This is a genomic window from Vibrio kasasachensis (assembly GCF_050337565.1).
GTDB classification, from domain to species: domain Bacteria; phylum Pseudomonadota; class Gammaproteobacteria; order Enterobacterales; family Vibrionaceae; genus Vibrio; species Vibrio kasasachensis.
The window spans coordinates 1-41,064 of the sequence record NZ_JAKJTB010000032.1; the positions used below are offsets into that span (position 1 = coordinate 1).

Genomic DNA, 41,064 nt, shown 5'->3' on the forward strand with positions numbered 1-41,064 from the left:
ATACTGCGCTAGTGTGCGTGAGAGACCATTCATTCGTCCACATTAAATTAAATGCTTTTCGTTTTGTTTGAGCAGTAGCAGCATGCTTAGTTGGTAAAAATGAATCAGTACCATGGATGGCAAAGACTTGAGCCCAATACCGTATCTGTCTTGAAGAAATTGAATATTGTTTTGCTAAGTAGAGAGATGACGTGCCATCTAAGTATTGCTTAGCAATGATACATTTTAGCTCTCGGCTATATTTGGACATAAAAAGACCCCCAATAATTGGTGTCTAACTATTGGGGGTCAGTTCATTTAGCCGGCTTTTCAGGATAACTTAATGCTAATTATGCGTTTTTAGCTTCAAACTCACGCATAAATTCAACCAAGGCTTGAACACCTTCTAATGGCATTGCATTGTAAATTGAAGCTCGCATACCACCGACAGCGCGGTGACCTTTAAGTGCCACTAAACCACGAGCTTCCGCTTGCGCTAAGAACAGCTCATCTAGCTCTGGTTTTGCAAGCTGGAATGGAACATTCATACGAGAACGGTTGTCTGGGTGAATGTTATTGCGGTAAAAATCAGAGCTGTCTACGTAGTTGTAAAGCAGTGCTGCTTTTTCTCTGTTCACTTGCTCAATTGCGGCAACACCGCCCTGCTCTTTTAGCCATTTAAACACTAAGCCAGAGAGGTACCATGCGAATGTTGGTGGCGTATTAAACATTGAGTCTTTTTCTGCCAACACTTTGAAGCTCAAGAAGCTTGGAAGAATATCACTCGCGAGATCAAGTAAATCATCACGAACAATAACAATGCAAAGACCAGAAGGACCAATGTTTTTCTGAGCGCCCGCGTAAATCACACCGTACTGAGAGACATCAATTTGACGAGATAAAATATTTGATGACATATCAGCCACAATTGGCTTATCCGTCTGCGGCATATCTGAAATTTCGACACCATCGATGGTTTCATTTGGGCAAAAATGGACAAATGCCGCATCGCTCGCCACTGACCATTCGCTAGCTGGCTTCACCGCTACTTTGCCATCAATCTCAGTTTTCGCATCAAATACGTCTACTTGGCAATATTTCAGAGCTTCATCAATCGCGCTTTCTGCCCAGTAACCCGCATCAATATACGTTGCTTTACTATTGCTACCTAACAGGTTCATCGGAACTGCAGCGAACTGAGCGCGTGCACCACCATGGCAGAACAGTACTTTGTAATTATCAGGGATAGACAGCAAATCGCGTAGATCTTGCTCTGCTTGTGTAGCTACTTGAATAAACTCTTTACCACGGTGACTGATTTCCATCACCGAAGTACCTAATCCATTCCAGTTAACCAATTCCGACTGGGCTTGCTCCATTACCGCTTTCGGTAAAGCCGCAGGTCCGGCGCTAAAGTTAAAAACGTTGTCCACGGTTTCTTTCCTTGCTCATGTTTTTATAAGACCAATGTCATTAATAACACTTTTTTCCTGATAGAAAAAGTGACAAAAGAGGTCTTAAGACCTCTTTTGCATAGGGAGTGTAAATATCTTTATACTAAGTAAGCTGAACGCTACATCATAAAAGGAAGTAATATACTCATTAGTGGCACTTTTTGCCCACCTTCAAAGACGATATTTCCTTCTTTGATTTCAGCTTTTACCTGATAGCCTTGATCAGTTTGCTTTACAAACTCCATGATCAAACCTTCATCAATCATCTGCTTAATCGATGGGTACTGTTCAACCAAATCATGGGACATAAATGAGTTAAAGTGTCCTTCCAGTGCCGGCATAACCTTCATCGGATTTTGTGACACATTGTCTGTTCCTTGGGGAACCACAATTTTCCATTGAGAGGAAAACTCGCCATCGCCGATATTCATCGCGATTTTATCACTCGACAGATAAAAACCTTTTGAGAACAGACTATCGAAATAAGGGATCATCTGCTGTAGATCTTCCGCAGTTAACATCGGTGAGTTTTGATACATTTTCACTATCTGCTCAAATGCTACCGCGTCCACATCACCGAAGGCAAAATCGACTTCTAGATTCTCTAAGCTCTCTTGTTCAACCGTGACTTCGCCAACATTGAACGTATGTTTGCTGGCTACACGTTGAGTCGTGTCTGCATACTCGGCAGAATAGAGGTACTGGGCATTTTTTAAATTGAACTGAGCCATTTGCTGCTGATCAAGTACTGACATTTGTTCAATGTTCATTGCTTGATCACCAATCCAGAAGCTATTGACCTTTTTGCCACTGCCTTGGCTAGTAACATTTTCAACCAAAAGCTTCTCACCGCTATCAAAGTCAACTTCAATCGATGGGACATTTAAGTCATAGTTTACTTGACCGAGAACCGTCATTTGACCTTTGAGTGTTGATGGGGTGATCAGCACCATTGCGCCATCGTCCCCTTCCATCACTTGGTGCCAACTATCAAGTTTAAACTCAAAGTCAGTATTACCATTAAGCTGAGTTACAGTATGCAAAGTGAGCGGAACATCTGTCCAGTTGGTCATTGCTGAATCGGCAGACAAAGCAATTAAACCATGCTTAATCTCGCTGTTAACAATAATTTCAGCAGGTATACCATCGGCTTCAAACTGCGCTGCCATTACTGGATCCGTGATGGTATAACGAGTAGTCACAGTCGATGAAAGGTAACCACGATCGTAGCTCACGATCTCAGCTTTCAGCGCATCCGAATTTAATTCAGCAATACCGTCTTCTATTACGTTTTGACCGATCTGACCAACCGCAAGCGGCCAACACAAAGCCAAAGACACCGCACCGCCAATCGCAGCCATTTTTCTAAGTTGTCGCATCGAACTCATTCTTTAAATATCCATCTTCTTTGAAGTATAGCGTTTTCATCAATACCTTCAGCAAAGGAAATGATTCAAAGCCATGTTGTATTAAAGTCTACACTAAAAAAGCTTGAGATAAATCAGAGTATTGGCTGATTTGTCTTTTGTGCAAAATTTCTCCAACTCAGCTCTCAGCACTAGAAACACTTTCTTGATAGGCTGTAAGTCTGGCAAGACAAAAGTTTGGAAGATACATTGAATCAATATGCCCTACTCTGTCTCGATAACAACCCAGTGAGTATTGAGCAGCTTCGAGCGGAACTCAGCAGCTTTGCTTCAAAATTCGACATCCACTGTGCAGATAGTATTGAGGAAGCACACGCCTCGTTGCAATATTGCTTAGACCGCAATCAACCCGTTGCGTTAGTTATCGCCAGCCACCATGAAAGCTTTGATGGCGCTGATTTCTTGATCCAATTAGACAAATCGCCACTGACACAACGCGCTCGGAAAGTATTGATAAGTTGCGGACAAGACATTAAAGCCATTCTCACTGCCGTTAACGAAGGTCGCCTTGATCACTGCCTCACTAAGCCATTGCAAAATAATCTTGTCTATAAAACCGCACAAAATGAACTAACGAATTTTGTCATTGAAGAAGACAAAGAGAATCTCCTCTCATACGGGTTAGTGCTTGAGCAGCAACGGCTATTGCGCGCTCATATCGATCAAAAAATGCAAAGCTATCAAGCGGGATTCATCACAGATCATCATAAGATGTCAGACAGCGATTTGGCCGAACAATTCATCAATGCCCTCACACAGTTTTTCGCCAATCATGATGAAACTCAAGCGATTCGGAATTACTCCAGTGATCATTTATTAACAATTGAAGGTGAAGACAATGATTTCCTTTGGTTTATCATCTCTGGCGAGGTCGCGTTGTATAAAAAAGATGAGCTGGGCATGCAACGGGAAGTTGTTCGCCACACTAAAGGAAACCTAGTCGGTGGGATGTCATTTGTGACTGGTGAGGCTTCATTTTCAACTGCGATAACACTAACGAAAACCAATGTGATTAAACTCGACCGCGCCGTGTTTAGCACTGTCATGTACTCCGATACAGCGTTACTGCCCTTATTTACCAACCTATTGCTACGTCACTTTAACCGCCGATTACAACGCAATATCAATATTAAATTGCAACTGCAAAAGACCCTTGAATCACTCGAATTTGCTCATCATAAGCTGATAGAAAGTGAGAAAATGGCCATGTTAGGGCAACTTGTCGCAGGGGTAGCCCACGAGCTAAATAACCCTATCGCCGCGATTCTGCGCGGTACTGAAACCTTGACTGATAACATCCACCACTTAGTTAATAGTGATGGTCAGTGCTCACCCGAACTCTCTAGCCAGATCCTAACGCGCGCGTTATCCTCACACCCAAACTCCACCGCAGACAATCGCCAAAAGGCGAAAGCGGTAGAACATGCGATCGGCGATAGACGGCTGGCAAAAAAACTGGTTCGCTTAGGGTTAAACGATGATGAAGCATGGCTCAAAAAAACACGAGACCACCCAAGTGACGTTAGCAACGAATTGAATGAACTAGAAAACTTCCATGTGGCTGGGGCGACATTACGCTCGATTAATGTTTGCGCACAGCGCATCGCTGATATGGTGAAAAGCTTAAAAGGTTACGCTCGCCAAGATGATGAAACCTTTCACTATGCCGATATACATGAGGGCATCGAAGATACCTTAGTAATTTTCGAAAATAAGCTAAAACTGCATCATGTAGAAAAACACTACGCAGAATTACCAACGATAAACTGTTTGCCGATCGCGCTACAGCAAGTTTGGACCAACCTTGTTTCCAACGCTATTGATGCACTCCCTACGCAGGGCAAACTCACAATAACGACACGCAGCACTCACAAAGACGGCAAACATTGGGCGGTGGTTGAGGTTAAAGACAACGGGATTGGTATTCCGCCCGAGCTTCAGCAACAGGTTTTCGCCCTCAACTTTACCACCAAGAAACAAGGAAACTTTGGGCTGGGTATCGGTTTATCTGTTTGCCAGCAGATAATTCATCAACATGGTGGCATCATTGAAGTCACTTCAAGCATCAACAAATACACACAAATGTCGGTTTGGTTACCGATTGATGAGCAACCCAACAACAGCGAGGAATAAAGCATGAACAAGTACCTCATTCTATGCGTCGATGATGAACGAGAAGTATTAGACAGTGTTATTCAAGATCTCGACTGTTTTGAGGAGCACTTTTTATTAGAAGGAGCAGAATCGGTCGCTGAAGCAAAAGAAATAATTGCCGAAGCCAAAGCAGAAGATACTCAGCTAGCGCTGATACTTTGCGATCATATTATGCCCGAGCAAACTGGTATCAGTTTTTTAATTGAATTGCATGACGATAAAGTGACGGCAAAGTCAAAAAAATTACTATTGACTGGTCAAGCGGAATTGGAAGACACCGTGGAGGCAATTAATCATGCCAGCCTCGACTTCTATCTGTCTAAACCTTGGGGTGGTGAGCAAATACGTTCAACGGTCAAAGAACTGTTAACGCAATACATGATAGCCAATGAACCCGAGCTGATGCCATGGGCATCCGTGCTGGATACTGAAAAAATATTTAACGCGATTTCTGATAATCGAATCAATTTTGGTGAATAGGTGCACACTTTCAGCCCCTATGGCGGCATATAAATTGCTTAAAATAAAAATATCGACAAAACAATGACATTTTAACCTAGTGCTGCTGTGCAACTATCAGTAATATGCACGAGGTATTAAAGGGTAACAAGTGTCGCCCAAACACGGATTAATAACTTAAAGGTTCATCTCCTTATGCGTAAAACAATCTTAGCTGCAGCGCTAGTGCTTATATCTGGTCAGTCTTTTGCTATGTCAGATCCTAACAGTCCATCAGTTATGAGCAACTTTAGCTACGATTACCTTGAAGCCCGTATTGGCGCTAGTCCTGGTACATTCGGTGCTGGTATGAGCAAATCAATTCACCCTAACGCGCACGCTGTTGCACGTATTGATTCTGAATTCTCTGGTGATTTTGACTCAGCGATGGGTGTTGGCTTCCATGCACCAATCAACAACTGGGCTGACCTAACAGGTGAAATCCTTTTCCGCATGGTTGATAGTGATTCGACAGGTACTGATACTGGCATGGAGCTTAACCTTGGTGTTCGCCAATGGCTTGGTCCACAATTAGAAGTCGGTGGTAAAGGCGGTTATGTTTCACTCGATGATAATGAAGATTGGATTGCTTCTGCATACGCTCGCTTCCACGCAACAGAGCTATTCTCTCTAGGTGGCGAAGTCCGTTTCAACGAATTCTATGGTGATTCAATGATGTTCACCACTCGTTTTAAATTCTAATCGAATTTTACGAACAAAGAATAAAAAATCCCGGCATTGTTTTGCCGGGATTTTTATATTCAATTATCTAAGCAGACTATTCCAAGCCAAGCTGCTCAGAGATAGCTTTAATTTGTTCCAAATCCATCTCATGCACACGGATCATTTGTGTAATTTGGCTGATTCGCGAGCTTACTTCATCCTGTTTGTCACAAGAATCTGACTTAGCGTCCCAAGATGTGCCATCAAGATAGGCGCTGCAGTCTTTTTTCAGCGCTTCCAAACTAGGTTCTAATTGCGCCAGCTCTTTCGAAAAGCCTTCCAGCTCTTGTTTTACCTTTAATTCACGCTGGAATAGCTCGCGTGAGCGCTCTAACAAGGTAACTTGCATATCCGTCTGTTGATTTAACTGGCTATTTTTCTTCGCGGCATCATTCAAATCACTTTTCTGTGATTCTATCTGCTTATTTAGATCAGCATTGCGGGTTTCAATTTGAACTATTTGCTTATTAAGTTCAGCAATTTGTTTCAAATGATTTTGTTGCAATTGCTCAATTTTGGCTTGTAGTTTTTGCTCAACCTCTGTGTCAACCTTCGCCACTCGCTCTTCCACGCTGACAACTAGTTGTTTTTTCTCTTGCTGGATAGTTTGATATTGTTGCTGCAACTCAACATAAGTCGCTTGCCAATTGCTTGCTGTAAGTGATGAGCCTACCAGACCACCAAGAGCGAGACCCAATACGCCAGCAATGGCGATGTAAAGATAACTACGCTTGTCACGCTCTTCAATGACAACGACGTCATCTTCATTGTTATCTACATCAGTCGTTTTATTCACGTTTTACTCCTACTTATGCTAACGCATAAGTTCTGTGATCATGAGGGTCGAGGCATAGACTAAGAAACCAGAAACTAAGGTTATCACAACGTATTTTTGCAATTTTTCGTTGGTTCTGTAACGAATGAATACAAACGCAATGGCAATAAGAAACACAATTGCAATCAATCTGGTCATAGCTTCTCCTTAGCAGACTCAACGCCCGGCGTCCCAACTCAGCAGGATTCTAACCTTTTCTTTTATACCATTTTTTGGAAGTAAAAGGTCAGAGCAAGGTTCTTTTCTCGCGTTAAATATAGCTTACACCCATTCTCAGTAACCACATTGTTTAATAAGCGGACAGTCAAACCAATTTACTGGCATTAAATTTGGGTCATGACAATATTTAAGGTATAAACAATTGTCCTAATTATTCGAGGCAAAAACATGAAACCATTTAAACAAGAAAACAAAAAACGTCGTATCTTAAAAAAAATGTACCTAGGCGAATTCGCGATGCTAGGTTTCGAAGTTGGCTGCAAAACTAACATTACAGACTTCGAGCGCTACGACGTATTCGTTGATGATTTTATTGACTACATCGATAGCTTAGGTCTATGTTTCGGTGGTGGTGGTCTTGAAATTTTTGAAGGTTTCATTTGTGTATCTGAGCGCTACAAAAATGTAACTGAAGAGCAAAAAGCTCTTGTTGTTGCATGGCTAGAAGCTCGTGAAGAAGTAAGCTCTGTAGAAGCTAGCGAACTACTAGACGCAAACTACTTCTAATTTGTTTGTTTAAAAGCACATCGTAATAAAGCGCTCTTTTTTGGGCGCTTTTCATTTGTGTCGCTCCCTTGTCTAACATTTTCCCTCCAATCCCCCATCACGCAAGGCTCTCCCATCTTTTCAAATTGTAAAAAATTGTTGAATAGTTCAAAAAAAATGATAAAGTTCCCTCGTTGTTAGTACCCAGTGCTAATAACTAGCATTTGCTCGCTTTATGAGCAATTGTTCCGATGAAGGCTGCAGGAGAGTGGTTATTAACCAAATATTAACATTTGGCTGAATTAACCTACCGAAGAAGTAAATCTTTCAGGTGCTACCTTAGGGTAGTGAGGACTGTAGTTGGAGGAACCTCTGGAGAGAACCGTTAAATCGGTCGCCGAAGGAGCAAGCTTTGCGCATTGCAAAGTGAAACTCTCAGGCAAAAGGACAGAGGAGTGGAAAGATAACATCCTGTTACTTAGTGTAATGCTAAGTACTCTATCTATTGATCGTCCTTTTTGGGGCTATCATGCCTTTCACTCTTCTCCTTAACTAATTTTATAAATTAAGGGGAAACCATTGAACGACTTACAAGCTGTATTAAAAACTATCGACAATTTTGTCTGGGGACCACCACTGCTTATTTTGCTTGTTGGTACCGGCATTTACTTCACTTTTCGTTTAGGCCTACTGCAATTTAGATACCTACCTACCGCTTTAAAAATGGTCTTCAGCAAAGACGATTCAGATAAGCAAGGTGACGTTTCTAGCTTTGCAGCACTTTGCACTGCCCTCTCCGCGACTATTGGCACAGGTAATATTGTAGGTGTAGCAACCGCGATTAAACTCGGTGGTCCTGGTGCGCTATTTTGGATGTGGCTTGCTGCTCTGTTCGGCATGGCAACCAAATACGCAGAATGCCTGCTTGCGGTAAAATACCGTCGTGTTGACGACAAAGGTGAAATGGTCGGTGGACCTATGTATTACCTGCGAGACGGTGTGGGCTCAAAAGCACTCGCAACTATGTTTGCCATATTTGCACTTGGTGTAGCGTGTTTCGGTATTGGGACCTTCCCTCAAGTAAACGCCATTCTAGACGCCACTCAAATTTCATTTGGCATCCCTCGAGGGATCTCAGCAAGCATTCTGACTCTATTAGTCGCGTTTGTGACTCTTGGCGGAATTCAATCTATTGCAAAAGTGGCCGGTAAAGTTGTACCGACCATGGCACTCTTTTATGTACTGGCATGTTTAAGTGTGATCATCATGAATGCTGATCAGCTTTTGAATGCATTAGAGCTCGTAGTGGTTTCAGCCTTTACATCTACCGCCGCAACAGGTGGCTTCTTCGGCGCAAGCGTGATGTTGGCTATCCAATCAGGTATTGCACGTGGTGTTTTCTCTAACGAATCTGGTTTAGGTAGCGCACCTATGGCTGCTGCCGCTGCTAAAACTGACTCCTGTGTAAAACAAGGCTTAATCTCGATGACCGGCACCTTCATTGATACCATCATCATCTGTACGATGACGGGATTAGCGCTGATTTTGACCGGTGCGTGGCAAAGTGATTTTTCAGGTGCGGCGATGACGACTCACGCCTTTGCTGTGGGGCTGAACATGGACACGTTTGGTCCAATGCTGATCTCGATTGGGCTGATGTTCTTTGCTTTCACAACGATTCTTGGTTGGAACTATTACGGTGAACGCTGCGTGGTTTTCCTAATTGGTACTAAAGCGGTGTTGCCATACAAAATCATCTTCGTTTGTTTAGTCGCATCAGGCGCTTTCCTACACCTTGATATGATTTGGATTATTGCAGATATCGTCAACGGCTTAATGGCAATTCCAAACTTGATTGGCTTGATCGCCCTACGCCATGTGGTAGTAGCCGAAACAAAATTGTTCTTCTCAACCACAGAGAATGACTCGCTAAACTCAGTAAAAGCCTAATCTTCCGACTGTTATTCTACACAAACAAAACGCGGCTTAAACAAGCCGCGTTTTTGATTAACTAACTTACTCGGCTGTATAGGCGTTATTTATCATCAAGCAATAACTTCACGCCTAAAGAAACCAACACCACACCGGTTGTCGCTTCCATCCACGTCATAAAACGGCTACTTTTCAATAAACCTTTTGCAGTATCCAACGCACCCGCCAACCCACACTGCCACACCATCGCGATGACAAAATGAATAGCGGCCATTAAAAGAGATTGCGCAAACGCTGAGCCTTCAGGATTAATAAACTGCGGCAAGAAAGCGAGATAGAATATGGCTGTTTTTGGGTTAAGTACATTAGAAAGAAAACCCTCACGTAAAGACCGTTTCACACTCAAGCTATGCTTATTTAGTGACAATTCTTCAGGCATCGCTTGCCCTTTCCACAATGCGCGTAAACTAGATAAACCAAGCCATATTAAGTAAGCAGCACCGACCATTTTTACGCCGGTAAAGAGCTGAGCTGATTGCGCCAGTAACGCTGAGATGCCGACAGCAGAAAACGTGGCATGCACGAAAAGCCCCATGCAAATTCCCAAACTGGTTGTTGCTCCATCGACCACTCCGCCACGTGAAGAGTTACGGATAACCAGAGCCGTATCAACACCGGGCGTGAGCGTTAAAATGGTAATCGCGATTAAAAATGCTTCAAAATTGACAATCATACTCATACTTCCTTGTTTACAAGTTTTCTTTATACCGCTATCTCAGCCTTGCAACAAACAATTTATCTCTGCTGCTGTGATTGCTAAACTGGTCATTATCTTATAAATAAAGGCTTAACTTCATGAGCGCATTTGAAAAACTGGTTTCCCACTCAAAGAAAATTGCCCACTTCAATCACCTCGCTGCTATCTGCGGCTGGGACCAAGCATCCATGATGCCAACTGGCGGCAATCAAGCTCGCTCTGAAGCAATGGCAGAGCTTTCTGTGCATGTTCACTCGCTGCATACACAGCCACAACTGGTTGATTGGTTTGCTGAAGCTGAGCAACAATCACTCTCCAGTGAGCAATCTGCTAGCCTGCGTGAATTAAAAAGAGACTGGCAACAAGCCAATTTACTTCCTGAAGCGCTGGTTCAAGCTAAATCTCTCGCAGGCTCTAAATGTGAACATGCATGGCGTACTCAGCGTAAAGAAAATGACTGGCAAGGGTTTGAAAAAAACTGGGCAGAAGTGGTAAAACTCTCGCAAGAAGAAGCACAACTACGAGCTGAAGCCAACAACCTCACACCCTATGACGCGATGTTAGATATTTACGAACCGGGCACCACCTCTGCTTCATTGGATACCCTATTCGCGGATGTAAAAACCTGGCTACCTTCGATGATTGATCAAGTAATTGATAAGCAATCATCAGAACGCTTCGTAGAACCAACTGGCGTGTTTGAGACTGAAAAACAAAAAGCGTTAGGTCTTGAAGTAATGAAGTTACTTCAATTTGATTTTAATCACGGTCGATTAGATGAAAGTGTTCACCCATTTTGTGGCGGTGTGCCTAGCGATGTGCGAATTACTACACGCTATAACGAAAGTGAATTTGTTCAATCACTCATGGGAATTGTACATGAAACTGGGCACGCTCGTTATGAACAAGGGCTACCTAAAGCGCTCGCGGGTACACCTGCTGGCGAAGCGCGATCAATGGGGATCCATGAATCACAATCGCTTTTCTTTGAGATGCAACTTGGTCGTAGCGATGCTTTTGTCGCGCACTTGGCTCGTCTCGCAGGGAACCACTTCACCACGTCAAACCCTGAACTGTTATCACAACAGAATTTCCAAAAGCTCTATACACGAGTGAAGAAAGACTTTATCCGCGTGGATGCAGACGAACTCACCTACCCTGCACACGTTATTCTGCGCTACGAGATTGAGCGCGATCTAATCAACGGTAATATCAAACACACTGATGTGCCGGAGCTGTGGAATAACAAGATGCAGTCATACCTTGGTTTGAGTACCGAAGGCAATTACCGCAACGGCTGTATGCAAGATATTCACTGGACTGACGGCGCGTTTGGTTACTTTCCATCTTACACTCTTGGCGCTATGTACGCGGCTCAGTATATGGCAGTAATGAAAAACAGCGTAGATGTAGATGGTGCGATTCGCTCTGGTGATCTAACGCCTATCTTTACTTGGTTATCTGATAATATTTGGAACAAAGGCAGCTTATTAACGACCGATGAGCTGGTAACGCAAGCAACTGGTGACGTATTAAACCCAAGTCACTTTAAGCAACATTTGATGAATCGATACTTGTAAATACCAAGCACAATATCCAGCAGCACATATAAATTGATGTGCTGCTGGTATGTTCTTTCATCGACTAAGCTTCTTCTACAGAAATAGTTGTATTGGTCATTTTAGCTATTAGCCCTCCAACTCGTTTGCGCATCTCACGCCTATCCACAATCATATCTATAGCACCATGCTCTAAAAGAAATTCACTTCGCTGAAAATCTTCGGGAAGCTTTTCACGCACCGTTTGCTCTATGACTCTGCGCCCAGCAAAACCAATTGTCGCTTTGGGTTCACCTATGTTGATATCTCCCAGCATGGCTAAACTCGCGGATACGCCACCAAAGGTTTGATCGGTTAACACCGATATATAAGGCAACCCTGCATTGGAAAGACGATTTAGAGCCGCACTGGTTTTAGACATTTGCATTAAAGACATTAGGGACTCTTGCATGCGTGCTCCCCCACAAGCAGAAAAACAAATTAATCCACAATGGGCATTAATAGCAGCTTCAACCGCTCGAATAAAGCGCGCACCGACCACAGATCCCATGGAACCCGCCATAAAAGAAAATTCGAATGCGCACACCACAACGGGTAAGCCAAGAAGACTTCCTTTCATCACAACTAACGCATCCTTTTCACCCGTGCTTTTCTGAGCAAGATATAACCGCTCTTGATAACGCTTTAAATCCTTAAAGCCTAGAATATCTTTTGGCTCAAGCTCACTCGCAATCTCAGCTCGCTCTCCTTTATCCAAAAACGCGTCCAAGCGACGCCGAGCCGCCATTCTCATGTGATGACCGCATTTCAGACATACTTCAAGGTTTTCTTCTAGAGCGAAGCGATAAAGAACCTGATCACATGAGGGGCATTTAGTCCACACACCTTCTGGAATCGAAGTTTTACGTGTACTGATTATGCTCTTTGTTTCTAATAGCTTTTCTAACCAACTCATGAAGAACCTTTATCAAAAAATACTTCTCTACCTGATTGCATTGACGGCATTAATGCGTGGTGTCACTTCTTGTACTCAATCAGAACAATTTTAACGAAACAACATTGTATAAGCCTATTTCTGATAATAAAGTGTCGTTTATGGGTTTGATAATCCAATATTTTGGGATTACTAAAAAATGTTAGAGAAGATTGATCAGCAATGGTTAAGAAGTTTCCACTGTGTTTATGAGAACAACAGTTTTAAAAGAGCGGCTGAATTTTTAAATTTACCGACATCAAATGTCAGCCGACATATCGCATTATTGGAAGAAAGGCTGAACACGCGATTATTTGAACGGACTACTCGCCGAATCACCCCAACATATGCCGGTGATCATCTTTATTTACGAACTCAACCATTACTAGACAAACTCAATGATGCGCTTGAAGAAGTCACGCAGCATTCTAATGAAGTTGTGGGGCAACTAAAGGTTCTTATGCCAGATTCTCCTGCATTAGCCCAAGCTGTGGTTTCATTTTGTACCCAATACCCTTCAATTTCATTATGTTGCGATACAAGTATTAGCCCAAAAGAAAATGCACTTGATGGGTTTGATGTTGTCCTGAGTTTTCACCGTGGGAAGCTCGCGGACCACAATTGGGTAGCAAAGGAAATTAAACGCTGGCCGAGTGCTGTTGTCGCTTCACCTGAACTTATTCAAGCTTGTTGTTGCCCTTGTGAGATTACAGATTTAAGCCAGGTTCCATGTATCAGCAGCTTATCGGCGTTGAATGGCACGCCTTGGGTTTTTAAAAATACAAAAGGCGCACTTATTACTCAAAAGGTGCACTCTTCATTTAAGGTTAATAGTGGCTACCTTGCCAAAACAGGGGCATTGGCTGGTCTTGGATTTGCCATACTTCCAATCGAATTCTGCCGTGATGAAGTAGACGCAGGCTCTCTACAAATAATAGAACTAGAGTACAAACCTGAAGATTTAGTTTTATATGCTTTTTATGCTGGCAGAAAGCATTTAGCAAAAAAAATCCCAATGTTTATTAAGCATTTACAGCAGCAAGCAACTGGTCAATACTAACGATCTAACCCTGTTGCTGAATAAATAAATGAGCACCTTGTTCTTGAGCGATTTTTTGAGACATGTTGACGTAATCGATACCATCATCGGCTAAACGTCCTAAAAGTGTATACATAGGAGATAAATAGCAGGCTTCCTTATTTTGAAGAGCGATTTCAATCCCGTATTCTAAAATGTGCTGCGCTTCTTCGAAACGACCGACTTCACCATAGAGCTCCGCCTTGATCAAAGAGTACAGTGAGTGGGCAATTTGATCGCCACTCGATGCCAACCAATGGTTATACCCCTCTTCAACAAGCGTCAACGACTTTTCTTTGTTCAATGGTGTGGTGAAAAATAGTGCCCATCCCTTAAATAGAGACGCTACACCTCGGTAAAATGGGAAATTTTTAGAATCGGCGATCGTCAGCAAATGTTCTGAAAGAGTGATGACCTCCAGAAAGTTTTTTCGGTGGTATGCAGACCAGATCTTTCCCTGTAAGACGATGGCATAGCTGAAAGGATCGCTCGAAACATTTGTTTCAGGTTGGGCACGTTTAAAAAATTGAATATCTTCATCACGGCACGCCAATGTGGCGGATAAGCCGCCAAAGCAACCTGCTAGCGCGAGTGGATTAATCCCAATGAATAAAAAAACATCTTTTTTTTCAATCTGTTGAAAAAAATGAAAGGATGCTTTTGCATTACGAATGGCATCTTGATGCTTAGCAAGCCAAAATTGAGAATTCGTCAAACAACTATGGGCTAGTGATTTACAGCTATCATCATCAGACTGCTCAGCAAGTAAAAGCATTTCTTGGGCGGTATTCTCGGACAGTTCAAAGTCCATGGCCATCAGTTGCCTCACCCATAATCCGCTCAGTGAAACACAATGCCGAAATTTGCAACGAAGCTGTTTCGCAAGTTCGATACATCGTTGATAAGCGACCACTGTACTATGACTCACCCACCCACTTGTAACCCGAGCGACTGTTGCCTGAGTTAGGTAAATATCAAACAATAGATCAAGCCACTGATCAGGGTCTGATAGACATTGGTGGCTTTCCAGAGCCATATTAAGGTCACGTTTGGCAGCATAATAATCACCCGATTCAACACATTGTTTCCCCATACGCAACAACAATTGAGATGCTTGTTGCCAAGCCTCTGCCTTCGTATAATGGTCAATAATCTGTCGTTGTATTTCTTGAGAGGATGCTGAGGCACCAGACTCAAGATATTCGGCAATGGCAAGATTAATCATCCGCTTCTCTTGATGACAGGTTTTGCGTTGGATAACGTCCTTTAAGAAAGGGTGATTCAAGTGAACCATGCTCTTTGACGATAACCTAATCAGCCTCATTTCGGTCAACGTCTCGAGCACTCCCGGATGAGGCGTCGAAATCGCATTAATATCTGCAGGCGTCAGGTTATCGTTCATGAAAGCAATAATCGAAATCACTCGTTTCAATTCAGACGAAAGCGCATCAATTTTGCTCTCAAGATACAGAGTAACCTCGGTCGGAGTTTTGTTCTGAGTATATGATGTCAGAAGCTGATAAAAATAAGATGGATTCCCTTGAGCCCTATCTAAAATCAAGTCCATCGTCTCTTTTGTACCCTCACTGGCACCCACAGGCAATTGCGCCATTTCTTTACGTGTTAGTGGCATTAAAGTCATGTTGATGGCTGGAACTCTGACGGCACTAAACAATTCTATAAGATGACTTGCAGCACGGGTCGGTAAGAAAGCAGCCCCGATCAGCAAAGTCTGACTTTCAGACCTTGTCATTAAACTGAGCAGCGTCGTAAGCGTGACCTCATCAATTAGGTGGAAATTGTCAAATGACAACAAAACAGGGCCAATATTTCCAAGGCTTATCGCTAATTGCTCAGTCCGTTTGTTGAAATCGTCTTCATTCTCACCTAGAACAGGCATCATTCCTTCGTCACCTGAAAGCAAGTTGTGTAATGCAGTCAGTAGAATTTCATTGGGTGAAGATGCGAGATGGAAATCCACTTTCACCGTTATCCAGCCTTGGCTTTCAACCATGTCTGCTAGAGTGTTTAGCATATGGCTTTTCCCTATTCCTTGCCCCCCTTGAATCGCCAAAAGACAATTTCCACTTTTACTTGTTACTTTATCAACCGCATAACGAAACAGCTCTATCTCATGTGTTCTACCTTGAGTTTCGCTAAAAGATACTCGGCTTTTATTTACCAGTGTTTTGTACCCAGAGGTTGAAACTAGGTCACAATAAGAAAAACTTTGAGCACTGGCTTCGACTAAAGAATCTGAGACCAGTATTGTTGCCCGGTCAACTTGTAAAACGAGTTCTGACATCTCATGAATGTCCGCTTCATTAAAACGCCAAAGATCATCAAACTGTTGAGATAGTATTTGCGTTGAGATGATTGCTCTAAAATATGGCGTCACTCGATGAGAAAGGTTTAACAGGGCTTGTTGAAGCGCTAAATACAACTTTTTTTCATTATCAATGCACGGTAAGGCGACGACCAAAGTGTTACCGAAGCGTTCAGTAACTAACGGTGATAAAAAAGAAATACGATCCAATATTTCATTTATTATTACTTTTGAATCGGCACGCACCCACAAAGCCAGAGCGACTTTTTTGAGGTAAGGCATCTTTTCTTCCGCAGGGTTAACAGTGGTTGTATTCAGTAGTTCTTCGATAGGGACCGAAAAAAACTTTGCTAAACGTACAACTGTTCTTTTACTTAATGAGTTTCCCAGCTCAGCACGCTTTATTGTCGCAATTGAGACACTGCATCCTTTTTTTTGACTACATGCTTGCTCCAGTCCCTCTTGAGAAAAAGCATGTTTTTCTCTAAATTCCTTTAGCTTCTTGCCATCAATCAAGACAGTTTCTGTCATTTTATCTACCTAGCATCATTTATATTTTATATATCAGCGTAGTTCAAAGCGGCAGACATTCAAGTTTGAAGAACTCATAAGCTAATGTTTTAACTATGAAATAAAATTATTTGATACTGAGTGATACTCTAAATTTAGCACGTGATGCTGATTTGATACGGGATATACAGAGAAAAGTTCATATCATTAATTTGTGTTTTGGCTGTATTAAACACTGGTGGTAATGAAGATATATTGCTAAAAAATTAGCCTCTATTTTCAACTGTCGAAATCAGAATTTATTCAGAAACAAAAATTCACGTGGTTGATAAATTAGATGATATTTTCATAGGAAGAGTTTTAGATAATCGGCTATATCAGAACTCGATTGAACTTTAAAAACTTACAAGGTATTTAAAAATGACAACATTAACTAATCAGTTGGTTGATTGGAATGGCAAGCCACTTACCATTACCAATAAAAGTAACTCTTACAACCTGAAAAATACTATCAATGGTGATACCGTCCTCGTGATGCAAAATCTCAATAATAGTTCAGGTAATGTTAATCTGAAAGTTACGTCAGGTGGAGGGCTAAAGAAAGAGTTTACTCTACAACCAAGCAAAGATGGATTACCAACACTTTTCGTACATAACTATGAAGGTCAAAATATCAACCTCGAAGTGACTTCTGAGTCGGAAGAGAAGTTGGCTGTAACGGTCGCTGCAGTCGGGCCTGGAATGTATGAGCAAGGTGAATTACCACGAGATTCTAAAGAGCATGACATTACACCAATTTATGAGAAAAAATGCACCTGTGAAGCCCCTTTCACACGTGAAGGTTCAATGCCAGCAAGTCCTGCTGTCTTGAGTTTTGGGCAACGCAGCCAAAATGTTGCTTGTTTTGTACAATTTACCGGAGCTAAAGCGGCTTGCTACGGTGTAAACCTCGAGCCTGGTAATGATTTGCCTGAGCCTTATGAACCCATCGGAGAGAACGGTTCTTCTACTGGTAACATCATAACTGTTTCTAAAAACTTTTATGGCTCTAATGTAACTGTTGCTAATGTTTCTCCAAATGTCAGCGGCATATCGTTTGCAAAAATAAAAAGTTAATCTGTAGATTAATTAAACGGCACTTCATAAAAAGAACTGCCGTTTAACCCATACTAATATTGGTACTATATTTATTAACCTTATCTAATTGTAGGAGGTTAAATGAGTAAAAGACTCATTTGGGTCATGGCTTTATTTTTATCAGGTTGTTCACCTTCAAGTTCCAATATTAAACAGGATCAACCTAATACAGGTATTGTTGAAATCAACCAAGGAAATAGAATAGAAATCAACCATACACCGGATGGCAATTTGATTCTTTATGCAAAAAACAAAACTACTTTAGCATCAAAAGGTGAACTCACCGTATTGCTTGGGAGCGACATTATAAGCAAGTGGAACATACCTGCTTTAGTTGGAATTAACAGTTTATATGGAATAAACCCAAAGGGTGAAAATTTAACAATTGTTAACACAAGCATTTTTAAAGATACTCCTATTGATTTTAATATATTCTCCCCAGGCTTGAATGAAAATGTCCTTTTACACCCGAATGGAATATCACAACCACTTGAATTAAAGAAAGTATACAAAGCTTTGATATACCCAAGAAGAATGCAGCTAAAAGTGAATTCACCTGGTGACTTTGCTGTGATTCTAATTTATCAAGGAGGAGTTCCATCTATATACTTGTTAAACGCCGAGAACAATGTCAACTACCCAGAAATTGAGAACATTGAAATATTTTCAAAAACTGGGAATAGTCTAACCATTGAAAAGATTTTTCATAGTGAGTACTTATTGATTGTGAATCTTTCACCTAAACAAACTAAAGATGTATCGATATCCCTTACATTATTATAGATTCAAATTTTCCATACAATTCATTTATCTCCAATAAAAAGCTAGAGATATGACCAAACCTCTAGCTCAATAATAATGATTAATTTAGTATTTAATTCAATTTATATGCACTTTTATATGGGTAATTCAAACCACTTTGAGATAAACCATTCTCTACCAACATAATTAAATACCCTATGGAACAACAGTTTGGGTCCATCACTGGAACATATTGTTTATATTTAGCAGTCAGTAACTCACTCAAAGGGGCTGAAAAATGTGTAAAACCAGTACAACCAAACATAATACTGCCCGCTCCATCTTGTTCAATCGCTTTACCAGCTAGCTCAAATAACTCCGCAAGTATTTTTGCTTCCGCATCAGGAGACGGGTCTTTCAGTTCATTGACCGTTTTATCGAGAGGCAAAATCGAAGCAAGGTTCTCGGTTACGCCAAATGCTCGCACATGTTCGTTTTGTAGATCAACCACATCACGAACCGTCAGAATCGAGACCTTCTGACTCAGCAACATTGCAGTAAAAAAGCTTGACCTGAATCCACCAACAACGGGGATTTTAACCGCTTGTCTTGCGGCCTCAACCCCACACATATCCATGTCCGTCACAAACACTCCATCATATCCGTCTTGCTCTGCCTGAATCACTTTATTTAAGACATATGGAGCATTGATTGTTAGATCCATCCGGGATTGGATAAATGATGTACCATGATCAATATGCTCTAGATCAATAGTCACCTTATCACTTCTGAACCTATTCACACTCTTCGAAATCTGTTCAGTAAATTCTGTTGTATTTACTGGGATAATAATCTTAAGCTTCATTTTCATCGACATTTCAACCTCTCATCTTATTTATAATTGGTGGATGATAGCTACCAAAATATCCTAGTCTTTTGAACACCTCTGAAAAATTCTCGTGGAACCAAGGCTGATTAATTTGAGGGGCTGCATCAACAGTAAATATTGCCATCTCTTTGAATCGGGGATCATCTTCGTCATTTTTCCATGTTTCGATGATTTCATCATTACTCATTAATGAAGCATCACTGGACAGGCAGCAAATCAAATCAGGGGCCATAGCAACTGGCATATTTAAATCATCTACCCACAAAATCATATTTTCATTTTGTGAAATGACGTAATATTTTTTACCGGTATGATCTTCCTGATATTCTTGCGTGACCCAGTCAAAACCATTGCTGGTCACTGTATTGACGTTACTCAATCTGCCTTTCATAACACAATGTGCACCATCCAGAGTTTCTATCGCATTAAAACAGGAGAGTTGGTCTTGAATACACTCTCTAATATGCCGACCAAGCACTCTTGCTTTCAATAACATATCTGGGACAACGGCATTGGGTTGCTTTAATTGACGCCCTGTCATTGCAAATGAAGCAAGGGATGCACGATCATCAAAACTCTTCGATGTGCTGATAATCCCTCTTGTCATTGCGTCAACATCAGCGCTCGATTCACAGTCAATCACGATAACGCCGCCATCTTCTTTTAAAGATTTTTCTGATGTGAGTACACCGGGTGAAACCGAGATCGGGCTTTCTAATTCCAAGTTTGCAAACGTCGATAGCTGTAAGCATGGGAACGCCCGACCTCCACCGTCTCCATTAATAATCGGTATTTTTTTTTCTGCGGCAACCAGTAGACTCATACCATAAGCAATAGCTCCGGTTTCAACAGGTGACAATGTTGAAAAGGTTGTATGTTGAGTTTTCTCTAGATTATGAAATGCGGTGACGGGAGAATATCGATATCCTTTTTGGAGAAACTTTTGTGGTGCTCCCATAGCAGCCAGTACCGGAAGCTGATCGGTATCTTGAACCTCATGGATATCAATATATTGTATTTGAACCTCAGATTTTGATTTGAACAGTTTGTCAATTTCTTTGAGCAGCTCTTCTCCGTTTTCATGTGAACCACCACCACCACAAGCATAAAAATGAGCACCTAGAATAACATCAGCTAAATCTGAACGATTTAGGGTTTTTTCTTTTGATTTCATAAATAATACCTTATTCGAAATGAACAGATACAATAAGCTGATGTCGAGATCAGTTCAGTATCAATAAAGTATCAAAGCAGTATCATCTAGCTACTTTTCGTCTTGGCTAGGCTAGAAATGTGTTCCATCTGAAAAGCAGTCAGCTTTGGTTAATGGATGTTCCGCAGTGGCGTATTAAAAAGCGAGGGCACACCCACGAGAAAGTCTTAGCTAATCCACCCGTGTTCGATTTGGAACATCTGCAAAAATCGGATAACTTTTAGTAGGGCAAACTTTACTTCTGTCGCAAAGTTTATTTTCAACAACCCCGATGAAGAGAACCTCAACTCACCAAGAACGTCAGTGAGCTTAAGACTCCCTTTGTTGTTAAAGAATGCTAAGAACCGATAATCAAAGCCCAAAACTAAGCAATTCTAAAGCAGTTCTCTGTTGGTTAATGACCAAAGGTACGCTTGCTTAAGTAAACTGATTCTTAGTCTTTTGTGAAAACGTCGCTTTGGCTGATTACATTGGAGCTTTGTAGGAACCTCTTTCAATTGCGTTTTCATTTCGCTTCCATCCCCCAGCACAGTGCACCAACAGAGCTGTTGAGTTGCACTGCCAAAAGGTCAAGCCTTCTCCTGCCGTTGTAAACCACTCCACGTGGTACCCATCCATTTCTAATACATGAATCAGGTTGTCTGCTATGGCAGATTCATCTTCAATAATGACGACATTCGATTGATCGCTCAATGTCTTAACCTCACTGACAATACTTCTCTTGATGCATATGTTGTTCATCTACTTTGGCGCAAAGGCTATCGGATTGACACTGCAAAGGCAAAATTCGTGGGCAATCTTAGGAGGTTGTTACAAAAATCGACTCCGAATTCAGAGTCGCGGTTCCCCATATTTTATCTACCAACTCAATGACCAATAATGAATTCAAATGGAAACATTTTATCTCTCAAATAATTCTGTCTGTCGTCGCTGGTATAGTTGGATCGAAAGCTACTTAAGTAACTGTTAATCACTTCTGTCCCGAAGAGACTCTGTCGTACCTTAACGACTAACAGGTAATGAGAAAAACATAAAATCAGTTGGATGAGAGATCAAAGATGAAATGGGGGTATTCCTATTCAGCATTTTTTGAAATGCTCTTGCCCCCTATTAAGTTAAATTCATCATACAATGGCTCTATGAAGTAATACTTCGTAAAGCCGCTGCTCTCTTAAACCAAACACCTAGATACATCACAAAAACAACTGAATGTTTTCTTTTAATCGCTCTACCTTACTTGAAATCGTCAGGGGTATTATCCCTTGATCAGAGATCTTTTTTAGTACCAGTGCTGACGGGGTTACTTGATGATATTCGGCTTCTTCTCGATTTTTGTTCACTATCATTTCATTTAAGTCACCCGCGTATTTATCTGGCAAAGTGTGACCATATTCAAAAGCTCCTCTTAATAACGGAGAGTAAGCGACAAGTTTAATTTTTGGGTTATGCTTTGTTAACGCTGTAATAATCTGCGGACTAAAACAAATCTGAACACCTAAATCTGCGTCTGTCTGTGGCTCTATAATCGTATATCGGTATTGTGCGTAGCTAATCGGTATTAGATCATACTTGTCTATTATATTTTGCAATTCAACAATACGTGATAAAGAATAGTTGGAGATTCCAAGCCGCTTCACCACCCCGCCATGAACCAAAGAACTCAGCGCAGACCATGTTTCCAACAAAGGCGTTGATGTATCATCAATATGTGCATACAAAACATCAATATAATGAGTGGATAGCCGCCCGAGAGAAGCGTTAACCGCGCTTTGTATTGATTCTTTGCTCAAACCCTCTGCTGTACTAAAATTCATACCATCAAGGGGAAGCGCGCCTATTTTTGTATGGATCTCAATTTGCTCTCTATTTATCGTTTTTAGCCAGTTTCCGATAACCGTTTCACTTTCCCCTCCTTTCCCTGCCCAAAATGCGTAATTGTTAGCGGTATCAATTATTGTTCCACCACTTTCAACAAAGATATTCATAATCTCTTGTGCTTGATGTTCAGGAATCGATGTTCCAAAGCTAACCGTTCCAAGTCCAACGTTCATGATTGTCATTCCTTAGCTATTAGCGACATGTGATGTTTATGGGAAAATAAACAATGTTTACTTTGAACGTTTTAAATATTGCACGACAATGTCATTTCATAAACAGAACAGTATGCAAAGGTCATTTCATGAATGAAAAGGAAGTGAATTGGAACGATCTTCAACTTTTCGTTTCGGTTGCCCGAGAAGGCGGGCTTTCTGCTGCCGCCAAATCATGTAAGCGAAGCCCTGCAACACTGGGACGTAGGATGCATGCGCTGGAACGAAGTTTAGGTAAAGAATTGTTTATTCGACACGATCGTGGTTATGAGTTGCTTGCCGATGGAAAAGAATTATTAAAAGAACTAAGTGCAATTGAATCACAGATAGCCAACTCAATCGGTTCCGATTCACATACCAGCAAACCGTTAGTCAAAATATCGGCTGGTACATGGACGACACTTTTTTTAATTGGGAATATTGAGCAGTATTCAGGAGCACTAGACGACACTCGAATACGCTTTATCTCAACAGAAAAAATACTTGATATACCGCACAGAGAAATCGTAATTGGCATTCGAAATAGCAGACCTACCGATGAGTCTTTGGTTTGCCGTAAACTAAAGAGAGTCGAATTTGCCCCCTATTCAACGGAAAACTCGCCTGAGATATGGATAAAAGTTATTTCTGATACTCCCTCCGGTCGTTGGCTTGATCGCTTTATTAATAACAGCTCAATTTGTGAAGTCAGTGAACCTAGAAATAGTCTTGATCTCGCACTTGAGGATAAGGGCATTGCTCTACTACCTACATTTATCGGAGACGCGCAGCCAAAACTTCAGCGCGTCGGAAACATAATTGATGAGCTCGGACATGATCAGTGGTTAGTAACACACCACGAGGACCGTTACTTACCAGAAGTAAGAACGTTAATCAGCCGACTCGGATCTGCTCTCAAATAGCCTAAAAAGTACGCTCAAAAAGCAAAATCTTACAAGGTGTTATCTTACATCTTGCCTATACGATAGGCCATGTAAGACAATAGTGATAACCAATATCGACTTTCTATTAATCTAAGGTAGAAATGTCACTTACTGAAGAGTACAGTCTTGCTGAAATCAATCATTCTCGGGATAGTTAAATCGAGAATACTGAGCATCTATGCCGAGATAAATGATGATCACAGAGCTTAACGTTTTATACCCAAGAAGCTTGAAGGTGCAGGTAGGCGGCAAGTAAGAAAGTCGCTGAGCATAGGTGAACTATGTGATTGGGGCGCACGAACGCAGCCAACACAGCTGCAACTTCAAGTATGACGGGTATAGCTGTTGATCGGGTAATGTTTATAATTCTTTATATGAAACGAATATGAAAGTAAGACTTGATGTAAAACAACTGCATATCGGCCACTATATTTATCTACCGCTAAAATGGGATCTGCACCCTTTCTTACTCAACTCATTCAAAATTAAGAATGATGAGCAGTTGAGCATTATCAAACAACTAGGGATAGAATCGATCACAATTAATGCGCTCAAAAGCGATGTTAGTAATGTGTCTGTTGAATCATTAAACAGTGCTAGTACGGCTGAAGTTAATACCGAAAATCAGATCCAATCTATCTCTGAAGAAGCACTCGGCGACATGTGGTTAAAGAAGCAAGAAAATTGTAAGCAGTTTGCTGCCATTGAAGACCGTATTCACCGATCAAAAGAGGCATTCTCGAACACGCTTAATGATGTGAAAGATACCTTTGACCTCGATAAACTGATCGAGAATCCGAGCGTCAGTAAATCATTATCCATTATTAATTTTATCTTCAAAAACATTAACTCGGAGGGCGGAAGTGCGATTCATTTAATGAATGATTCCGTTGGCTACAGTAGGCTTCACTACCACTCACTAAATGTCTCTTTACTATCGGTGTTGATATGTCAGGCGAAAGGCTTTACCCCTAAGCAGTGCCAGTTAGTGGCATTTTCAGCTTTATATCACGATATTGGGAAGATTAAACTACCTGTTAGTTTGCTCTCAAAATCAGAGCCACTTGAAGAATATGATAAAAAACGGCTTCGTTCTCATTTAGAGAAGAGCTTACAAATTGGTGAAAAGATCCCTAAATTTCCTGAAGCCGCATTAAAGTTGATTGGTCAGCATCACGAATTGAATGATGGTTCAGGCTACCCTAACGGTCTAAGCAAAGATGAAATTCATCAACTCTCTCGTGTACTCATTTTAGCCAATGCTTATGATAATCTTTGTAACGGCTTAGGGACCCATTATAGCCCGCATAATGCACTAACGTACTTATATAATAAGTGCCGTGAGCAACATGATGTTAAAGATATAATGGCTTTGATTAGCGTTGTTGGAGTTTATCCACCAGGGACAATTGTTGTACTATCCGACCATCAAATTGGTGTGGTAATTTCCACCAATAAAGAAACTAAACTAAGCCCATACATATTGATCTACGATGAAAATGTCCCTCGCGATCAAGCCGCAATCATCAATATCTCTGAGTTTGGTTTAAGCATCAAGAATGTATTAGATAGCAAAGAATTAACCCTAGATCAGTATCATTATTTAAACCCATCATCGCAATCTACGTACTTCATTGATGTCGAGTAACACCAGCCATGCCCTTCTTAACTGTAATTGTTGATTAGCCTAGAAGTATGTGGGGATCTGCGACCGATCTAGCCAAAACACCCACCAATCACGACCGCAATATTTACTATAAAAAGAAGGCTTCGGGCTTGTTCAAAACTCGGGATTTAACGTTAGCTGCGCAACGCTTAATCCTTATTAGTAAGAAATTATTTGTAGACTAGCTCAAATGAAACAAGCACGAGCTCTGTAGAGTCATTGAAGTCTATACCATACGTAGATTGACAGTCTTTTGTGAAGAAGTCCTTGTGTGCTTTGTACCACCACTCATAAGTACCGTCACCTTCACCTTCTGATTCCGCAAATTCTCGGCTAACCTGACCAAATGGACAAACATCAATATTGGTGACTTTAACGATACAGATAGGGGCCTTATTCCAATCCAGAACAATTTGGTATTGCCCTACTTTTGGAAACTCCTCACCTTCTAAGATATAAGCTTCCTTTACACTACATGTTGCGCGCTTTATGCCAACAGACACCAATCGAGCACACTCGTTTGTATTGTATTCATCGTCACAAAAGTAAGTCGTTTCTACGTCTAAAACCCCATCAAGTTGAGGTTCTGATAATGTACTTGCATAGGCTTGGAAATAATCCTTGTATCTTACGTCCATGCTGATTTCTCCATATAACATTTAACATTGCACTAAACTGCTGGAAACATGTAGCGACACTTTTTGCGAAGTAAAACACCGAATGTAAAAAGTCAATTTAAGTGCCTTCCTATATTTGTTGTTCAACATATGAATGTACATCAAATGCTTTTCTGCTTCTAGTAAACTGCTCACCTATATGGTATGCCATAACTTCTAGAGGAGCATCGGCATACTTATACTTATTCAGCTCGTTTATATAGCGCTCTATAAAGCCCTTAACCCCCAACTTATTCCATTGCACCACATGAACTAATTCATGTACATGTAGATGAATTTCATTAATATAGCGAGGCTTAATAAAATATATGTTCTTGTACGTTATTGCAGCGACCCTCATTGAAATAAAATCAACAATATTTGGGTCAGAAATACTGCCAATTGGCGGCTTCGGAACTTCATCGATTACAACGAAATAGCAACATTCAAGGAACTCTAAGGGATAATAATGCCCTATCTCTGAGTGCAAAATTGAGCATGATTGTGCTTGGTTTACAAACTCCGCAACCGTCGACTCAACCCATTGTTCCAATTCATCAATCATCCGCAATTCCCTTTTAAATATGACGAATAGTATGAACATCCTAACCTTGAACCACCGTACCTTAGAGACTAAGTACACGCGGTAGAACTGGAGGTTACTATGTTCACAATTCAAACTACTGGCGTTAATCTCACCAATAATGTGCTCAGTATTCACGGCGTTGATGCATATGGCAAGTACGTCTTAAGAAGAACTGCTAAAAGAAACAAACTCTTAGACACATTCGCCAATACCCCTGCATCCATCATTGGTATGTAGCTTGCTCTGGTGTGTTAGGAAATGGCGTGCATAGGCATATCACAATTATACAATTGACTATAAAGAGAAGGCTTCGGGCTTGTTCAACACTCGGGATTTAACGTTGGCTGCGCGACGCTTAAACCTTATTTATTGTACGAATTTACCAGACGTGTTCGTCACCTTGCCACGTTAAGAACTTACCACTTTGTTCTGTCGTGAGGCTCTGTACAAGAGCGACGATACCTGATGCGCTTTCCTCAACGGTGATGTCAGCCCCCTCCCCTCCCATATCTGTCTTAACCCAACCAGGATGAACAGGACAAACTATAATGCCTTTCGGTTTCAGTTCTAGCGCCAATACTTGCATTACTTTGTTAACTGCTGCTTTAGAACTTCGGTAAGCGTACATACCTGTGCTATCACGATTTAGCGCCCCCATTTGGCTTGAAATCGTAACAATCCGTGGATTTGATGATGCTTCCAGTCGATTCATAAAGGCACGGCTAACCATTAATGGCGCAATAGTGTTGACCGCAAATGTATCAAGCCATTCTTTTGGTTCAATGGCTCTCATTGATTGATCACTTGACCCCAAAATACCTGCATTATTAATTAAAATATCGATTTTGGTGCTTGCTAATGTAGAAGCTAGGTTATTTATTGAGGTTTCATCTGTAACTTCTAATTCAAATAAAGTTAGCGCTTTGTTCGAAAGTAAACTTTCTAGCTTAGCCGATGGCAGACCACGATAAGTAGAAATCACATAGTAACCTAGATCTAAAAATTGCCGAGTGAGTTCAAGACCAATACCTCTAGAGGCACCTGTAATTAATACTGTTTCCATTCGGTGAACATCCTTATTCGTATAGCATTGCATTAGGCACTAAAACGCCGTTGTTGAATATTATGCCCCAACATTGATTAATCTGGATACATTTACACTACCCTCGGGCATGAATAAAAGGTGAACTTAGCCCATCTATCAAGATTAAAACATTGCCCGCTTAACAATTGGAATCTAACCTAATTGCTGTGCACTGAAGAATATATCACTCTAAAGTATGAATAAGTTCGTGGGACGCAGAGCGAGCTTGATACCCAATAAAATTAACAAATATTAAAAGATAACGAAGAGTCGACATGAACCAATACGTCAATGAACCATCCAACTATCAGCTACTGATTAAAAACCTGCTTTTTTCTCCGGTTGCTTTTGACCCGAAGCAAGAGATTGTATACGCCAACCATCGTCGTCATAGCTACGAGACTTTTCATGACAGAGTAAAACAACTTGCCAATGCTCTGACAAAGATGGGCGTAAACAAAGGCGACACGGTTGCCGTCATGGATTACGACTCCCACCGCTATTTAGAATGCTACTTTGCTATCCCTATGATTGGAGCGAAGCTGCACATGATAAATGTTCGCCTCTCTCCTGAGCAGATTCTCTACACCATTGACCATGCTGAAGATGACATACTTCTCATCCACGAAGAGTTTCTGCCTATTCTGGATCAGATCAAAGGGCGTATCGATACGGTAACTAAGTATGTGGTATTGCATGATGATGAGGGGTGTGAATACGAACAGCTTCTAGAACAGGAAAACGCACAGTTTGACTTCCCAGATTTTGATGAAAATACCGTTGCGACCACGTTTTACACTACAGGTACAACGGGCATGCCTAAAGGTGTTTTCTTCACCCACCGCCAACTGGTTCTGCACACGCTCGGTATATTAAGCACACTCGGAACAAACGCAGTTCAAGGAAGACTTCATCAAGGCGATATATACATGCCTATCACGCCAATGTTCCACGTACACGCATGGGGGCTTCCATATATGGCGACCATGCTTGGCGTCAAACAGGTTTACCCCGGTAAGTATATCCCCGATGCTCTGCTCAGTTTGATAGAACGCGAACAAGTCACCTTCTCGCACTGTGTTCCGACTATTTTGCATTTGCTATTAAGTTCACCTAAAGCTGACTCTGTCGATTTATCTCGCTGGAAAGTCGTTATTGGTGGTGCAGCGCTGCCAAAAGCACTGTGTAAATCAGCGCTGGAACGCAATATTGATGTTTTCGCTGGTTACGGGATGAGCGAAACGGGTCCTATCCTATCTATTGTGCAACTGACCCCAGAGCACTTGAAATTAGATCTTGATCAGCAAGCTGAGTATCGCTCTAAGACGGGTAAAAAAGTCGCGATGGTCGAAGCTCATATTGTTGATGAAGAGATGCAAAAGCTTGATCACAACGGCGAGGCGAGCGGTGAGATAGTAGTTCGTGCACCGTGGTTGACTCCAAACTACTATAAAGATAATAAAAACTCTAAAGCGCTATGGCGTGGTGGTTATTTACACACAGGAGACGTTGCTACCATTGATAGCGAAGGCTTCATTAAAATTACTGATCGCGTTAAAGATATGATTAAAATCTCCGGTGAATGGGTCAGCTCTCTGGAACTTGAAGATATTATTCACCAGCATCAGGCCGTTTCCGAAGTTGCCGTCATAGGTATGCCACACAAAAAATGGGGGGAAGTTCCCCTTGCTTTAGTAACGCTAAAAGAAGGTTCTCAAGTCACTGAGAAAGAGCTGCTTAACTTTGCGAAGGATTTCATCACCAAAGGCATCCTCGCCAGAGAAGCCCTGTTATTGAAAGTGAAGTTGGTCGATGCAATTGCGAAAACCAGTGTTGGTAAAGTTGATAAGAAAGAACTTCGCAGGCTATATCTGTAGCCAATTTTTATCCTCCGTTTATATCGAGAGGATCATTTAGTATGCAGCCCTTTTACTCAGCACTCGCAGAAGGGCTGCACAATTAGTTTCAGTTTATAGGATGGGCAAGAGTATCGGTATCTTGCTGCTATTCTCCCAGTGCAATCCCTTCTCTGCGCGGGTCGACACCACCAGTCAATTTGCCATCATTAAACACCACACCATGAAGACCAGAGTTAAGATCGCGAACATCGACTTTATAGCCCATTTTTTCTAACGCTGGCTTAAAGCGCACTGCTTCTGTCCCCTGCTCTAGATCATAGGTTCCGAATCGGTTAACCATGCGTGGCATGTTAATCGCGTCTTGAATATCCATACCCCAATCAAAATGGGCAATAAGAGTTTGAGCAACATAGCCGATAATACGTGACCCACCAGGAGACCCTATCGCCATGTAAGGTTGGTCTTCTTTAAGCACAATAGTTGGCGTCATTGAAGAGCGCGGACGTTTCCCCGGTTCAACTCTGTTAGCTACAGGATAGCCATTTTTATGAGAGGTAAATGAAAAATCAGTCAGCTCGTTATTAAGAAGAAAGCCATTGCTCATAACCCTAGAGCCAAATCCGTTCTCTATGGTACTAGTCATCGATATGATGTTGCCCTGCTTATCGACGATAACGATATGCGTGGTGCTGGGCAGCTCAATGGATTCATCATCTGCGAGTGAAATGCGGTTGTTCCATGGCGGATTACCTGCCTGTACATCTTTAAGCCCCTTGCCTTTCTTAAGTAAGGCGGCACGTTTGGCAAGGTACTCTTTATTGATCAGCCCATCGGGCATTGGCACAAAATCGGTATCGGCTATGTAGCGCCCGCGATCAGCAAATGCCAACCGTGATGCATCACCAATGATTTGCCAAGCGCTTGGATCATCAGCCCCCATGGCTTTTAGATCAAAGTGACTAACAATACCTAAAATTTGACCAAGGGTTAACGCCCCTGAACTTGGTGGTCCCATGCCACACACATTGTATTGACGATATTCAGCACAGACTGGCTCGCGCTCAATAACTTTGTAGGTAGCAAAATCTTCTAGCTCAAGATAACCCGGGTTATCACTAATGCTCTGAACTTTGGTAACAATGTCTTGGGCAATCCCTCCATTATAGAAGGCTTCTTGCCCCTCTTTCGCTAACGTCTTCAGCGTGTTGCCATATGCCTTATTCACCAGTAGATCACCTTGTTGAAGTGGCTGCCCGTCTGGAGTGAAAAAGTAAGCTTTTGTATCTGGGTAACGGCTTAAACGCTCTTTATCTCGCTCAATAGAAGAAGCTAGCCGTTCTGACACAGTGAAACCATTGTTGGCGAGTTCAATCACTGGCTGGAGTAACGTCGCCCACTCTTGTTTACCATACATTTCATGCATATCAGCGAGCAGCTTTACCGTTCCTGGTGTGCCCACAGATCGCCCGCCAACAACAGCTTCATAAAACTTTAGAGGGTTGCCTTCCTTATCCTGAAATAGCTCAGGTCTTGCTGCTAGTGGCGCGGTTTCTCGCCCATCATAAGTGGTGATGGCACCATTCTCAGCATTGTAATAGACCAAAAAAGCCCCACCACCTAACCCTGACGATTGGGGTTCAACTAAGCCTAAGGCAGCTTGAACGGCTACTAAAGCATCGGCTGCAGAACCGCCGCTTTTTAACACCTTGTATCCAGCTTCAACGGCTATAGGGTTGGCTGCCGCAACCATATACTGGTTAGCAACTACCGCCTGTTTACCCGTGATCATGCTAGTAAGCTCAGGGGAGACGCTATCGGTCACATCGGCTGCAGTTGTCACAGTGGAGGCAATAGCTAAACTTAAGATAAACCATCGATTTTTATACATATATGTCCCTATATTATGCTGCGTTGTTTGGGTGATGAATTACTCTCACTCAATCAAAGAGAAACGATCAGCCCGTTTCAACGGTACCATTGACCCTGTAGCTAGTATAGGTTCTAGAGGCGTTAAGTTATTTTTGTTAAACGACGTTGCAGCAGATTAAATGCCTTCCCAACCAAAACAATAAGGACTGCGCCCGTCAAAACAGGTGTAATAAGAAAAGCCCAGCTTTGCCCTGATAGCATAATCAGCATTGGATTCGCACCCGCAGGGGGATGCGTTGTTTTGGTTAATAACATTACTGATACGCCTAAGCCGGAAGCAATAGCGAGGGTTAACGGCGTGACTCCCACGAACTGGGTAAACGCCACACCAATTACAGCTGTAATCAAATGACCAAATACCACATTTTTAGGTTGTGCTAATGGGCTATTCGGCACGCCGAAGACCAAAACAGCTGTTGCACCAAACGGTGCCATGACTAATACAACCTCGGCTGTTGATGCTTCCAAATGAGTAAGTAACCCAATAGCGAGAGCTGCTCCTACTCCTGCAATACATGATATTAAATTGTTGTTCATTTCCCACTCCACAAAGTAGACCAATCTGTCTCCTTTACAATGTAGACAAATCGGTCTACTTTTGTCAAACTATTACTATGCCCTTTTACTTCGATGAATAAACTATGAGTAAAAAACGTGAGTTATTAGTCGATACTGCCCTTGACCTTTTCTATCATCAAGGTGTACATGAGATTGGAATAAATGAGATTTTGAAGGTCTCTGGTGTAGCCAAACGTACCATGTATAGTCATTTTGAGAGTAAAGATGCCCTCATCCTTGCCACTTTAAAACAGAGACATACCAACTTTATACAATGGCTAAACGTAACACTCGAAGGTGCTCAGTCAGATCAAGATGTTATCAATAAATTATTTGATGGATTGGAGTCATGGTTCAGCAACAAATCATTACCACTTGGTGTGTTTCGAGGCTGCTTTTTTATCAATACTTCGGCGGAGTTCAGTGCTATAGAGAGTGATATCGTTAAGTTCTGTTCATATCATAAAGCAGAGGTGAAAGAATTGATTGAGCAAAAACTCAGTGGCGAGTCACCAATGCTACTAGATGCAATCTGTATTATGAAAGAAGGCGCAATTACAACCGCTCACATGAGTGGTAAAGCCGCTGTGGTATGCCAACAAAGTAAAGCCATACTAAGCTCTTTGCTTAATCAGTAGTCGTGGTTAGATTGATTTAAACCTAACTCTCGCTGCTTTCGTTTAGTTAAACTACTCGCAACAATGCGATAAGACTCGGACAAGTAATATTTTAAATCGTCGTCTAACTCACCTGAGGTCTCTGTTTGTTGTATCCATTTCATACCACGACTAGCAAAATAAGGCGCTGGTTTATACCCATCACAATCACTCAGGAACTCGAAGTTTAAATCGGACGTTTTGAAGGTAAATGCAGCTTGGGAGTCACTACTCCAGCCACCAATAGCAAACACTTTTCCACCGACCTTCCATACATCTGAATTACCCCATTGAATGACATGGTCGGCTCCTATTAATGAGCCGCAAAAATGGTTGAATTCATCGTAATTCATACAATTTCCCTTAGTGCTACCAATCTACAGGTAAGTTTGATTAAGGAAGCCACCCTATTTGCTCAAACTACCCAATAGTCACATCTGGTGATCCAGTTGCAACTACACCGCCGCAGCCGATAGCATCACCCACTCTGGCGGCGGGCATACCGTTAATAAACACGCTGCCCGAACCGGCTGCAATGGCGCGACCATGGAAGCCATGCGGTGTTTTTGGGCATGGGCAACCATGCGGGGCGGCGGCATCGCCCAAACGTGCGGCGGGAATACCGTTGATAAATACGTCACCACTTCCCGCTATAATCGGCGTTGATGGAAAACATCCATGTGGTGAGGCTATATCACCTAAACGTGCTGCTATTGGCATTTGTTTGTCCTTAGAAAATCATGATATTCAAGTGCTGCCTGATTGAGTTTTCTATCGATCAACCCAGTAAAAACGATCTGTAAATCCATCGATGTAAACCATCGGAGTCATAGCATCAATCGTATTTTTAATTTTATTGTCGACTTTTGATTTTGTATCATCATCAAGTTCCACATCATCGAAAACAAATGTCTCCCCTGTCAGATGCTTATATATATTAAGCAAATAGTATTCATCCTCAGGAGATAATGGATATTTTTTTTTGTAGTCAAGATAGCTCAAAGAAGTAATAGAATTTGGAGACCCTAACAATATACCTTTCCCGAATAAATTATCATCAGGTCTTATTGTTTTGTAGTTCATATTGATCAGCATATTAACTGCCGGAATATAATTATGATTAGCAGCGATAGTCAAAAGATTTATAACCATCGAATCTAACTCCTTGTATTTAACGATGTAATTTAACCAATCACTTTCCTTAACTACGAGAGTTTGAATATAATCCATCAACGGTTGATAGTAGTTCCCTTCCGCAAATCGAATGATTTCTCTAATATGATGGTCGCGTGACTCACGCGTTTCATCAGGGTTGTCTATATGCTGCCTTTGCAGTAAATAATACTGCGCCCTTAAATCACCTTTCTCTGCCAGTTCTTTAAAGCCTTGCTGCGCTCTGTACCAATTTTCCGCAGAACAAGTTTCAATATGTTCTGGTATATCAATACCGATTGATTGACCGACTCGTGTGCTTAAAGAGCCTTTTCCAAACCATCGACATTCCTCACCACCATCAGATAAAGCGAGCGCGGCAAACGGATTACCAGCTTCCATCGCTCGCCCTAAAAGCGCAATGACTTCCCCTCGCATTTCGACATCATTGGAACTCATTCGCGCCATCCAGACCATAGCATCAGTGTTTCCAGCCTCAATTAGTGGTTCAAGTAAATGCTCATACCCTGCACCATGTTGTAACTCCATCAAAAACTCATACATCTCATCACCCGGTTTAACTGAGCTGGAGATATACGGATCGTCTGATGTTTTATTGATGTTCTCTTCGATAAAGGTCTGAAACAGGGCATTATCATCTCGTGGGTTTGGTTCACAAGCGGTAATGCTTATCAGTAAGCTGATAGTGGCTAGGCATTTCACCAACGGTTTAAAATGTAATTTCATCAAGACTCCAATTAATTCTCGCAATTGAGTTAGATATGCATTCCACAGGAATTGCCTGATAGGTAACAATATCTAGCTTACCGACAATGCTGTCTTCGGAAAATGAATGTCCTTGTTTTCGTATCAACACCATGTTTTTACATAAAATTCGGGATAAATTTGAAAAAACCTGTTTTAAGTCATCATCTTTCGCTGTTTTTACAAAATATGCCAAATTGAACCATTGCTCTCTATACCCTTTCCACTCTGCTGGGTAATCTTTTCTGCCTTTGGGTAAATCAGCCATCATTATTAGCGTCTCTTTCCACTGACGTTGGTTGGTGATGTCATCATCATTTTGGTCAGTGGCAAGCCACTTCATTATGTTCACGATGGCTTGAGCTTGCGATACGTTCGCCTCTTCAGCGGAGACCCGTTTACCTCGCCCATCAAGGTGAGAACTCGTCTGCTTTTTGCACAACGCCGTTAGCAAATTGGCCAAGGTTTCAGGGGGCAATTTAACCACCCATTGTCTAACTTTCTCACTTTCCGATTTTTTCTCTACATTAATATTCACAGCCAAAAATGGGGCATACTCTTTGCGTAAGGCTTCACTCTTATAGTCTTGCCAAACACTAAAGGGCATGAGTAATACTTTTGACGCGCTTAAGCCCATCGCAAATCCGATGGTTAAAATATCATTGAGAAGCTCAAAATCATTATTGACTCCGTTTTTATCGGCTTCACCAAACACCGATAGCTTGCGGAAGTTGCTCTGTTTCAACACGCCGAGTAAACAATCTAAAAAATCATCCAAACGCTCAGTATCAACCACTATTTCGGTTTTACCTTGGCAGCCCGGCCCAAACACTAGCCCTGCTTTTGCAACAACCAGTAAAATGCCACCATGAAAAACCAAGCGGAACTCCGCTTGAGCCCCAACCCCCGCGGCGGCGGCTACCTTACCTTGAACGGAGCCTAATTTTTGTAAATTGATTTGGGGAGGCGATTGGCTATCCTCTTCCTCATTGAGTGACTTATTTGAGGCGGTTGGTGGAGCCCAATACACCGCAGCCGTAAGGCTACCGCCAGCCTCAACGCCAGCAAAAACATCAACCCCAGCAGAGGCTTCGGCAGCAATTTTTGCCCTTGCTGTTTCATTAAAGCTCGCACCAGTAAGATTGTAGCCATTACGTATATTAGGTTCAGAGATACAAACGGTGCTGCCTTTAATACCAAAGCCTTCCCCAATATTGGTAGGACCAATCGCGACTTTGGTACTGAGCTGGCACGATGCCGCTGCTAAGCCATATATGTTGCCGATAATGTGGGCGCACAAATACCCCGCTTGATAGTTATGCTCATTGCTTGCCGCATCCTGATACTTAATATTTAGCTTATGTGGTGTGATCTGTTTATTAGCGCTGGTGTCTTCTTGCAAAGGCAGCCAGAAACTCATCGTCAATTGTGCTTGTAGTGCGGTAAATGTTGCCGATACTCCGCCAGAGCCACCAATATTACGAGGCTTAGAAATAAGATCTGAATATGAACTCAAAGGTGAATTCAACTCCGCTTCCGCTTTCGACGAAAAACGCAACAATTGAGCGCCAGCCTCTATATTGTATGCACCACCTTTGCCGTTAGGACCGATACCCTCTTGGTAGTGGTAGCTGTCTTGCCAAAAGGCGGTATCAAATTGCTTTTCGGCTTTGAGTGGAATAAGCGCCATTTTAAAGTTCGGCTCTGCTAATTGCTTCAAAGCAGCGCTCATATCGCCGCCTTTTATTACGTGTTCACCTTGAGAGGCTTTTTCTACCACGCTTATCTTACTGGTAATATTTTGGACGTGTCCGGCAGATTGGCATACCAAACGTCGATCGTCTCCCGGCATATACCATTGTGGACCGCGAACATAGAACACTTCTCCATCGGAGAGTAAGCAACATTCCACCACTTGGATATCGTTGTAACCCGCTCGGTTACTAAACCCTGAAATTTTAACCTTTTTAGGTTTAAAAGCGTCTTCATCCCAAAGTAAGGTAAGCCGCTTCGGCAGTTGAGTGGTGTCGCCAATGGTGAATTGAAGGCTTTGTTCACCCTTTGTCGCTTTTTTCTCAGCCACCTTTTTTAAAAAGGTCATACGAGCAAGGGCGACTTTTTTAACCCACAGCAATTGGCTGAATAACTCATCAAGTGGCGAGCTTCCTGTATTCAATACTTGGGTTAAGGCAGACTTATGCTCTGTGATCGTCGCATCTATCACTGCAATCAAGGCGAGCGTTGGGTAATACGCCCAATCTGTGCTTTTGTCGTTAACTAAGCTTTCGATCCCTTTTTGGTCGTTATTACCATCTCTGGCTGGTCCGTCTAGTTCTTCATATAACTGTTTGATCAAAGCGCTACTGTTTATGTCTATCGGCGTCGCTTTTCCATTGTCCACTTCTCGCCAAGGTTTTCCAGCTAACGCTTTTGGCCCAAGTGTAATGCCCGTATCGCCAATCAGTTGCTTCGGGGTTAAACACTGCTCCTTCACCGCATAACCGTTAAGGTTTAACGCCCTGATACTCTCTGCATTTTTATAATGACCTGGGCTGATAGCGAGCGGAAGCGTTTGCTCCTCTTCCTCAGAACGGTTCATATCACGCCATGTTCTTTGCATCAATTCAGGCCATTCAGACAGGTACTCTATGGCTTCACTTTGAGAACTAAACGCCAGTTCAAAGCCTGATTTTCGCTCAGACATTGATTCCTGATTTAACGTTTTAATTGCGCTCGCTATTTCTTTTTGTTTGGTGGTAGAGAAGTAATCTAACTTCTCCATAAACACAAACTTGGAGCCATCTTCTGCATCAACATTGCCCGCTGCTTTTTCGGCATTTTTTTCTAACTTAACAATATGCTCAGCAACTAAATCCAATATCTCGGCACGTAGCTGATTGTTAACTTTGCTAATGAAATGCGAGCTAGACTCTAGATTTGGTGCTTGAAGCTCCGCAGGGTAAGTACTGACTGTCGATAGCCAGTCAGCCTCTTCCTTATAGCTGTCTTCCACTTCATAGTTTAATAATTGTGCGACGTTTAATAAGAAATCATTCGGGTTTTGCCCATCGACTGCAAAAGCTCGCATGTTAATAGCAAACTGAGCAAAAAGCAGGGCTCGATATTTCTCAACCTCTGCTTTTTCCATAAAGTCTTCATGTAACTTGGGTGCAAATTTTGACAATATTCCCAAGCTATTAATATTCTTAACTGTCGCTTCTGTGTCATCAGCAACAATGGCTTCTACCAGTACCTGCTTTTCTTGCAGAAGTAGGTCTTTTACTTTTTGATCAATGGCATACCAAGTCTTTTTCTCTGTTTTAGGGTGAGATGGTACATAAAGAATATCAGCGAATGGTGGATGAGTTTTGCAAGTATCTGCGGCATCTTCTTCTGCACTTGGCATTGCTGGCGTAGCTATGCGTGATCCGCCGGTTTGAATTGGCGATGGCAGAGGCAGAATTAACGTATTTCCCTCATAGATCAAGTTTGGATCTTTTATTTGGCTACTATTGAGTTTTATCAACTCTTCTTTAGATACATTAAAATGCTGAGCGATAAAGCTTAGGCAGTCATTTTTCAATATTGTGTAGGTATTTTGGCTCATGTCATTTACACCCATGATTTAAAAATATCTGAGGTCAAAACGTAAGGCGTTGCTGGCAAAACCTTTTGCATTTCTCGCTGTATTATCTGTTGTTGCTGGTTTGCATTGTCTCTCCAAACGACCGACGTTGTAGGACCCAGCAATGTGTTTAGATCAGCTTCATTTAGTTGGTTTTTTATTGGCTGCCAAAATGCTGATGTATAGAAGCGAAGCAAACAAGGGTGACTCTCAATATTCGCCAGCAATACCGATTGTAAATGCGTTAGGAATGTCGTTTCGTCGCAGTATTGGGATAACTCGAACACAACTGAGCTCGAGCTAAAATCTGGTAACGACAAACATTGTAATGCACTAGGTTCAGAGCCTAGGTTAAGTACCCAAGGGCTTTGATCAATGAGATAGTCTAAATCTGAGCCCGCAAACAAACGTAACCCTTGTTCAATTGAGATTTCCTTTCGCACTATATCAAGTGCATCTGGAATTCTGACGGTATCAACCACAAGCCAGAAGTTGTTATTACTAGCAAAGGTAAAGTCGTTATTCACAAGGGCAATCCTCACGAGGGCACGATCCGTCGGTTTGGCGCTGGCATCTCTTGGCTATAGGCGCGTTAACCATCGATAAGTTCATCATTTTCTCAGCAGATATCTGTAAAGGTAACGGGCTGACTGGCGGTGGTGGAGACTCAACACCATTGGGCAATGCCGCTACTTTTCCCCCATAACCACTACCAATTCCAGCACTACCGCCAGAGTTGAGATTAATCACAGAGCCAACTAAGTGAACCCCAGCGGCATCAACTCGAACAAAATTTCCGCCCACTTTGAACGTCACTTCACTGCCCGCTTCTATCACTACTTTTGCACCACTTTTCATGTGCACTTCGTTACCCGATTGCAGTGCATACAAGCTGCCGACTTTTTGGTGTGCGCTGCCATCCACTACGTGGGTTTGGTCTTTCTTGATTTGGCTGCGGCTTTCGCCACTCACGACTAGGTGTTGGTTGTTATCCACTTGAGAGAATCGGTCATTTTCAACAATCAGGTGTTTGTCGTGTTTAATGTGGGTGCTGTGGTCATTGAGGACATCTGCCTCAAAATCCTTTTGCGCGTGTAGGTAGACTTTTTCAGTGTTGGCTTGGTCTTCAAAGCTGAGTTCGTTAAACCCTTCGCCTTGGTGAGTTTCACTGCGCAGTACGGTTTTGGTTTTGTGATCGGGTAAATCGTAAGGTGGTGTGTTGGTGGCGTGGTAGGTTCTACCTGTGATGATCGGTTGGTCTGGGTCGCCATGTAAAAACGAGACAATCACTTCATGACCAATACGCGGGATGGCTATCGCGCCATATTGTGAGCCTGCCCAGCCTTGTGAAACTCGAACCCAACAGGAGCTTTGCTCATTACCGTTGGAGTACCTATCCCACGGGAAATGCAGCTTTACCCGCCCATGTTCATCACAGTAAATTTCTTCGCCTTCCGGCCCCACTACAATGGCTATCATTGGACCATCCACTTGCGGCTTCGGTTGTGGCGTGGCTCGCCATGTTTTGTGCGCGGGAATAACTTTAAACTGGTTGCTGTAGGTCGTTGCGCCGTGCCCGCCATCTTCTTCTAGCGCTTGCGGTTGCGTGCCTTGGTGGCTCACTTCTACTACTATCCAATCTCGGTTGGCGTTTTCTTCGAGGTTGTCGGTTAAATCGAATTTGATGCCCGCTTGCAGTGCTGGGTGGTTACTCTTGCCTCGCGCGATGTGTGCATCTCGTCTGAGATATTCTAATCGGTATTGGCTCAGCGCTTGCCCGACGCTATCTTCTTTGTAACGCCCGGGGAAATCATAATGCTCGTATTGGCTGTGTTGAAAGCTGAGGTCGCTGCCGGTTTGTTGTTGCAAAAAGCCGTAGCTGGGCTTTTTAAAGCTGTAATCTTTTAACTCGAGGTGGCTGGGCTGAGCTTGGTGGAAAATAGAAAACTGGGAGATATAAGCCTGCTCTGCCACGCCCCCTGCCATGCCGTTATGCACTATTGGCATCGCGTGTTTAGCAATTAATGTGCTGTCATCGACAAAAACCACCGTGTGTTTCACGTCCGTCTGTTCGATGTAATAGATCATCCCTTCTTCGGCCGCAAGTCGTTGAATGAAGGCTAAGTCGGTTTCTCGGTATTGAACGCAGAATTCGCGCTGAGGCAGSGTCGCTTTTAGCGCAAAGCTGTGGTCRATAATGCCCATCTCTTGCAGCAGTAGGCTGATGATCTCTTGCGCGGTTTTGTGYTGGAATATGCGGCTATTTTGGCGCAGTGATAAACGCTCTAAGGCGGGGACTAACACCAGTGAGTAGGTGGTGTGGTGATGACCGATGCCCCCTTGTTCGAACTGGCGAACGATACCGTGCACAAATTGCACCGGAACGCCGTCTATGCTCATGGTCAAGGTCGCGGGTTGATCCACCACTTGCGGCGCTGCAATGCCCGGCTGTCGGCTCGCTAACTCAATATTATAGCGAAAGCCATAACACGCTTGGGTTGCATCAAACATCGATTCCGATAACGACTCTTTACCTTGATAACCGGTAACAACGAAAGTCTCTTGCGGTAATCCTTCTACACTCAGGGTAAACGTTAGCTTTGCCATCCACTGTGCCTTCTTTTT

Annotated in this window: 34 protein-coding genes, 2 pseudogenes and 1 riboswitch; of the genes and pseudogenes, 13 read left to right on the plus strand and 23 right to left on the minus strand. The window is 42.3% G+C overall.

Features of this window, described 5'->3' with window-relative positions; all coding sequences use genetic code 11:
* The 3 genes and pseudogenes from L4C38_RS20520 to L4C38_RS20530 form a co-directional block, all read right to left on the minus strand.
* Positions 1–250: pseudogene (locus tag L4C38_RS20520) on the minus strand (helix-turn-helix domain-containing protein); the annotation flags it as partial.
* A 79-nt stretch (positions 251–329) separates the two neighbouring features.
* A complete protein-coding gene (serC, locus tag L4C38_RS20525; protein WP_428799404.1) occupies positions 330–1,412 on the minus strand; it encodes a 3-phosphoserine/phosphohydroxythreonine transaminase in 1,083 nt (360 codons plus the stop codon).
* Between the two features lie 140 nt (positions 1,413–1,552).
* Positions 1,553–2,821, minus strand: a complete 1,269-nt coding sequence (locus tag L4C38_RS20530) for a DUF945 family protein (RefSeq protein ID WP_428799405.1) — start codon at positions 2,819–2,821, stop codon at positions 1,553–1,555.
* Positions 2,822–3,049: 228 nt separating this feature from the next.
* Between L4C38_RS20530 and L4C38_RS20535 the strand changes: the two genes are divergently transcribed.
* The 3 genes from L4C38_RS20535 to L4C38_RS20545 all read left to right on the plus strand — a co-directional run bounded on the left by L4C38_RS20535 (position 3,050) and on the right by L4C38_RS20545 (position 6,214).
* Positions 3,050–4,993, plus strand: coding sequence for an ATP-binding protein (locus L4C38_RS20535; RefSeq protein ID WP_428799406.1), 1,944 nt, complete (start codon positions 3,050–3,052; stop codon positions 4,991–4,993).
* A 3-nt stretch (positions 4,994–4,996) separates the two neighbouring features.
* A complete protein-coding gene (locus tag L4C38_RS20540; RefSeq protein WP_428799407.1) occupies positions 4,997–5,494 on the plus strand; it encodes a response regulator in 498 nt (165 codons plus the stop codon).
* Between the two features lie 174 nt (positions 5,495–5,668).
* Positions 5,669–6,214: a hypothetical protein gene (locus tag L4C38_RS20545; protein ID WP_428799408.1), complete on the plus strand. Its 546-nt coding sequence runs from the start codon at positions 5,669–5,671 to the stop codon at positions 6,212–6,214.
* A 76-nt stretch (positions 6,215–6,290) separates the two neighbouring features.
* Here L4C38_RS20545 and L4C38_RS20550 read toward each other — a convergent pair whose 3' ends face one another.
* The gene (locus L4C38_RS20550; RefSeq protein ID WP_428799409.1) at positions 6,291–7,031 is read right to left on the minus strand and encodes a chromosome partitioning protein ParA; all 741 of its coding nucleotides are present in this window, start codon (positions 7,029–7,031) and stop codon (positions 6,291–6,293) included.
* A gap of 18 nt (positions 7,032–7,049) precedes the next feature.
* Complete coding sequence (locus L4C38_RS20555) at positions 7,050–7,208, minus strand: hypothetical protein (protein ID WP_428799410.1); 159 nt, start codon at positions 7,206–7,208, stop codon at positions 7,050–7,052.
* A 249-nt stretch (positions 7,209–7,457) separates the two neighbouring features.
* On the opposite strand from L4C38_RS20555, the gene L4C38_RS20560 reads away from it, so the two are divergent.
* Positions 7,458–7,796 carry a YggL 50S ribosome-binding family protein gene (locus L4C38_RS20560; RefSeq protein ID WP_428799411.1) on the plus strand — a complete coding sequence of 113 codons (339 nt, stop codon included), beginning with the start codon at positions 7,458–7,460 and terminating at the stop codon, positions 7,794–7,796.
* A gap of 341 nt (positions 7,797–8,137) precedes the next feature.
* Positions 8,138–8,236, plus strand: a riboswitch (glycine riboswitch).
* A 118-nt stretch (positions 8,237–8,354) separates the two neighbouring features.
* Positions 8,355–9,725 (plus strand): alanine/glycine:cation symporter family protein, encoded by a 1,371-nt coding sequence (locus tag L4C38_RS20565; protein WP_428799412.1) that lies wholly within the window; start codon positions 8,355–8,357, stop codon positions 9,723–9,725.
* An 85-nt stretch (positions 9,726–9,810) separates the two neighbouring features.
* Here L4C38_RS20565 and L4C38_RS20570 read toward each other — a convergent pair whose 3' ends face one another.
* Positions 9,811–10,440, minus strand: a complete 630-nt coding sequence (locus L4C38_RS20570) for a LysE family translocator (protein ID WP_428799413.1) — start codon at positions 10,438–10,440, stop codon at positions 9,811–9,813.
* Between the two features lie 122 nt (positions 10,441–10,562).
* Between L4C38_RS20570 and L4C38_RS20575 the strand changes: the two genes are divergently transcribed.
* Complete coding sequence (locus L4C38_RS20575) at positions 10,563–12,044, plus strand: carboxypeptidase M32 (protein ID WP_428799414.1); 1,482 nt, start codon at positions 10,563–10,565, stop codon at positions 12,042–12,044.
* A 64-nt stretch (positions 12,045–12,108) separates the two neighbouring features.
* Here the strand turns inward: L4C38_RS20575 and accD are convergent, their stop codons facing one another.
* Entirely contained in the window at positions 12,109–12,978 is an 870-nt protein-coding gene (accD, locus tag L4C38_RS20580) for an acetyl-CoA carboxylase, carboxyltransferase subunit beta (RefSeq protein WP_428799415.1), read from the minus strand.
* 178 nt (positions 12,979–13,156) lie between these two features.
* On the opposite strand from accD, the gene L4C38_RS20585 reads away from it, so the two are divergent.
* Positions 13,157–14,056, plus strand: a complete 900-nt coding sequence (locus L4C38_RS20585; RefSeq protein ID WP_428799416.1) for a LysR family transcriptional regulator — start codon at positions 13,157–13,159, stop codon at positions 14,054–14,056.
* Between the two features lie 4 nt (positions 14,057–14,060).
* On the opposite strand, the gene L4C38_RS20590 is transcribed toward L4C38_RS20585, so the two are convergent.
* On the minus strand, positions 14,061–16,931 hold the full coding sequence (locus L4C38_RS20590; RefSeq protein WP_428799417.1) for an AAA family ATPase: 2,871 nt from the start codon (positions 16,929–16,931) through the stop codon (positions 14,061–14,063).
* Between the two features lie 399 nt (positions 16,932–17,330).
* On the opposite strand from L4C38_RS20590, the gene L4C38_RS20595 reads away from it, so the two are divergent.
* Together L4C38_RS20595 and L4C38_RS20600 are read left to right on the plus strand one after the other, a co-directional pair.
* Positions 17,331–18,026, plus strand: coding sequence for a hypothetical protein (locus tag L4C38_RS20595; RefSeq protein ID WP_428799418.1), 696 nt, complete (start codon positions 17,331–17,333; stop codon positions 18,024–18,026).
* Between the two features lie 102 nt (positions 18,027–18,128).
* Entirely contained in the window at positions 18,129–18,830 is a 702-nt protein-coding gene (locus L4C38_RS20600; protein ID WP_428799419.1) for a hypothetical protein, read from the plus strand.
* Positions 18,831–18,921: 91 nt separating this feature from the next.
* Here the strand turns inward: L4C38_RS20600 and L4C38_RS20605 are convergent, their stop codons facing one another.
* The 4 genes and pseudogenes from L4C38_RS20605 to L4C38_RS20620 all read right to left on the minus strand — a co-directional run bounded on the left by L4C38_RS20605 (position 18,922) and on the right by L4C38_RS20620 (position 22,941).
* A complete protein-coding gene (locus L4C38_RS20605; RefSeq protein WP_428799420.1) occupies positions 18,922–19,665 on the minus strand; it encodes an aspartate/glutamate racemase family protein in 744 nt (247 codons plus the stop codon).
* A 1-nt stretch (position 19,666) separates the two neighbouring features.
* Entirely contained in the window at positions 19,667–20,851 is a 1,185-nt protein-coding gene (locus tag L4C38_RS20610; RefSeq protein WP_428799421.1) for an S-methyl thiohydantoin desulfurase domain-containing protein, read from the minus strand.
* 573 nt (positions 20,852–21,424) lie between these two features.
* A pseudogene (locus L4C38_RS20615) lies at positions 21,425–21,583 on the minus strand (response regulator); the annotation flags it as partial.
* A 500-nt stretch (positions 21,584–22,083) separates the two neighbouring features.
* Entirely contained in the window at positions 22,084–22,941 is an 858-nt protein-coding gene (locus L4C38_RS20620; RefSeq protein ID WP_428799422.1) for an aldo/keto reductase, read from the minus strand.
* 128 nt (positions 22,942–23,069) lie between these two features.
* Between L4C38_RS20620 and L4C38_RS20625 the strand changes: the two genes are divergently transcribed.
* Together L4C38_RS20625 and L4C38_RS20630 are read left to right on the plus strand one after the other, a co-directional pair.
* On the plus strand, positions 23,070–23,882 hold the full coding sequence (locus tag L4C38_RS20625) for a LysR family transcriptional regulator (RefSeq protein WP_428799423.1): 813 nt from the start codon (positions 23,070–23,072) through the stop codon (positions 23,880–23,882).
* Positions 23,883–24,288: 406 nt separating this feature from the next.
* Positions 24,289–25,551, plus strand: a complete 1,263-nt coding sequence (locus L4C38_RS20630) for a cyclic di-GMP phosphodiesterase (RefSeq protein ID WP_428799424.1) — start codon at positions 24,289–24,291, stop codon at positions 25,549–25,551.
* 188 nt (positions 25,552–25,739) lie between these two features.
* Here L4C38_RS20630 and L4C38_RS20635 read toward each other — a convergent pair whose 3' ends face one another.
* The 3 genes from L4C38_RS20635 to L4C38_RS20645 all read right to left on the minus strand — a co-directional run bounded on the left by L4C38_RS20635 (position 25,740) and on the right by L4C38_RS20645 (position 27,874).
* A complete protein-coding gene (locus tag L4C38_RS20635) occupies positions 25,740–26,207 on the minus strand; it encodes an ASCH domain-containing protein (protein ID WP_428799425.1) in 468 nt (155 codons plus the stop codon).
* Positions 26,208–26,316: 109 nt separating this feature from the next.
* Positions 26,317–26,790, minus strand: coding sequence for a hypothetical protein (locus L4C38_RS20640; protein ID WP_428799426.1), 474 nt, complete (start codon positions 26,788–26,790; stop codon positions 26,317–26,319).
* Between the two features lie 400 nt (positions 26,791–27,190).
* Positions 27,191–27,874, minus strand: a complete 684-nt coding sequence (locus tag L4C38_RS20645; protein ID WP_428799427.1) for an SDR family oxidoreductase — start codon at positions 27,872–27,874, stop codon at positions 27,191–27,193.
* A gap of 296 nt (positions 27,875–28,170) precedes the next feature.
* Here L4C38_RS20645 and L4C38_RS20650 point away from each other — a divergent pair, with 296 nt between their 5' ends.
* Positions 28,171–29,772 (plus strand): long-chain fatty acid--CoA ligase, encoded by a 1,602-nt coding sequence (locus L4C38_RS20650; RefSeq protein WP_428799428.1) that lies wholly within the window; start codon positions 28,171–28,173, stop codon positions 29,770–29,772.
* Between the two features lie 127 nt (positions 29,773–29,899).
* Here L4C38_RS20650 and ggt read toward each other — a convergent pair whose 3' ends face one another.
* Together ggt and L4C38_RS20660 are read right to left on the minus strand one after the other, a co-directional pair.
* A complete protein-coding gene (gene ggt / locus L4C38_RS20655) occupies positions 29,900–31,642 on the minus strand; it encodes a gamma-glutamyltransferase (protein ID WP_428799429.1) in 1,743 nt (580 codons plus the stop codon).
* Between the two features lie 122 nt (positions 31,643–31,764).
* Positions 31,765–32,220 carry an HPP family protein gene (locus L4C38_RS20660; RefSeq protein WP_428799430.1) on the minus strand — a complete coding sequence of 152 codons (456 nt, stop codon included), beginning with the start codon at positions 32,218–32,220 and terminating at the stop codon, positions 31,765–31,767.
* A 104-nt stretch (positions 32,221–32,324) separates the two neighbouring features.
* On the opposite strand from L4C38_RS20660, the gene L4C38_RS20665 reads away from it, so the two are divergent.
* Entirely contained in the window at positions 32,325–32,879 is a 555-nt protein-coding gene (locus L4C38_RS20665; RefSeq protein WP_428799431.1) for a TetR/AcrR family transcriptional regulator, read from the plus strand.
* Here the strand turns inward: L4C38_RS20665 and L4C38_RS20670 are convergent.
* The 6 genes from L4C38_RS20670 to L4C38_RS20695 form a co-directional block, all read right to left on the minus strand.
* Positions 32,873–33,250 carry an MmcQ/YjbR family DNA-binding protein gene (locus L4C38_RS20670; protein WP_428799432.1) on the minus strand — a complete coding sequence of 126 codons (378 nt, stop codon included), beginning with the start codon at positions 33,248–33,250 and terminating at the stop codon, positions 32,873–32,875. The two genes, L4C38_RS20665 and L4C38_RS20670, sit on opposite strands and share 7 nt — an antisense overlap.
* A 67-nt stretch (positions 33,251–33,317) precedes the next feature.
* Positions 33,318–33,617: a type VI secretion system PAAR protein gene (locus tag L4C38_RS20675; protein WP_428799433.1), complete on the minus strand. Its 300-nt coding sequence runs from the start codon at positions 33,615–33,617 to the stop codon at positions 33,318–33,320.
* 51 nt (positions 33,618–33,668) lie between these two features.
* A complete protein-coding gene (locus L4C38_RS20680; RefSeq protein WP_428799434.1) occupies positions 33,669–34,796 on the minus strand; it encodes an SEL1-like repeat protein in 1,128 nt (375 codons plus the stop codon).
* Positions 34,780–38,421, minus strand: a complete 3,642-nt coding sequence (locus L4C38_RS20685; RefSeq protein WP_428799435.1) for a LysM peptidoglycan-binding domain-containing protein — start codon at positions 38,419–38,421, stop codon at positions 34,780–34,782. The genes L4C38_RS20680 and L4C38_RS20685 overlap by 17 nt, the downstream gene beginning before the upstream one ends.
* A gap of 5 nt (positions 38,422–38,426) precedes the next feature.
* On the minus strand, positions 38,427–38,966 hold the full coding sequence (locus tag L4C38_RS20690) for a DUF4123 domain-containing protein (RefSeq protein ID WP_428799436.1): 540 nt from the start codon (positions 38,964–38,966) through the stop codon (positions 38,427–38,429).
* Positions 38,959–41,046: a type VI secretion system Vgr family protein gene (locus L4C38_RS20695; protein ID WP_428799437.1), complete on the minus strand. Its 2,088-nt coding sequence runs from the start codon at positions 41,044–41,046 to the stop codon at positions 38,959–38,961. Before L4C38_RS20695 ends, L4C38_RS20690 begins: the two co-directional genes overlap by 8 nt.
* Between the last annotated feature and the right edge of the window lie 18 nt (positions 41,047–41,064).

Bases quoted from the DNA above. Each gene is read 5' to 3' on its own strand.
- L4C38_RS20575 (WP_428799414.1), top strand. From the start codon at position 10,563: ATGAGCGCATTTGAAAAACTGGTTTCCCACTCAAAGAAAATTGCCCAC.
- L4C38_RS20680 (WP_428799434.1), bottom strand. From the start codon at position 34,796: ATGAAATTACATTTTAAACCGTTGGTGAAATGCCTAGCCACTATCAGC.
- L4C38_RS20650 (WP_428799428.1), top strand. From the start codon at position 28,171: ATGAACCAATACGTCAATGAACCATCCAACTATCAGCTACTGATTAAA.
- L4C38_RS20625 (WP_428799423.1), top strand. From the start codon at position 23,070: ATGAATGAAAAGGAAGTGAATTGGAACGATCTTCAACTTTTCGTTTCG.
- accD (WP_428799415.1), bottom strand. From the start codon at position 12,978: ATGAGTTGGTTAGAAAAGCTATTAGAAACAAAGAGCATAATCAGTACA.
- L4C38_RS20560 (WP_428799411.1), top strand. From the start codon at position 7,458: ATGAAACCATTTAAACAAGAAAACAAAAAACGTCGTATCTTAAAAAAA.
- L4C38_RS20590 (WP_428799417.1), bottom strand. From the start codon at position 16,931: ATGACAGAAACTGTCTTGATTGATGGCAAGAAGCTAAAGGAATTTAGA.
- L4C38_RS20675 (WP_428799433.1), bottom strand. From the start codon at position 33,617: ATGCCAATAGCAGCACGTTTAGGTGATATAGCCTCACCACATGGATGT.
- L4C38_RS20665 (WP_428799431.1), top strand. From the start codon at position 32,325: ATGAGTAAAAAACGTGAGTTATTAGTCGATACTGCCCTTGACCTTTTC.
- L4C38_RS20530 (WP_428799405.1), bottom strand. From the start codon at position 2,821: ATGAGTTCGATGCGACAACTTAGAAAAATGGCTGCGATTGGCGGTGCG.
- L4C38_RS20570 (WP_428799413.1), bottom strand. From the start codon at position 10,440: ATGATTGTCAATTTTGAAGCATTTTTAATCGCGATTACCATTTTAACG.
- L4C38_RS20630 (WP_428799424.1), top strand. From the start codon at position 24,289: ATGAAAGTAAGACTTGATGTAAAACAACTGCATATCGGCCACTATATT.
- L4C38_RS20600 (WP_428799419.1), top strand. From the start codon at position 18,129: ATGAGTAAAAGACTCATTTGGGTCATGGCTTTATTTTTATCAGGTTGT.
- L4C38_RS20685 (WP_428799435.1), bottom strand. From the start codon at position 38,421: ATGAGCCAAAATACCTACACAATATTGAAAAATGACTGCCTAAGCTTT.
- L4C38_RS20610 (WP_428799421.1), bottom strand. From the start codon at position 20,851: ATGAAATCAAAAGAAAAAACCCTAAATCGTTCAGATTTAGCTGATGTT.
- L4C38_RS20545 (WP_428799408.1), top strand. From the start codon at position 5,669: ATGCGTAAAACAATCTTAGCTGCAGCGCTAGTGCTTATATCTGGTCAG.
- L4C38_RS20595 (WP_428799418.1), top strand. From the start codon at position 17,331: ATGACAACATTAACTAATCAGTTGGTTGATTGGAATGGCAAGCCACTT.
- L4C38_RS20585 (WP_428799416.1), top strand. From the start codon at position 13,157: ATGTTAGAGAAGATTGATCAGCAATGGTTAAGAAGTTTCCACTGTGTT.
- L4C38_RS20660 (WP_428799430.1), bottom strand. From the start codon at position 32,220: ATGAACAACAATTTAATATCATGTATTGCAGGAGTAGGAGCAGCTCTC.
- L4C38_RS20645 (WP_428799427.1), bottom strand. From the start codon at position 27,874: ATGGAAACAGTATTAATTACAGGTGCCTCTAGAGGTATTGGTCTTGAA.
- L4C38_RS20640 (WP_428799426.1), bottom strand. From the start codon at position 26,790: ATGATTGATGAATTGGAACAATGGGTTGAGTCGACGGTTGCGGAGTTT.
- L4C38_RS20620 (WP_428799422.1), bottom strand. From the start codon at position 22,941: ATGAACGTTGGACTTGGAACGGTTAGCTTTGGAACATCGATTCCTGAA.
- L4C38_RS20605 (WP_428799420.1), bottom strand. From the start codon at position 19,665: ATGTCGATGAAAATGAAGCTTAAGATTATTATCCCAGTAAATACAACA.
- L4C38_RS20635 (WP_428799425.1), bottom strand. From the start codon at position 26,207: ATGGACGTAAGATACAAGGATTATTTCCAAGCCTATGCAAGTACATTA.
- ggt (WP_428799429.1), bottom strand. From the start codon at position 31,642: ATGTATAAAAATCGATGGTTTATCTTAAGTTTAGCTATTGCCTCCACT.
- L4C38_RS20555 (WP_428799410.1), bottom strand. From the start codon at position 7,208: ATGACCAGATTGATTGCAATTGTGTTTCTTATTGCCATTGCGTTTGTA.
- L4C38_RS20540 (WP_428799407.1), top strand. From the start codon at position 4,997: ATGAACAAGTACCTCATTCTATGCGTCGATGATGAACGAGAAGTATTA.
- L4C38_RS20670 (WP_428799432.1), bottom strand. From the start codon at position 33,250: ATGAATTACGATGAATTCAACCATTTTTGCGGCTCATTAATAGGAGCC.